49 protein-coding genes, 2 tRNA genes and 1 pseudogene (2 of these 52 running past the window's edge) are annotated in these 57,671 nt (G+C 57.4%); 35 read left to right on the top strand and 17 right to left on the bottom strand.

Going from position 1 to position 57,671, the window contains the following annotated elements; translation table 11 throughout:
• On the bottom strand, positions 1 to 439 hold the 5' end (the start) of the coding sequence (locus HMPREF1255_RS05670) for an ATP-binding protein (protein ID WP_024111076.1). It extends 815 nt beyond the left edge of the window; 439 of the gene's 1,254 nt are visible here — the first part of the coding sequence; it begins with the start codon at positions 437 to 439; the stop codon falls past the left edge of the window.
• Positions 440 to 754: 315 nt separating this feature from the next.
• On the opposite strand from HMPREF1255_RS05670, the gene HMPREF1255_RS05665 reads away from it, so the two are divergent.
• The gene (locus tag HMPREF1255_RS05665) at positions 755 to 2,284 is read left to right on the top strand and encodes a UDP-N-acetylmuramoyl-L-alanyl-D-glutamate--2,6-diaminopimelate ligase (RefSeq protein ID WP_024111242.1); all 1,530 of its coding nucleotides are present in this window, start codon (positions 755 to 757) and stop codon (positions 2,282 to 2,284) included.
• Between the two features lie 450 nt (positions 2,285 to 2,734).
• Positions 2,735 to 3,334: a peptidoglycan bridge formation glycyltransferase FemA/FemB family protein gene (locus HMPREF1255_RS09945; RefSeq protein ID WP_197016980.1), complete on the top strand. Its 600-nt coding sequence runs from the start codon at positions 2,735 to 2,737 to the stop codon at positions 3,332 to 3,334.
• 41 nt (positions 3,335 to 3,375) lie between these two features.
• Here the strand turns inward: HMPREF1255_RS09945 and HMPREF1255_RS05655 are convergent, their stop codons facing one another.
• The 4 genes from HMPREF1255_RS05655 to HMPREF1255_RS05640 all read right to left on the bottom strand — a co-directional run bounded on the left by HMPREF1255_RS05655 (position 3,376) and on the right by HMPREF1255_RS05640 (position 7,825).
• Positions 3,376 to 4,893 carry an acetyl-CoA hydrolase/transferase family protein gene (locus HMPREF1255_RS05655; RefSeq protein WP_024111122.1) on the bottom strand — a complete coding sequence of 506 codons (1,518 nt, stop codon included), beginning with the start codon at positions 4,891 to 4,893 and terminating at the stop codon, positions 3,376 to 3,378.
• 77 nt (positions 4,894 to 4,970) lie between these two features.
• Complete coding sequence (locus HMPREF1255_RS05650) at positions 4,971 to 6,158, bottom strand: DUF1015 family protein (RefSeq protein WP_024111027.1); 1,188 nt, start codon at positions 6,156 to 6,158, stop codon at positions 4,971 to 4,973.
• 44 nt (positions 6,159 to 6,202) lie between these two features.
• On the bottom strand, positions 6,203 to 6,958 hold the full coding sequence (locus HMPREF1255_RS05645; protein ID WP_155948489.1) for a hypothetical protein: 756 nt from the start codon (positions 6,956 to 6,958) through the stop codon (positions 6,203 to 6,205).
• Between the two features lie 96 nt (positions 6,959 to 7,054).
• Positions 7,055 to 7,825 carry a YwiC-like family protein gene (locus tag HMPREF1255_RS05640; protein ID WP_024111190.1) on the bottom strand — a complete coding sequence of 257 codons (771 nt, stop codon included), beginning with the start codon at positions 7,823 to 7,825 and terminating at the stop codon, positions 7,055 to 7,057.
• A gap of 45 nt (positions 7,826 to 7,870) precedes the next feature.
• On the opposite strand from HMPREF1255_RS05640, the gene tsaA reads away from it, so the two are divergent.
• Positions 7,871 to 8,578 (top strand): tRNA (N6-threonylcarbamoyladenosine(37)-N6)-methyltransferase TrmO, encoded by a 708-nt coding sequence (gene tsaA, locus HMPREF1255_RS05635; protein ID WP_024111201.1) that lies wholly within the window; start codon positions 7,871 to 7,873, stop codon positions 8,576 to 8,578.
• On the opposite strand, the gene HMPREF1255_RS05630 is transcribed toward tsaA, so the two are convergent.
• Positions 8,575 to 9,219: an HAD family hydrolase gene (locus HMPREF1255_RS05630; protein ID WP_024111103.1), complete on the bottom strand. Its 645-nt coding sequence runs from the start codon at positions 9,217 to 9,219 to the stop codon at positions 8,575 to 8,577. The genes tsaA and HMPREF1255_RS05630 overlap by 4 nt on opposite strands.
• A 74-nt stretch (positions 9,220 to 9,293) precedes the next feature.
• Between HMPREF1255_RS05630 and HMPREF1255_RS05625 the strand changes: the two genes are divergently transcribed.
• From HMPREF1255_RS05625 to HMPREF1255_RS05560, 15 genes and pseudogenes are all read left to right on the top strand, one after another.
• The gene (locus tag HMPREF1255_RS05625) at positions 9,294 to 9,944 is read left to right on the top strand and encodes a hypothetical protein (RefSeq protein WP_024111248.1); all 651 of its coding nucleotides are present in this window, start codon (positions 9,294 to 9,296) and stop codon (positions 9,942 to 9,944) included.
• Between the two features lie 60 nt (positions 9,945 to 10,004).
• Positions 10,005 to 10,075 (top strand) — tRNA-Gly (locus HMPREF1255_RS05620).
• 312 nt (positions 10,076 to 10,387) lie between these two features.
• On the top strand, positions 10,388 to 11,056 hold the full coding sequence (locus HMPREF1255_RS05615) for a hypothetical protein (RefSeq protein WP_024111051.1): 669 nt from the start codon (positions 10,388 to 10,390) through the stop codon (positions 11,054 to 11,056).
• Between the two features lie 461 nt (positions 11,057 to 11,517).
• Complete coding sequence (locus HMPREF1255_RS10205; protein WP_081717341.1) at positions 11,518 to 11,625, top strand: LPXTG cell wall anchor domain-containing protein; 108 nt, start codon at positions 11,518 to 11,520, stop codon at positions 11,623 to 11,625.
• A gap of 54 nt (positions 11,626 to 11,679) precedes the next feature.
• Positions 11,680 to 11,814: pseudogene (locus tag HMPREF1255_RS10200) on the top strand (type II toxin-antitoxin system mRNA interferase toxin, RelE/StbE family); the annotation flags it as partial.
• 261 nt (positions 11,815 to 12,075) lie between these two features.
• Positions 12,076 to 12,456 carry a hypothetical protein gene (locus HMPREF1255_RS05605; protein ID WP_024111169.1) on the top strand — a complete coding sequence of 127 codons (381 nt, stop codon included), beginning with the start codon at positions 12,076 to 12,078 and terminating at the stop codon, positions 12,454 to 12,456.
• An 88-nt stretch (positions 12,457 to 12,544) separates the two neighbouring features.
• Positions 12,545 to 13,753 (top strand): SPFH domain-containing protein, encoded by a 1,209-nt coding sequence (locus HMPREF1255_RS05600; RefSeq protein WP_024111009.1) that lies wholly within the window; start codon positions 12,545 to 12,547, stop codon positions 13,751 to 13,753.
• A 221-nt stretch (positions 13,754 to 13,974) separates the two neighbouring features.
• Complete coding sequence (locus HMPREF1255_RS05595) at positions 13,975 to 15,180, top strand: hypothetical protein (protein WP_024111043.1); 1,206 nt, start codon at positions 13,975 to 13,977, stop codon at positions 15,178 to 15,180.
• Positions 15,181 to 15,196: 16 nt separating this feature from the next.
• The gene (locus HMPREF1255_RS05590; RefSeq protein ID WP_024111130.1) at positions 15,197 to 16,171 is read left to right on the top strand and encodes a TPM domain-containing protein; all 975 of its coding nucleotides are present in this window, start codon (positions 15,197 to 15,199) and stop codon (positions 16,169 to 16,171) included.
• 146 nt (positions 16,172 to 16,317) lie between these two features.
• A complete protein-coding gene (locus tag HMPREF1255_RS05585; protein WP_024111041.1) occupies positions 16,318 to 16,956 on the top strand; it encodes a response regulator transcription factor in 639 nt (212 codons plus the stop codon).
• Positions 16,957 to 17,054: 98 nt separating this feature from the next.
• Positions 17,055 to 19,562 (top strand): histidine kinase N-terminal 7TM domain-containing protein, encoded by a 2,508-nt coding sequence (locus HMPREF1255_RS09825; RefSeq protein WP_024111141.1) that lies wholly within the window; start codon positions 17,055 to 17,057, stop codon positions 19,560 to 19,562.
• Between the two features lie 89 nt (positions 19,563 to 19,651).
• The gene (locus tag HMPREF1255_RS05575; protein WP_197016979.1) at positions 19,652 to 20,998 is read left to right on the top strand and encodes a hypothetical protein; all 1,347 of its coding nucleotides are present in this window, start codon (positions 19,652 to 19,654) and stop codon (positions 20,996 to 20,998) included.
• Positions 20,999 to 21,214: 216 nt separating this feature from the next.
• Positions 21,215 to 21,859 carry a hypothetical protein gene (locus HMPREF1255_RS05570; protein WP_024111060.1) on the top strand — a complete coding sequence of 215 codons (645 nt, stop codon included), beginning with the start codon at positions 21,215 to 21,217 and terminating at the stop codon, positions 21,857 to 21,859.
• 1,344 nt (positions 21,860 to 23,203) lie between these two features.
• The gene (locus HMPREF1255_RS05565; protein ID WP_036917366.1) at positions 23,204 to 25,042 is read left to right on the top strand and encodes a helicase HerA-like domain-containing protein; all 1,839 of its coding nucleotides are present in this window, start codon (positions 23,204 to 23,206) and stop codon (positions 25,040 to 25,042) included.
• A gap of 55 nt (positions 25,043 to 25,097) precedes the next feature.
• Entirely contained in the window at positions 25,098 to 26,321 is a 1,224-nt protein-coding gene (locus HMPREF1255_RS05560) for a cobalamin-independent methionine synthase II family protein (protein WP_024111049.1), read from the top strand.
• Here the strand turns inward: HMPREF1255_RS05560 and HMPREF1255_RS05555 are convergent.
• Together HMPREF1255_RS05555 and HMPREF1255_RS05550 are read right to left on the bottom strand one after the other, a co-directional pair.
• The gene (locus HMPREF1255_RS05555) at positions 26,318 to 26,884 is read right to left on the bottom strand and encodes a methylated-DNA--[protein]-cysteine S-methyltransferase (protein ID WP_024111113.1); all 567 of its coding nucleotides are present in this window, start codon (positions 26,882 to 26,884) and stop codon (positions 26,318 to 26,320) included. The genes HMPREF1255_RS05560 and HMPREF1255_RS05555 overlap by 4 nt on opposite strands.
• Positions 26,881 to 29,352, bottom strand: coding sequence for an excinuclease ABC subunit UvrA (locus tag HMPREF1255_RS05550; protein ID WP_024111015.1), 2,472 nt, complete (start codon positions 29,350 to 29,352; stop codon positions 26,881 to 26,883). The genes HMPREF1255_RS05555 and HMPREF1255_RS05550 overlap by 4 nt, the downstream gene beginning before the upstream one ends.
• Before the next feature lie 98 nt (positions 29,353 to 29,450).
• On the opposite strand from HMPREF1255_RS05550, the gene HMPREF1255_RS05545 reads away from it, so the two are divergent.
• The 10 genes from HMPREF1255_RS05545 to HMPREF1255_RS05500 all read left to right on the top strand — a co-directional run bounded on the left by HMPREF1255_RS05545 (position 29,451) and on the right by HMPREF1255_RS05500 (position 41,197).
• Entirely contained in the window at positions 29,451 to 30,848 is a 1,398-nt protein-coding gene (locus tag HMPREF1255_RS05545) for an amino acid permease (RefSeq protein ID WP_024111234.1), read from the top strand.
• A 700-nt stretch (positions 30,849 to 31,548) separates the two neighbouring features.
• Positions 31,549 to 34,098: a DEAD/DEAH box helicase gene (locus HMPREF1255_RS05540; RefSeq protein WP_036917222.1), complete on the top strand. Its 2,550-nt coding sequence runs from the start codon at positions 31,549 to 31,551 to the stop codon at positions 34,096 to 34,098.
• A 120-nt stretch (positions 34,099 to 34,218) separates the two neighbouring features.
• Positions 34,219 to 34,302 (top strand) — tRNA-Leu (locus HMPREF1255_RS05535).
• A gap of 182 nt (positions 34,303 to 34,484) precedes the next feature.
• Positions 34,485 to 35,282 carry an ABC transporter ATP-binding protein gene (locus HMPREF1255_RS05530; protein WP_016455140.1) on the top strand — a complete coding sequence of 266 codons (798 nt, stop codon included), beginning with the start codon at positions 34,485 to 34,487 and terminating at the stop codon, positions 35,280 to 35,282.
• On the top strand, positions 35,279 to 35,914 hold the full coding sequence (locus HMPREF1255_RS05525; RefSeq protein WP_024111135.1) for an ABC transporter permease: 636 nt from the start codon (positions 35,279 to 35,281) through the stop codon (positions 35,912 to 35,914). Before HMPREF1255_RS05530 ends, HMPREF1255_RS05525 begins: the two co-directional genes overlap by 4 nt.
• Positions 35,911 to 36,594: an ABC transporter permease gene (locus HMPREF1255_RS05520; protein ID WP_024111270.1), complete on the top strand. Its 684-nt coding sequence runs from the start codon at positions 35,911 to 35,913 to the stop codon at positions 36,592 to 36,594. Before HMPREF1255_RS05525 ends, HMPREF1255_RS05520 begins: the two co-directional genes overlap by 4 nt.
• Positions 36,595 to 36,603: 9 nt before the next feature.
• Complete coding sequence (locus HMPREF1255_RS05515; protein WP_024111012.1) at positions 36,604 to 37,485, top strand: ABC transporter substrate-binding protein; 882 nt, start codon at positions 36,604 to 36,606, stop codon at positions 37,483 to 37,485.
• A 207-nt stretch (positions 37,486 to 37,692) separates the two neighbouring features.
• Positions 37,693 to 38,673 carry a C40 family peptidase gene (locus HMPREF1255_RS09420; protein ID WP_024111100.1) on the top strand — a complete coding sequence of 327 codons (981 nt, stop codon included), beginning with the start codon at positions 37,693 to 37,695 and terminating at the stop codon, positions 38,671 to 38,673.
• Positions 38,674 to 38,774: 101 nt separating this feature from the next.
• On the top strand, positions 38,775 to 40,448 hold the full coding sequence (gene pgi, locus HMPREF1255_RS05505; RefSeq protein WP_036917220.1) for a glucose-6-phosphate isomerase: 1,674 nt from the start codon (positions 38,775 to 38,777) through the stop codon (positions 40,446 to 40,448).
• An 83-nt stretch (positions 40,449 to 40,531) separates the two neighbouring features.
• A complete protein-coding gene (locus HMPREF1255_RS05500; protein ID WP_016455146.1) occupies positions 40,532 to 41,197 on the top strand; it encodes a vancomycin high temperature exclusion protein in 666 nt (221 codons plus the stop codon).
• Here HMPREF1255_RS05500 and HMPREF1255_RS05495 read toward each other — a convergent pair.
• Entirely contained in the window at positions 41,194 to 42,507 is a 1,314-nt protein-coding gene (locus HMPREF1255_RS05495; protein WP_016455147.1) for a UDP-glucose/GDP-mannose dehydrogenase family protein, read from the bottom strand. The genes HMPREF1255_RS05500 and HMPREF1255_RS05495 overlap by 4 nt on opposite strands.
• A 73-nt stretch (positions 42,508 to 42,580) precedes the next feature.
• Between HMPREF1255_RS05495 and argS the strand changes: the two genes are divergently transcribed.
• On the top strand, positions 42,581 to 44,215 hold the full coding sequence (argS, locus tag HMPREF1255_RS05490) for an arginine--tRNA ligase (protein ID WP_024111239.1): 1,635 nt from the start codon (positions 42,581 to 42,583) through the stop codon (positions 44,213 to 44,215).
• Between the two features lie 234 nt (positions 44,216 to 44,449).
• A complete protein-coding gene (locus HMPREF1255_RS05485) occupies positions 44,450 to 45,481 on the top strand; it encodes a LacI family DNA-binding transcriptional regulator (RefSeq protein ID WP_024111225.1) in 1,032 nt (343 codons plus the stop codon).
• On the opposite strand, the gene HMPREF1255_RS05480 is transcribed toward HMPREF1255_RS05485, so the two are convergent.
• The 5 genes from HMPREF1255_RS05480 to HMPREF1255_RS05460 all read right to left on the bottom strand — a co-directional run bounded on the left by HMPREF1255_RS05480 (position 45,438) and on the right by HMPREF1255_RS05460 (position 50,936).
• Complete coding sequence (locus tag HMPREF1255_RS05480) at positions 45,438 to 46,253, bottom strand: MBL fold metallo-hydrolase (protein ID WP_024111024.1); 816 nt, start codon at positions 46,251 to 46,253, stop codon at positions 45,438 to 45,440. The two genes, HMPREF1255_RS05485 and HMPREF1255_RS05480, sit on opposite strands and share 44 nt — an antisense overlap.
• A complete protein-coding gene (locus HMPREF1255_RS05475; protein WP_024111174.1) occupies positions 46,253 to 47,827 on the bottom strand; it encodes an MFS transporter in 1,575 nt (524 codons plus the stop codon). Before HMPREF1255_RS05475 ends, HMPREF1255_RS05480 begins: the two co-directional genes overlap by 1 nt.
• A gap of 220 nt (positions 47,828 to 48,047) precedes the next feature.
• Positions 48,048 to 48,854: a polyphosphate--glucose phosphotransferase gene (gene ppgK / locus HMPREF1255_RS05470; protein WP_024111092.1), complete on the bottom strand. Its 807-nt coding sequence runs from the start codon at positions 48,852 to 48,854 to the stop codon at positions 48,048 to 48,050.
• A gap of 73 nt (positions 48,855 to 48,927) precedes the next feature.
• Positions 48,928 to 50,439, bottom strand: a complete 1,512-nt coding sequence (locus HMPREF1255_RS05465) for a PH domain-containing protein (protein WP_024111010.1) — start codon at positions 50,437 to 50,439, stop codon at positions 48,928 to 48,930.
• Positions 50,436 to 50,936, bottom strand: coding sequence for a PH domain-containing protein (locus tag HMPREF1255_RS05460; protein ID WP_016455154.1), 501 nt, complete (start codon positions 50,934 to 50,936; stop codon positions 50,436 to 50,438). The genes HMPREF1255_RS05465 and HMPREF1255_RS05460 overlap by 4 nt, the downstream gene beginning before the upstream one ends.
• 131 nt (positions 50,937 to 51,067) lie before the next feature.
• On the opposite strand from HMPREF1255_RS05460, the gene HMPREF1255_RS09415 reads away from it, so the two are divergent.
• Positions 51,068 to 51,646: a hypothetical protein gene (locus HMPREF1255_RS09415; protein WP_024111070.1), complete on the top strand. Its 579-nt coding sequence runs from the start codon at positions 51,068 to 51,070 to the stop codon at positions 51,644 to 51,646.
• Positions 51,647 to 51,683: 37 nt separating this feature from the next.
• Here the strand turns inward: HMPREF1255_RS09415 and tpx are convergent, their stop codons facing one another.
• Entirely contained in the window at positions 51,684 to 52,187 is a 504-nt protein-coding gene (gene tpx / locus HMPREF1255_RS05450; RefSeq protein ID WP_036917214.1) for a thiol peroxidase, read from the bottom strand.
• 204 nt (positions 52,188 to 52,391) lie between these two features.
• On the opposite strand from tpx, the gene HMPREF1255_RS05445 reads away from it, so the two are divergent.
• A complete protein-coding gene (locus HMPREF1255_RS05445) occupies positions 52,392 to 54,158 on the top strand; it encodes a glycoside hydrolase family 3 protein (RefSeq protein ID WP_024111204.1) in 1,767 nt (588 codons plus the stop codon).
• Between the two features lie 56 nt (positions 54,159 to 54,214).
• On the opposite strand, the gene HMPREF1255_RS05440 is transcribed toward HMPREF1255_RS05445, so the two are convergent.
• Both HMPREF1255_RS05440 and HMPREF1255_RS09410 read right to left on the bottom strand, forming a co-directional pair.
• On the bottom strand, positions 54,215 to 54,439 hold the full coding sequence (locus HMPREF1255_RS05440; protein ID WP_016455165.1) for a hypothetical protein: 225 nt from the start codon (positions 54,437 to 54,439) through the stop codon (positions 54,215 to 54,217).
• A 357-nt stretch (positions 54,440 to 54,796) separates the two neighbouring features.
• Positions 54,797 to 55,384 (bottom strand): class I SAM-dependent methyltransferase, encoded by a 588-nt coding sequence (locus HMPREF1255_RS09410; protein WP_024111237.1) that lies wholly within the window; start codon positions 55,382 to 55,384, stop codon positions 54,797 to 54,799.
• Positions 55,385 to 55,514: 130 nt separating this feature from the next.
• Between HMPREF1255_RS09410 and HMPREF1255_RS05430 the strand changes: the two genes are divergently transcribed.
• The 3 genes from HMPREF1255_RS05430 to HMPREF1255_RS05420 form a co-directional block, all read left to right on the top strand.
• The gene (locus HMPREF1255_RS05430; RefSeq protein WP_024111243.1) at positions 55,515 to 56,708 is read left to right on the top strand and encodes an acetate/propionate family kinase; all 1,194 of its coding nucleotides are present in this window, start codon (positions 55,515 to 55,517) and stop codon (positions 56,706 to 56,708) included.
• Positions 56,709 to 56,854: 146 nt separating this feature from the next.
• The gene (locus HMPREF1255_RS05425) at positions 56,855 to 57,115 is read left to right on the top strand and encodes a hypothetical protein (RefSeq protein WP_024110998.1); all 261 of its coding nucleotides are present in this window, start codon (positions 56,855 to 56,857) and stop codon (positions 57,113 to 57,115) included.
• A gap of 112 nt (positions 57,116 to 57,227) precedes the next feature.
• Positions 57,228 to 57,671, top strand: the 5' portion of a protein-coding gene (locus tag HMPREF1255_RS05420; RefSeq protein ID WP_016455169.1) for an SDR family oxidoreductase. It continues 324 nt past the right edge of the window; 444 of the gene's 768 nt are visible here — the first part of the coding sequence; the start codon lies at positions 57,228 to 57,230; its stop codon lies off the right edge, out of view.

The following is a 57,671-nucleotide window of genomic DNA, read 5'->3' as shown; positions in this document are numbered from 1 at the left end:
GGTTGAAAAGTTTTTTTAGGGATACGCGCTTATTTTCGGGAAAGCGTTCGCTCAAAGTCATCGGACGCATGCGGATGGTAGATATCCTGTGCGCACCTGAATGACGTCGGGCATCACCTGCCGGTACTGATGATCCGGTTAAAATAAACTGGCCGCGTTTCTGGCGGGCGTCAATTTCGCGACGAACCACATTCCATAGCTTGGGCTCTAGCTGCCATTCATCGATAAGACGGGGAGTATCTCCGGCGAGCAGCAACGCGGGGTCTACTTCAAGAGCTGTATCAATCGAAGGTAGCCCCGAATCTAAGGCGACTTCTGAAAGCGAGTGGTGACGGCCCGTTTCGGTTTTGCCGCATGCGCGAACACCCTCCAGCAGAATGCCACCGGAATATGACAAGGTGTCTTTTATTATCGTGTCTACGACTCGGTCAAGGTACACGTTTCCTCCCTAAGCACCCTCATTTTAGCAGCTAGGGGGTGTTTTGGTGACGTTTTAGGGGGCATATTGATGACAAATCAGGGGGTGTTATGGTGATGTTTTAGGGCGATAATTGTTGGATGCGACGATTCTGGTGGCCCGACCCATTAGCGGCCTCAACATTGCCGAATGCTGCCAGCCGTTCGTGGGGCTTTCGCGCGCCCGGTCGAATCGGATTAAGGCTTACGAATGCGTATTATTGCTAAGTGATCAACATCCGCCTGCTTCGTGTCGCGCGCCCAAGTGGCGAACGGACCGGCAGAGTTAGGAGCGAAAATGCACTCTGGCGGCAACCCCTTCATGCCCGACCTGGGCAAGATAGAACTTACAACTGTTGAACAGGTGGCTTCCGCCGCCGGGGCAAAAGTCATCGGCGACGCAGCCGTGCAGGTCCGCGGCGCGGTGGCCGACAATCGGCGGTTGCGCGGCGGCGAGCTTTTCGTCGCCATGCCGGGCGAACACGTCCACGGCGCCAAGTTCGCAAAAGCAGCGGTGGAAGCTGGGGCGGCTGCCGTATTGACCGACCGCGAAGGCGCAGAAATCGCGGGTGAAATCGATGCGCCGGTGCTCGTCGTCTCCGACATGAACCAGGTAGCCGGGCCCGCGTCGAGCCTGGCTTGGGGCAGGCCTTCGGAGCAGCTAAACACCTGGGGCGTCACCGGCACCAACGGCAAGACCACCATCGTCTACCTGCTCAAAGCCATTCTTCGTCAGCTCGGGCGCAAGCCTGCGCTCATCGGCACCGTTGACGTCGAGGTCGGCGACATGAATGCGGGAGCCCGAAACACCACGCCGTTCCCCGACGAGTTGCAGGCCATTTTGGCCAGTGCGGTGCAGAGTAGCTGCACGGACGTGGTGATGGAGGTGTCCTCGCACGCGCTAAGCCTGGGCCGCGTGCGCCCGATGCGGTTCGATGTTGTCGGATTCACCAACCTCACCCAAGATCACCTCGACTTCCACCACACCATGGAAAACTACTTCCAGGCGAAGCTGAGGCTGTTTACGCCTGAGCTATCCAAAAACCAGGTGGTCATCGTCGACGACGAGTGGGGACGTCGAATCGCTGAGGAATCCTGCGGAGAAAACCTAACAACCCTTTCCATGGGCGACGCGGAAGCCGACTGGCACGCCAGCTATAGCGAACACGCCGGCGGTATCACCTTGACGCTGGACGGACCCGCCGGTCACCACGAGGTGCCCGTCAACTTGCCCGGCGACTACAATGCCGCCAACTCTGCGCTGGCAATCGTCATGGCGGCACATCGTCTTTCCGCCGAGGCGGGGGAGAGCGCGGTGGCTGCGCTGTTCGACAAGATATCCGGCGGCCTCGAGGTGCACGTCCCGGGGCGAATGGAACTGATCAGTGCCAACCCGCGCGTCATCGTCGATTTCGCACACAACCCCGATGCCACCCGCAAGGTGCTTAAGACGCTGCGACCGACAACCAAGGGAAGGCTGATCATTCTGCTCGGTTCTGCAGGCCAGCGTGACCAGGAGAAGCGACCGATTCTGGGGCAGATTGCCTGCGAACTCGCCGACAAGGTCTACATCACAGACGACGACCCGCACGAGGAAGACCCTGCGGCCATCCGCGCTGCCGTCCTCGAGGGCACCCGCGACGCAAAGCCCGACCAGGTGATCGAGATCGCCGACCGTCGCGAGGCAATCGTCGCCGCTATCACCGAAGCAGGCCCAGACGACACCGTCCTGCTTGCGGGACGCGGCCACGAAACCATCCAACCCATGCCCAACGGCCCCGTCGAACTGGACGACCGAGTCGTCGCTAGGGAGGCACTATCGCTTTAAACAGTTACTAATTCGAGTCGGAATGTAGCGTTTACCACAGCGAAGAGAAAGATGCTTTTCAAAAAATTACAGACCAGCGAAGAATTGAAAAACTTAGTCAGGTCGAAAGAAATTGAGCTGCCAATAGAACAGTCACCAGCCTGGCGAAAGTTCGATTTGACCCGTGGGAGGAAACACCACGGTTGGATCCTTTACCAACCAGGTGGAGAACCTAGGGCCATCCTCGCTCTGGTCGAATTCAATATCCATGGATTTAGCTACCTCTGGTCCAAACACGCACCAGTGTGGCTCGGGGATGCCCCGGACGAAGAGCAAGAAGCCGAATTTTTCCGTAGTTTTCGTAGCTTTGTTAGGAAGGAATTTCCAAAAGTAGTCTTCGCCAGAATTTCTGCCTGGCATAGAAGTCCAGACCTCAAACCCTTGCTGAACGCACTCACCTACGATCAGACCGTGATAGTCGACTTGCAAAAGAGCGAGGAAGAAATTCTGGCTGGGATGAGCCAGACCGGAAGATACGAAGTCCGAAAGGGGGCAAAAAATCCTGATCTGAAGATCATCGAGCGCACCGGTGACGCTGCTGCCTTCGACAAGTGCTACCAGATCTATCAAGAGACGGCATCGCGAAGTGGATTCGGCATTCACCCGAAAGAGGTATACGCCGATATGCTCGAATCGCTAGGGCCAAAACACTGCAGACTATTCGTGGCAGAGCACGGCGGAGAGCCGGTGGCTTGGGCGATCGTTACCGTTTATGATCGGCACGGAGTCTATTACTACGCGGGGTCTAACAGGCAAGCGATGAAACTGCTAGCTCCTATTCAGCTGCAATGGAAAATAATTCAGCAGTTAAAGAGCGAAGGCGTCAAGGAATACGACCTGATGGGAATAGCTTCGGATTTGAGCCCCCAGCTATCAGGGGTATCCAGGTTCAAGCTCAAATTCACTCGAGAAGCGACTACGATTCCCGCAGATTGGGAATTACCAGTCAGGATATTCACGTTTGCGGCTCTTCAATTAGCCAAGAAGGTGAAGAAAGCGCTCAAGAAATAAAAAATCCGGCCCCGAAGGGCCGGATTTTTTGTTGCTAGACCTTAGCTCGGCATCATGGTGCCGGTGTCACGCAGCCTCTGATGGAAGCTGAACGCGTTGTCGATGTCCATAGGAGTGTGGATCGCCTTGTTGGTCTTGAGCGCGCGATCGTAGTACTCGTGCAGGGCGGCACGGTAATCCGGGTGCGCACAGTTGTCGATGATGACCTCCGGGCGACGACGCGGCGACAGGCCACGCAGGTCGGCAACACCGTACTCGGTGATGATGACCATGACGTCGTGCTCGGTGTGGTCGACGTGGCTGACCATCGGGACGATCGTCGAAATGGCGCCGTCCTTCGCTGTGGAAGGCGAAACGAAGATCGACAGCGAAGCGCTGCGGGTGAAGTCGCCCGAGCCGCCGATGCCGTTCATCATGCGGGTGCCGGAGATGTGCGTCGAGTTGACGTTGCCGAAGATGTCGGCCTCGATCATGCCGTTGCAGGAAATAACGCCCAACCTGCGGATAACCTCCGGGTGGTTCGAGACGTCCTGCGGACGAAGGATGATCTTGCCGCGGTAGTCGGACGCGTTCTCGTTCATGTGGTGAGCCGCGTCAGGCGACAGCGAGAACGAGGTTGCCGAGGCGACCGAGATCTTGCCGGCGTCGATCAGGTTGACCATGCCGTCCTGAATAACCTCGGTGTAAGAGGTCATGTTCTCGTACTTGCTGTCCAGCAGGCCGGCCAAAACCGCGTTAGCAATGTTGCCAACACCCGACTGCAGCGGGAACAGGTTGGCGGGCATCCGGCCGTGGCGAACCTCGTGGTCGAACAGGTCGAGCAGGTAGCCGGCGATCTTCTTGGAGTCGTCATCCAGCGGCTTGAACGGCGAGTTGCGGTCCGGGTCGTTGGTCTTGACGACGGCGACAACCTTGTCGGTGTCGATGGTGAACGCCTTCTCGCCGATCAGGTCGCCAGGAGCGGTGATCGGGATCGGAGGAGTGTTCGGCGGCACCTGGCCGATGCCGTAGTAAATGTCGTGCATGCCGTAGAGGTCTTCGGTCTGCCACTCGTTGACCTCGATGATGATCTTCTTGGCGCGGGCCAGGTAGGTGCGGCTCATGCCGACCGACGACGTAGGAACGACCTTGCCGTCCTCGGTGATCAAGGTGGCCTCAACGACTGCGACGTCGATATCGCCCATGTAGCCGAGGTTGATCATCTTGGACAGGTGCGAAAGGTGAATGTCGCAGTAGTCCGTGGTGCCGTTGTTGATAACCTTACGCAGCGAAGGATCCGACTGGTACGGGGTGCGGAACGCCATGCTGTTGGTCTCGGCCAGAACACCGTCGAGCTCGGGCGCGGTAGAAGCGCCGGTGAAGACGCGAACCTTGAACTCCTCGCCACGGTCGGTGGCTGCCTTGATGCGCCTTGCCAGCGCGCCAGGAACTTCCTTCGGGTAACCGGCTCCGGTGAATCCGGAGAAGCCGATGCTGTCGCCCGGTTCGATGAACGCAGCTGCGTCGTCAGCGCTCATCACCTTGTCTAAGAATTTCTGGTTGCCGATGCGGCCTGCCATGGGTTTCCTCCCTATAAATAACTTTCAACTAAACACTAGCGCTAACTAGGTGTGCTGCTGCCCCAATGCTCTTAATCTCACTGCGGAAGCTTAGCGGTGGGTCGAATAACAAATCCCATAAGGGGCTTGGGCGTGAAATAAGTGGACTTGGGGGGCATCAGTTTGCCCTTGTTGGCAGCCTCTGCGATCTCGCTGAATGAGACCGGGGACACCAAAATGGCTGCTGTCGCGTCCTCGGCCGCCTTGATGGTCTGGTCGATGCCGTGCACGTAGCTAACTTTGGCGAAACTGCCCGCCAGGGCGTGTTCAAGACGAGCCCCGGGCAGATCTCGAACACCCATGAAAGCTCCCGGACGTGGGACGAGCCACAGCGCGTTGCCCTTAGAATCCACCAAGACGAAGCGCTTAGTTGCGGCGATCTTCTTGACGGTCGTTTCGTCCAGCTGCTCGGTGAATTCCTCAAAAGTGAAAGAGCCCGTAAGGTCGCGTTTTAGATCCTTCAGCGAAATGCCGTCGTAGACCCGGTTATGGGCCTCGATATTCAGTTGATCTTCGCTGAACTCAGAAATGAACGCCAGCGTGAACTCGGCGTCAGTGTGCTTGCCGAGTTCCTTGCGAACCAATTCGCGGTAAGTGCGCGAAACGGTGTAGCGGTGGTGGCCGTCGGCCAACACTACCTGAGCCTTGGAGATCAGGCGGCTGATTGCCCTGATCCGACGCGGGTCCTCCACCTTCTCGATGGTGTGGCGAACCCCGTCGACGACGACCGATGCCAGATGAATGCCTGGCTTGCCTAGCACCTTCGTCAGGCCTGCTGCCCTGGTCAGGCCCCAAACGGGCGAAGTGTTCGCCGCGGTTGCCTTCATCAGCTCGAGACGATCCTCTTCGTCCTTCTTGGTGATGCGCTCGTGAAGCAGGATCTCGTCGGACTTCTTGTCCACTACCTTCAGGGCGCCCACGACGCCAGCAACTTCCCGATGGACGTTGTCGGAATCGGTGAAAGACATGCGGTAAATCGTGAAGCAGTCGCGCTCGTCGTTCTCAAGAATGCCCTCGCGCAGCCACTCGTCGAGGCGGAACCCTGCCATCTCGTAGCGATCTTTACCGCCTTCGGGCAGATCGATCCACACGATGTTGTGGTCGTCGCGGTCGCGCAGCAGGTTGGCGTCGTCTTCAGAGAGCACGTCATAGGGCTCTGCTACGTTGCGCTCAATGTTTGCTGCCGCCGAATAGCGGATAGCGCGAAACGGTTCGAAAAGTGGCATATTTTGAGGTTACCTGACCTGTGTGTCTCGTGCGTCCAGCGGCGTTAAACCTTGGGTGCCTCGATGGTTACTGGAGCATTAAAATCGCCGTACGTCATCCGGTTATCCGACATGCCGCCGTCCGCGGAAATGGTGACGACACTACGGACCAGTCTGTTCTGCGAATCCACATAAATCTCCGCGGTGCCATCCGCCATCTTAAGAGCGTACTTCTTGGTGCCGATGCCGTTGATGGTCTCCGAACCCGCTGGCTCAACGGACGTTGCCTGAAGCAGCAAGGAACCGAACTTGGCCCCGGGCTCCTTAACTTCGGGGGCCGGAGGCACGTCCTGCTTGTGCCAGGCGCCGGAGGAATCCTTGAGATACCCCGTGTCGCCAATCATGATCGATTCAGACTCGAGGCCGGCGTCCCGAGAAACCGACTTGATCTTCACGTTCTTGGGGTCGCTCTGATCGATGATCACATCAGTCTTGGAAGCATACTCGCCGCTCTGATTCTCCAACTGCTTCTCGATGACCTGCTTGTAGGTGGACAGGCTAGCCATCGCCTCGTCGATTTTGCGTGCCAACTCTCGGCCGTCGACCGAACCGGTCTGCGACGGCCTGTGCTCCGAGCTGCCATCGCCAGTTGCTGGGCCCGTGATTATGCCAGGCGTTGTCACCTTGGGCTCGCTCTGCGACATCCGTGTTTGGCCTGGGGGAGCGGCGCAACCGGCAAGACAGATCAACGAGCAAAAAAGCAGCCCGACGCTCAGCCGCTTAGCCGTGCGCGCCGAGGGCTGTGAAACATTCCTAGACATATTGCCCACCTAAAAAGTTAGTCATCAACAACTGACTTCGAGCTTAATGGCAGGCGCTGACAAAAAACGCTCAGGCGCGTGGCGAAGCGTCGAAAGTTAGGCAAAAATTACCGCTAACAGCAGCAACAGGCTGAAGACGACCTCTACCAGACCAACCGTGGAGACCGAGATCCTGCCGCGCGAGTCAAACCAAGACATCACGCACGAGCGCACCAGCCAGCCGAGGGCCAACACCGCCCACCACCAGTTCAACGTGCCGAAAGCCGACGTGATCGCGAAACCAAGCACAAGCACGTGCCAGCACAAGTTCCTGAATCGCGCGCCGGATTTCCCGTGCTGTCGCACCAGCGCCTTGACGTGCAGAACCGTGCCGAAGAAATAGCCGAAGCAGATCGTCAAAATGGCGTCCAGCCTTGCCGAACCGAAGTGCAGCCAGCTGGTTAGCGACGGATATGCCACGACGAGCCCGATTGCGGAGGCCACGAGCGTCGTCATCATGCCGCTCAACACGCTGCGCTCCTTCCCGGTTGCCGCGCACCACAGCGCGACCGCCCCTGGAATCAGCAGCAGCCCGGCCCAGCCGAGCAGGCCTAGACCACCGAACAGGATCGAGACGACGCCAAATACCGCAGCCAGCACGGAATAAGTAATTAGCGGCGGACGAAAACTTGCCTTACGGTTTTTGGGCGCCTTCAGAGAAAGCGTTATGGCGTTGAAAGCCATGTATGTGCACACCCAGCCAGCCGCGACCGCGGTCAGCCACCACCCAGGTTGAAGCGTGTAGCGCAACCCTGCGATGAATGGCACCGCCAGCATCGCGTAGGCGCCGTGCTGGTTGATTAACCACCCAGATGTCCGTTTAGCCATGGTTTCCGTTGTACACTGCTAGTCAAACTTTTCTTAGGGGGCTAGATGAGCCAAAAAGATTCGGCAGCGGGAGAAGCGGTTATTCGCCCGGTCGCTTTCTATCGTGGCGGGTTCGAGCAAAAATTCGGCATTCCCAGGCAGGCTGGTCTGGTGCCCGAGATTATTGGGCGCGTCGAATTTCATGGCGAATTCGCGGTTGCCGATGCCCTGCGAGGCATTGAGGACTTCAGCCACCTCTGGATCATCTGGCAGTTTTCCAAGAACATTCGCAGCACCTGGTCGCCGCTTGTTCGCCCGCCGAGACTAGGCGGCAACGAACATATGGGCGTCTTTGCGACGCGCTCACCGTTTCGTCCCAACGGGCTAGGGCTGTCGTGCGTTCGGCTGCTCGAGGTGGACGGAACTGACTTGGTGGTCGGGGGCGCAGATCTTGCCGATGGCACCCCGGTCTTCGACGTCAAACCGTACGTGGGCGCGGACTCTCATCCGGATGCCGAGCTAGGTTTCACCACCCGCAACACCGACTATCAGCTCGAGGTGCTTTTCCCCGAGGAACTGACCAGCGATGTCCCGGCTTCTGTGTTGGAGCAGCTGCATGGGGTGCTCGCGCAAGACCCCAGGCCCGCATATCAGCACGAAGCCGAGCGCGTTTACGGGCTGACCTACGCCGGATGGAACGTGCGGTTCACCGTCGACGGTAAACGGCTGAAAGTTCTGGAAGTCGAGTCCGCTTCGGAAGGCAAAATAACCTAGTTGAAGAGGATGCTGCGCAGCTCGTCGACGGTGTCTGCGATGCCGGCGTTCGGCTGGGCGTGGACCTGTTCCGGCACGCCTGCGCCCCAAGTGACGCCAACACCGTCGATGCCTGCTGCGGCGGCTGCCTGCAGATCGTAGATGGCGTCGCCGACGTAGACGCTGGAAGCCGGATCAGCGCCGATGGTCTTCATGCCCAGCAGAATGGGCTCGGGATTCGGCTTGTGGACGGGCGTGTCCTCCATCGCAGCCGCAATGGCCAGGTCGTCAGGCAGGTTGGCGGGGGCGAACGTGTCGTGCGCCACACTGCGTCGTTTCGCGGTGACCACGCCGAGGTTCGCGCCGGCTTCGACCAGGTCGGCTAGCAGTTGCGGGATGCCCTCGAACTCGGTCACCATGTCCGGCAGGTGCTCCGCGTTGAACTTCAGATACTCGCGCTCCAAGTCTTCTGCCTGGTCTGGGGCGTGCTCCATGAAGGCGTCCATCAGTGTGCGCCCGATCCAAGTTTTCGCCAGGTCGACGTCCAACTCTTGGTTCAGGACTGTCTTCAGGGCGTGCTCGTAGCTGGCCAGAATTAGCGGCACCGTGTTAGCCAGGGTGCCATCGAGGTCGAATATGACGTGTTTCCAACGAATGCTCACGCGACAAGTCTACGTGAGCAGCCACGCGCATCCGACGTCGTTCGGTTAACTTCCTGTGCGGGTAGAGTTGAGGCGTGAGAATCGAACCCCGCGCGCAGTTGGGCGACCCCGAACGCGGTTTTGACGATTACGTTCTTGACCCGCCCGCCGACGCTGCCGAGGCTCCGGTCGCCTTCTCCACGCTTCTGGAAGAAGCGCCGAAAGACGAAAGTATCGATGAGAAGACCGGCGAGCCGAAGCACCCTGCGGTCATCTGGGCATCCACTGCGCTGTTCGTGGTGGCAAGCATTTTCGCGTTCGGCTGCTACTGGTTCTATTGGTGGCGGGCCATCCACATGGGCACCTTCGCGCACAGCGCAAACCTCATCGCCTGGCTAGACCCGCGGCCGGGTTCTGCTGGCTCGATAGTTGCGGTTTGCATCTTGGCCGCTGTTGGCTGCCTGGTTTCCGCGGCGCCAGCCGTCGCGGGTTACAACGCTTGGCGAGGCAACAGGTGGTGCCGCTGGGCGGGCATCGTAGCCGTCGGCGTTACGTTGCTGTGCATATTGTTTTTCCCGCTCGCAATGGTGGCGACCGCGCTCACCGCGATAGCCGCGGGGCTATTGTGGCTGCCTGCTGCGGGCAAGTATTTCGACGCCTGGGACGAATTCAACGATCCCGCAGCCGAACCGATTGAGCTGCCCGAAAATGTGGCTTACGGACGCATCAAGAATATCCTGATCTGAAGACTTAAGCTTGACCGCCTCATCTGCTATTCTTGACGATCGTCGATCAAACTTGATCCCGCGGGCGTAGTTCATCGGTAGAACGACAGCTTCCCAAGCTGTAGAGGCCAGTTCGATTCTGGTCGCCCGCTCTGATGGGTCCGTGTGTCGGGCCATTTTTATGCCCATTTCCCGGCACGCTGGTTTCGCTATACCTGCGAAAGTCATGACAAAATGTGGGTAAGCGGCCAAAATTGATTCGTGCTAGGTGTAGAGATTTTAATGATCTGGCATGAAGCTTAACATCCGTGTATTACTTCGGTAGCATTTTGCCTTGAGGAGCGCGGTTCCGCGGTCGTATTATTCTCGGGGATCACACATTGTTGGCGAATACCAGCCTTTGATATTCGAAGTCGGTTTTCCAAGCGTTTTAAAAAGCTGCTAGGGGCAAGCAGGGCGGCACTTTGAATCTGGCGGGTCCGACTCTCACTAACGCCCAGATCGTGGCCAACGGTGACCTGAACTTTAGCGCCGGGGCGATTCGCGACACGAAGGTTAACGGCCCTGCAGTTTTCGTCTACTGCGGGCACATGACGATGAACGGTTCGGCAGAGTTCACCGGCAATTCTGTGGCGGGTGCATCCGGCACATTAGCTCCTGATAGCTTACGAGCGAACGAATTCTCGCCAATAACCGTTTATAACGGCACCTTCGATTTAACTGGTGGTGTTCTTCAGGGCAATAGTGGCTACAGGTTGGGTGGCGCCGTGGGCGTGTGGGGCAATAAAGACGCTCCTGCGAAAGAAAATCTGAGTGGCGGGGTCATCACTGAGAATACGGTATCTCATCCTAGATACAATGGCCTGGGTGGTGGGATATTCACCGATCACGCTGATGTCGTCCTCGACGGAACCACGATATCTAAAAACGCCACCGAATACGGCGGCGGCATGACGGTCTTCAATGGCACGTTAACCATGAAGAGCGGCGCTGTAGAGTCGAACAACAACGGCGATTTCGATGGCTATGGCGGTGGAGTTTGTTCAAAAGTAGGGCCTCTAACTATTAGCTGCGGAACCATCAGCGAGAACTACTCACTTGTTCGGAGAATTCGGCAAAGGCCGGCCCGTTAGCCTTACCGAACGCATGCTAGGTGGCGGCGAACGCCTCTGGTATCAGGACGGCTCGATTCACGGCATCCACAACAACTGGGAAGCCGCAAAGCAGCTGCCTCGCTACGACTCCAATAACCCCAAGCAAATCCCTTACAACGTCAAGATCAATGAGAACAAGGCGTTCAAGTCTGTGCCGAGCGCCGATTCTAAAGCTCTTGCCGAGCAGGTTGAGCTTTCTAAAGAAAACGACTGGAAAGCCAAACTCGATAACTTCCCGAACCCGAAACCCCCAGTAGACGCTAAGACCGGCGAGCAACTGCCGATTAAGTTCCGAGAAACAGGCGCCGATGGATACACGCTGACCGTGGTAGATCCGGCTATCGATGAGTCTGGCAAGGTTTATTCCTTCACCCTGAAGAATTCGATTCTTACCTCGGTTCCGGTGAAAAAGGTGTGGAGAGACTCCGCCACCGCATCACGTGCCACGGACTGGGGCAGATGGCCCTGTCGACTTGTTGGCTATAGCGGCCCTTTGCGCTGCAGGGGGGGGAGTGCTGATCTATCGTCGCAGGACCTCAGTGGAGTGAGAAGTAATGCAGGCAATCTAGCTTGTCGAATTAAAAAACTATGATGCTGCGAAGTCGGCATGTGCCGTTGAAGCGTTGCTCGCCCAAGGCCGTGATGGTTTGCTTACCCGCTATCGCGACCATGCATTGCAGGGCAGTTGGAAGGGATATCGAGAAATTCACATCGAAGTAGGCTGGCTATGGATATAGAGCGTAGCCAGTCTGCTTTTGGTACTTACCCGAACTGGATCTCACGGAGACCTGTTCTAATTGTTTTCATCCTATAAACGCTCGCAGACTTCACGGTTAGGCAATTGCGCCTGCTGTCAAGCGTGAGCATTTTTTGCTGACATTCGCAGAAATTTTTCACCCTTTTGGGTGCTCTCAACGAATTTTTTGCTTGTTACCTTCAAAGTGTGGGCTACCGAAAAGCTCAACGAAACAGCAGTTTTTAGGATTTAAGGAGTTGTCATGACTTATCAACCCATTCAACCGACAATGCCAGCCCCTGCCGCGCCGAGCGTAAAGAAAAACATGGCGTTAACAGCTTTAGTTTTGACCGTGGTGGCCTCTATTTTGATAATTTTGGGTTTTTTCTTGGCAGCTCAAGCAGGGGTCGATGCCATTAATAACCTGGACATAGAAGCCGCCGAAGCTGCAGATAGCAAGCGATTGATATTCTTAGGGCTGTCTTCCATTATGAATCTGGTGGCTTTCATCCTAGCTTTGATTGCCCTAATTAAATCTAAGCCGAAGACTATGCCCCTTATCGTTTTTATAGTCGTTATTGTCCTGCCTGCCGTAGCCACGGGCATCGGCACGGCAGTCCAAAATAGCATTTTGGGAATGTAGGTCTATCTGTTTTCGCTGTTGTGTCTATCGACACTCTACGGGATCAGGGATTTTATCCTTTCGTTTTCTTAGACAAGGTGGAGTTAAAATGGGTCTGATTCAAGCTGTGACTGGAGCCATTGGCGGCGCCATTCAAGATCAGTGGCTTGACGCTATTAGTGCGCAAGATATGGGAGAAGGCATAGTATTCGTTCGCGGCCAGCAGATCCGGGGACGAAACACTGGAACCGGAGCCATAGTTTCGGACGGCTCGAAAATACTGGTATACGACAAGCAAGCGATGCTTATTACCGACTCTGGCAAAATTGTGGACTTTTCCACCGAGCCGGGTGCATACACGTTCAATTCTTCGACGTCTCCCTCATTATTTAACGGCAATTTCGAGGGGGCGCTCCGAGACACGTGGGAACGTTTCAAATTTGGTGGCGCACCATCCGGACAGCAGAAAGTATTTTTTGTAAATCTCCAAGAGATTAAGGGCATCAAATTTGGCACTCCTAATGCGATTCAATATTTCGATAATTTCTACAACGCGGAGCTGTTCTTGAGGGCGCACGGAAATTATTCCATCCGAATCGTTGATCCCATTAAGTTCTACATTGAAGCCATCCCCAGGGATGCCGAGCGAGTTCACATTGATGACATCAAAGAGCAGTACCAATCTGAGTTTCTTGAAGCATTTTCTGTGGCACTCAACAAGATGAGCATTGATGGGATTCGCATTTCCCAAGTTCAAGCTCACGTCAGCGAATTATCTCGCTATATGCGCGATGTATTAGACCAGGAATGGGCAGAACAACGTGGCATAGAAGTCCAGGCTGTAGGTGTCGCGTCTATCTCCTACGACGAGCAATCCCGCAAGATGATTGACATGCGCAACCAAGGCGCAATGCTGCAAGACCCCTCAATCCGCGAAGGTTTCGTCCAGGGGGCGGTCGGTACCGGTATCCAAAATGCTGGTTCGAATCCTGCCGGCGCTGGCATGGCAATGATGGGTGTCGGTCTTGGTATGCAAGCTGGAGGCGGATTCATGCAAGCTGCCTCTGCGTCCAATCAAGCCCAAATAGCGGCTCAGCAGCAGGCAAACCAACAAAAGGACGAAACAAGTCCTACTGGCTTGCAGGGTGGTGCCTGGAAATGCGAGTGCGGTGCGCAGAACAACGGCAAGTTTTGCTCTAACTGCGGCATTCCTAAACCGGCGGCACCTACCCCAGGCGGATTCTGCTCCAACTGTGGCAGCCAACTTCCAGAACCGACACCGAAGTTCTGCCCCCAGTGTGGGACGCCGGTGGCCTAGCTAGTGCTGGCAGGTTTTGTCGCCGCCGACAACGCATGAAGGTTTGAGAGCGAGAGTTTCTTACTCTCAAACCTTCCTCGAATAGTTACTTGGTTAACAGCTAAATTGCGAGTCAAGTTAGTCCTTTTGGGTGTTATATCTGCTTCGACGCTGCTCTAGGTTTATGAAAATCAAAACGAAATCGGGGTTTTGATCCCGAAAATAAAGAAAGGGAGCCGATTGTGAGCGATGTGCAGTTGAAATGCCCGGCTTGCGGCGCGCCCATTAATTTTGATGTTCCCAGCGGAAAAATGAAATGCAACTATTGTGGCGCCACTTTTTCTGTTGAAGAAGTCAATCAGTTTAACGGTATTTCGGCTGCGAATCAGGAGTTGAATGCCGCCTACCAAGCGCAAAAGGTGAACGAGGCCTCTGTGATGCCTGGGGCGCAAACTACTGCGGGTGCGGCTGGGGAAAGCACACAGGAATCTGCTAGTACTGGCGCGGATCAGGCGGGATGGGTTGAAAGACCGCCGACCTACTTGGATGAAGCTACCGGAGAGCAAATGACGCAGTTCGAATGCAACTCTTGTGGTGGTGAAATCATCGGTTCGGCGGACATGGTTAGCGCTAAATGCCCCTGGTGTAACAACAACTTCGTGTCTACTAGGCAGTTGACTAGCACTCGAGTCCCTGATCGGATGATTCCTTTCGGAATGACTAAAGAGCAGGCTGTGGCTGTTTTTAAGAAACAAGCCTCAAGTTTGAAACTGATTCCTAAGGCTTTTACGAGTGTGAGCGTTGATGATGTTCAGGGTGTTTATATTCCCTATTGGCTATATGACGCCACTGTTTCTGGGTCGGCTAATTTCACTTGTGAGAACACCCAAACTTGGCAAGATTCGGAGTATATCTACACGAAGCACGATGTTTACGACGTGTTTCGTAGCGCTAATGTCGCTTTTCTTGATGTTCCGGTCTCTGGCACCACCAAAGTGACGGAGAATCTTACTGAAGCTATTGAACCTTTCGATTACTCTACGTCAGTGCCTTTCTCTCCGGCCTATCTGACTGGTTTCATGACCAATAAGTACGACGTGAAAGCTGAAGAGGCTAACCCGCGTGCATTAGAGCGAATGCGCCAATCTACTGAGGACGTATTAAGTGAGTCAGTCAGCGACTACGCCAGCGTGAAAATGACCGGATCTAATATCCAACCTGCTTTCGGTGACCTCGAATATGTGTTCTTGCCGGTGTGGCTGTTGAACGTCACTTTCCAAAACAGGAACTATAACTACGCCATGAACGGACAAACCGGTAAATTCGTTGGCACCTTCCCGGTATCTATGGTCAAGTATTGGGTCGGACTATTGAGTATCGCCATCACGATGGCCATCATCTTGGGGTTCATTCTCATCCTATTTGTTATGCCATGGTGGTTCAGTTAAAAGGGGATTGACACTAATGAACAGTTTTAAGAAATTAGCTTTTGCGCTGGTTAGCGCAGTCTTGGTGTTCTTCCCCGCTCTGGGTTTAGGCGTCTCAGAGGCGAGTGGAGCACCAGCTGATGTGCCAGAAGCCTCGCCGTTGCAATCAGCTCCCAAAGTAACTTTTCCAGCACAGGTTCCTACAGATGACGAAGTCATTGAGTTCTCTGATGAAGAAGTTCCTTTCGTCGGTGGCCAAGAAGATGTTGAGTCTGCGTCACCATTCATCCGTGATCATTCCGAAATTTTTACCAGCAGCAAATTGCCAGACTGGGAAGAACAGTTGAGCGCATTGGCTGACCAATATGGCATTGCGCCCTATGTCGTGACTGTTGATAGCTTCCAATACCTCAGCCCAGAGCAATGGGGTGCAAATTATTACAACGCTAATCAGCTGGGTCTAGGGGTGGATTCTGCGGATGGCGTCATCATGATTATTAACCCTGTGACAAGGGATTTGTGGTTCTTGGGGCATGGCGAAGGCGAAAATGCTCTGACTCCTTACGGTATCGATAAATTGTACGAGAGAGTAAAGAACCCTCTTGGTGACGATGATTGGGACTCAGGTCTGGACGTCTATATCGCAGAGATCACCGACTACTTGGTTCAGTGGGAGGCTGGCACACCCTATGACCAAGGCCATCCGGTTCCTAATCGAATCACGTCAGAGTCCACAGGGGCGGGTGCCCTATTGGCAGTGATACTCGGGGCGGTAACTGGCCACCTTGCAATGAAACGGCTAAAAGATAAGCACGATACTGCCCAAGTGCAAAGTGGCGCTGCTTGCTACATTGTTTCCGGTTCGGGTCAGATTACTGGTGCTAGAGACAATTTTGTAAACACCTACACAACCCAGGTGGTTCGTCCTAAAGAGAGCAAGTCTGATTCATCCAGTGGCCATACATTAAGTTCTGGGGGCACTTCTTTCAGCTCAGGAGGCGGCAAGTTCTAAAACTGGTTAGGTAAACCGCGTTGAATTTCGGTTGAGAAAGGGGTGGCAAAACTATCTTGACGGGAGAAAATGTGGTTTCTACTTTTGATAATATGCCCGAAAGAGGCAGTCAAGCCCCAATGAAGGGGTGATTCCTGGAGGATTAGTTGACTCGCATCACCATTGTTGAGGATCAAACGATCTTGCTTGATTCTCTAGCTGCAGCCATCGACGCGGAAGCAGATTTTACCGTTGTCGATAAGTTGACTGATGCTGCGCTCATCCATAATTCTGTGCGCCTTCATCCGCCAGATCTAGTGCTGATGGATGTGGTCACTGAGAACTCTTCGGGTCTGAAGGAATCCGCGAAGTTAAAAGCGCGCTATCCGAAAATAAAAATTGTGGTGTTTACTGCCATGCCTGACGCTGCTTTTGTTGAAGAAGCGCGAGAGGCGAAAGTTGATTCATTCACCTATAAGAATGTCTCCACTGCTGACCTACTTTCTATACTCCGTGCGACGCTACAAGGAGTGTCTAATTTCCCCGAATCCACCGCGCGGCCAAGTTTTGGAGCCAATGAACTAAATAAACGCGAGATGCAGGTGCTTCGTTTGGTCTGTGCTGGCTACTCTCGCCGCGAAATCGCCAATCAGATGTTTTTGAGCGAAAACACCGTCAAATCCTATATTTCTCAGCTTCTCGCCAAGAGTGGTTTTACCTCAGTTGCTCGTCTGGCATTGTGGGCGGTGTCTAACGGTTACATTACCGTCCAATCAAGTGATCCACGCTATGAGCAAGACGTGTAAGGCGTTGAGTTGCAATGACAGCTGCGCCGCCTTCCTCGCGTATTCCCCCTAACCGATTTCCCAGTTCGCCGTCCGCTGAATCCGTTGGCTCAACCTGGGTGCAAGATTGGTTGTCTCACGTAGTTTTTGCCGTATTATCCGGCCTGGCTGTGCTGACATTAATTTTTCTGCCGCTTGGCGCTGCCAGCGCTGAAGCCAACAATATCGTGGCGGTACCGAACGATTTTGATACGCGGTTAAGCGATTTTTTCCGTGCTCAAGGGTTGAGGGTTGAAACCCACAGTGAATGGTCCCTTTTGAAAGAGTTCCGATTTGGCTCGTCTTTCGTAGTAACTAACGAAACCATGGCTCATGCCGCGATGAAGGCGCAACCCGATGCCACTTTCATTCCGCTCTATCCCAAATCTGTCGTCTTGGCCAGCAAAAAGCCAGAGGTCGAATCCATCACAGATACTAGCTCTCTGAGCGAGCGCCAAGAGATTATCTATCTTGATCAAGGCGTTAGTCGTATTGAGCTGATGAGTGCACTAGCTCTCGATTACAACCCCGATAGTCAAGCTCAGACCTTCTCCACAAAGCGAGCGACGCAGCTTTTGCAACATCTGCGCCGACAAGGACGGCTAAAAACCGGGCACTCTCCACAAGATTTGCAGGCCGCACTAAATCAAGGCTATCTATGCCTAACAACCGACAGGCGCAGCCTCATTACCACAGTGGTTCCCCCTAGCTTGCACTACGCTAAGTTCCCAACGCTGACATTCAATGTCGGCTTATTGACAAGCCAAAAGGGCGAACTCGAAAGTCCTCTCTCACCAGCCCCGCCACCACCGGATTTCTTAAATGCCGCTGGCTATCCGTCGATATCTTCATTGTTTCGCGAAAGCATTAACGCCCAACCCATCACGGAGCTAGCTGATTTTGAGCAGTTCACCTGGTATCAGAGCCTGTCCAACGACACCTACGGCGGTTCCTGGGAGTGGGAAAACACCAACGAATCTAACCAAATTGCTGGCTTCGTCGCTCTGCTAGGTCTCCTAAGTTTCTGGGCTGGCTGGCGATTCTGGACAACGACTTCCCCCTATGTGCGCAGAGCCGTCCTCATCCAAGCCGGTGTCTTGAGTATGTGGATTTTGGCTCGGGTAATCAAACACGCTCTGCCGGGCATCTACGAACGCTACGCCTGGTATTACTACTACGTTCCCATCTATGCGACGATGACAATCCTCTTCTTCGTAATCTCGCACTCATGCCGCAGCCTTCCTCCACGCTATCGAACCTTGCGCGCATTCGTGGCAGCAGTAGGCTGCTTCCTAACGCTCCTGGTGTTCACCAATGATTTACACCACTTGGTTCTGAGGTTCGGGCATGGCCAGTCTGGGGTTGATTATCAATACGGCCCCGGCTATTACGCCTATTATCTAGCCGTACTTATCGTCTTTGCTGTAATTATCTACGTGGCTCTATGGGGTTTCAAAGGTAACCGGCTACGTTTGTTGCTCGGGTTAGGTGTGTTATTTGCTTTCATGCTTGCCTATTCGCTCGCTTACACACTGCGAGTGCCATTTATTCGAGCCACGGAAAATGTCCAGATTTATTGCCTCTATTTCTTATTTGCCTGGGAGATTCTGTTCTTTATCGGGTTGATTCCTCAAAATCGTGGATACACTCGGTTCTTCACTAAGTCGAAACTTCCCATTGAAATCGTTGACCGCGATTGGGCACCTCGTTTCGTCACCTCCACACCGCTGCAACTGGACGAATCCGTACGGCAGCGGTTGCAGGCCAGTTCTGATCCGGTGCTGGTGTTTGATGATTCCGCCAGCCTCACTCGTACGCTGTACTGTCAAACGCGTAGGCTGGCTGCCGGTCATGTGATTTGGGAAACGGATGTCACTGCAGTCCACGAATTAGAGAAAACACTGGCTGCTATTCGTGAACGTGAGGCGCACCAAACTAGGGTTCTCTCGGCTGAGTATGAGGCTTTGCTTTCGATGGAAGAATCTGCCCAAGCGCCTCTGCTCTATGACCGGCTCGACGAGTTGATGAATGGTGCTATTGGGCGGGTGCGGTCTAACGCAGGGAGCCTGAGCGCTCACTTAGATAAAAAAGAATTAGCTAAGTTGCTGCGCAGCATCAAAATGGATTTAGGCTATGCCAAACGAGCCGGTCTGCTGACTTTGCGTCATTTCGAGGACAAAAAAATTTCGGTAAATGCATTAACGACACTATTGAGCCAATCCTGCACGGATTTTTCTTACGCCAATGCGCTGGCAGGAATCAGTGGCCCGACTACTGGGGCAATCCAATCTGATGTCGCGTTGCGGTGTCTAGAAGGTTTGCATCGCGGGTTGGGGTGCGTGGTTGGCCTGTCAGATTTAGCGGTGTTCATTAACTTCCGGGTTGCTGAGGCGGGTCGAAGAGCGCAATTTAATTGGATCCTGGATATCTGCGCAGATCAAGCCGCTCTCTTGGAGCCATTACTCGGCTGGCCAGGAGCCCAGACCAAGATGAATCTGGACGATGGTGCCGTTAACCTGTGCATGACTTTCAAAACTAATGGAGATAAGTCGCTCAAGCTGGCGGCCAACGGGGAGAAATCCCGATGAGTACGCTGTTATATAGCCTTACGCCAGCCCAGCTAGCTGCAGGGACTGCGCTAATGATTCTCGGATCATTAGCGGCATGTATTTTGACGATGAGCCAGTGGTTTATTCATCGTCGACGTTTGGCTACCGTATTCCTATTTAGCATTGCGGTGCTGCTGTCCTTCTATGCTTGGGCTTTCGCTGTTGTGTTGATTCATTCGCAAGCAGGTATCTTTATCCTCAACGACCGGCATTTCGGCTGGTTCGTAGTAGTGTGTCTCGGCTTGGGGTTAGTCTTGTTGCTAACTACCTATCGGTATGCAGTCATACCGTTTCTCGTGACGTTGACCGCGTTTTTACCCCCAATTTTGGACATCGGCGGCGCGTGGGTGCTGTTAGCTGCAGGAGCGTTTTCCACTTCTTGGCTATGCGTCCAGGTTTGGCGGGAAGGGCAACTATTGCGTCGTGATTTAAGCCCTTTCAGCATTAAGGAAGCGCTGGATAGGCTAGAGCATGGCGTACTGTTTGCGGATTCCCGAGGGCATAGCCAGCTAGTCAACACCGCGATGGACAGGCTTCTCGAAAGCCTAGGGCTAACATCATTGTCGCGCTATGACAAGTTGGGTGCGCAGCTGCGTCAGATTGCAATTGACAAAGTAACGGCTCCCGCAGATGGAGCCCGTAACGACGTCCTGAGCCAAGAATCTAATGAAGGCAACGCGATTTTTCGGATAACCGACCCAAAAGGACGAACCTGGATGCTGGAACGTGCCCGGATTGCTGATGGACGCCGCTCCTGGACTCAACTTCTTGCCTCGGACGTCAGTGAGTATATGGTTTTAAGTCAAGCTCTCTCGGACGAAATCGAAGAGTTGCAGGTTCGTCAACGAAAGTTAGCTTTAGAGACTGCGCGGTTGAATGAAGCCCTGTCAAAACGCCTGGTTTTGAAAACTCGATCTTCGATTCACGACACAATCGCGCAACGAATTTCTTTCGTTCATCGCCTCTTAGAAGATGACGTGTTAGATGATGGGCGATTGGCTCAACTTCAGCGGCTATTGGTGAATCTGCCAACCGATTTAAGTCACAATCGCGCCCAGATTCCTGCCCAGGTTTGGCTTTCGACCTTGCGGGAATTAGCCGTGGCCGTTGAACTGGACTTACGTATTTACGGGAATTTGCCGGCTGAGGACGATAAGGCTCATTTGTTTGTGCAAGTGTTGCGAGAAGCTATCACAAACGTACTCATTCATACGGCGTCTAACCAGATGGAGGCTCGATTCTGGGAGGACACCAGAGGTTATTGGTTGGAAGTGTCCAATCCCGGCGTGGTTAGCGCTGATCCAGCTTATGGCACCGGGTTGAGCAGCTTGGAGTCGCGTCTAGAAGCAGCCGGTGGCTCATTGTCAGTATCTACGAAGCCTTGTTTCACTCTAAGGGCACGTTTGCCGCGTTAGCTTTTGCTAGCACTAGCTGGGGCAGCCCTGGGTTAGCGTTATGTCGACCATTTGTTGTTTAGCTAAATGTTCGGCGCCGCGGGCATAGTTTTTTGGGGGAGGGCGAAAAAGAAAAAACGTACTTTTGGGTGATGGCAAAGCGTAACTGTTCGACAAGACTGTGAGTCAAGAAAGGCAAAACAGCCACATCGGCCTTACTTACGGAAGGAAAGCACCATGAAAAAGTTGCTTGCGCTATTGGGTGCCTGTGCCCTGGCTATGAGCCTGTCTTGTTGCAGAGGAAATAAGGAAGAAACTAAACCGGAAACTTCGGCTTCCGTAGCGGGAGGGTCTGCCTCGGCCGCAGACACGCAAAAAGCTGAAGTCCCTGACCACGAACCCGGCCTGATTTCCACCACCGAAGACGTAGTGCAGCCGGAGCAAGAGAAAGCCGAAAAAACTGTTGATGACGCGGATGCCCTGGAACAGAAGTGGAAGGATGAGGGTAAGAAATATGCCGAAGCGAATGGGATTTCAGCATTTTTTGTCGGCCCGACTTTCACAACCTTTTCTTCGGACACAATCGAGAGCTATCGATACTATTTGAATGCTAATGGGGACTGGAAAGCTGGCGATAAAGTAAAGATTGATTTTTACTGCAAGACTGTGGAACCAACCGTTATCAAAGTGTGGGTTGCTCCGGATACGGATACCCCGAGCGACGAACAAAAGGGTCAGCTGACTGAAGTCATGTGCGGACTGGATACACCAGCTCAGGCTTCTTGGGAATACACCCTTTCTGCTGATACAGACAACCTGCTGATATCCCGTCACCAGGTGCCGGTTGAAGGCTTCATGATTACCGACTATACGAAGATGTAGTCTTAAGTCGAATAACCCAGGCAATCTTGGATTGCCTGGGTTATTTTTGGTTCAGATCTGAATCCAAGGTTGGCAAGGTGGCGAACGTTGCCAATGGAAGCCCGAGTTCAAATAGCAGTTTGGTTATCTGCACCGATCTTGGGCTAATAGGTCTGCCAGCCGCCCTATGCGCGGGCGTTTTTCCGGCTCGGACAATAAGCCCGTGCAGCCGCCCGTATTCTCTAACGCTGAAGTTTTCGCCTCGAATGGCCTCTTCGCAAGCCATTCTGGCTTGGGTATAGGTGCGGTAGCTACCCAAGCCGGCAGCTTTAAGCAGGCGGCGCCCGTATGCGTCATAGATGAATACGGGCGCGGTTATAGGCGTAAAGCGTAATGTCGTCAGCGGTTTCCTCGCCGACCCCGCACACCGCAAGCAGTGATGTGCGAAGCTCATCGTCGCACATGTTTGCCGCGTGGCAATCGGTTCACGGACTACACCACCTCTTAGCTAATGAATTGCATCGCTAGAGTTACTTGCCACCGGCAACCGTGGCGCCTGTTTGATTTGCCAACGTCTGTAACAACTGCAAAACCTATGTCTCTCTTGGCTCCGTAACGTAGTGGCCTAGCACGCGGCCCTCTCGAAGCTGTGGCGGCAGTTCGAATCCGCTCGGGGCTACCAAGTAAAATGCAGTTGACAACGCATTTTACGATTTTATGAGAGCGTTAAGAACCTTTACCGTTAGGCGCGTGTTATTATGTGCCACCAAAAAGCGTAGAGACACTAGCGGCCGTAATCAGCATCCGAGGATGATATGCGGCACAAAACAGCGGGTAAACGCTCACAATTAGGCTTTGTTCGGCGATTATCGCCCGGCAGATATCAAGCTCGCTATCGGGCGGGGGCTGAAACTTACAAAGCCCCAAAACCTTTGAACCAAACAAAAAGCTAACAGTTGGTTGGCTGGAGAGTTCGCAGACTGAGCAACGGGCATATGGGTTGACCCAAAAGGTAATCCGCTAGGCCAATATGCCCGCCAATGGTTAGCAAGCCGAATTGATTTAACTAACTCAACTCGCCAACGCTACCAAAACGCACTTGATAACTACATATTGGCTGACTATGACGGCTTTAGTCTCGCTTACATGCCAATAGGCCAAATAACAACACAAATTATTGGGTAAGTGGTCAAAATGTGGTCGGCCCTAGGCCGGTGACTAATATTTCTCTATTTCATCTCTCTGGCTAGGTGTGTTGCAGAATTCGTTTATTTTCGCTGGTTTAGGAACCGCGATTTAGCACAAAGCCGGATGAGACTTTCTTTGTGGCTGCTCTTGTCAGTGGGCTGCTCTAAACTTTTGGTTGTGAGTGCGAACCAGGATTTAGAGGCCCAGTTGGCCGCCGCCCGCGCAGAGGCGGCTGAAGCCGAGGCGGCAGCGGCGAAGGCCAAGGCGGAAGCTGCTGCCGCGCGATTGGCGGCACTGGAGGCGCAGGCGAACAGTGCCGAAAAATGTTCGTCTGATGCTGAACCGGCGCAACAAGAAGCTCCAGCAGAAGCGCCGAGCCCTGCGAAACCCGCCCAGGACGTCAGCGAGTTCGCCTTGCAAATCGCCGCAGCGTACGAGTTTGACGGGGCATCAATCCCATTCGGCACGCTCTTGGAGGACGGCAAGCAGGTTCCCGGGGTCAACGCGAAGATCCCGCTGGCCACGCTGAATCGTCACATGCTGGTTGCCGGCGCCACTGGCAGCGGCAAGACCCGCACGCTGCAACTGCTGGCAGAGGGGCTTTCCGCGGTTGGCACGCCGACCGTGCTGGTGGATGTCAAGGGCGATCTGACTGGCCTGGCCGAGTCGGGGCCGTCGTCAGAAAAGCTACTCAAGCGCACGAGCGCGAACGGCCAGAATTGGCAGCCGGGGCAGTTTCCGGTCGAGTTGCTCACTCCGGCGGGCGCCGACGCACCCGTCCCAGGCGCATTCGTGCGAACCAGGATTTCGAGTTTCGGGCCGCTGCTTTTGGCCCGCGCATTGGGGCTCAACTCGACGCAGGAGCAGGCTCTGCAGCTGATCTTCTCATGGGCGGATAAGAACGGGCTCGAATTGGTCGACCTAGGCGATCTGCGTTCCGTGGTTGCCTTTTTGACCTCACCTGAGGGCAAGTCCGAATTGGCGACGCTGGGCGGCGTCGGCCCGGCGACAGCTGGGGTAATCCAGCGGGCGTTGACCGCACTCGAATCGCAGGGCGCCGACGAGTTCTTCGGCGAGCCGAGCTTCGAGACCGCGCAGTTCCTGCGCACGGCACCGGACGGCAAGGGCGTCATCTCCCTGCTTGAGGTGGGCGACATGTCCAGCCGTCCCGCGCTCATTTCCGCGCTGATCATGTGGCTGTTGGCCGAGCTCTTCCAAGATCTGCCGGAGGTAGGCGATCTGGAGCAGCCGAAACTGGCGTTCGTCTTCGACGAGGCCCACCTGCTCTTCACCGACGCCACGAAGGAGTTCGTGCGCCAGGTCGTGCACACCGTCCGGCTGATCCGCTCGAAGGGCGTGAGCGTAATCTTCGTCACCCAGACGCCGAACGACATTCCATCCGAGGTGCTCGCTCAATTGGGCGGCCGCATCCAGCACGCGCTTCGCGCAGTAACGCCGCAGGATCAACGGAACCTGAAGGAGGCCGTCAAGACGTTCCCTGCCACCGACCTCGACTTGGCTGAGATACTGACGAACCTAGGCACTGGCGAGGCGGTCATCACCGTGTTGGGCAAGAAGGACCGTCCCACTCCGGTAGCGCCCTTCAGTATCTGGGCGCCCGCATCGGTGATGGGTGCCGCTGACTCGGCGAAAATCGACCAACTCATCAATTCTTCCCAGCTGTACGCCCGCTTCAAAGATCCGGTAGACCCGCGTTCGGCGACGGAGGTGCTCGCGGAACGAGCAGAACAGGCGAAGGCGCAGGCCGAAGCAGCGGAGCGTGCTGCCCAGGAAGCCAAGGAGGCTGAGAAGGCGGCGAAGGAGCAGGCTAAGGCGCAGGCTGCCGAGGAGGCGAGGCTTCGCAAAGAGGCAGAGCGTGCTCAAAAGCGCGAACAGGCGGAGAAGGAACGTCGCGCAAGGCAGGCCGAATCCGTCGTCACGAACGTGTTGCGTTCTGCCGGCAGGACGCTAGGCCGCGAGATCACTCGCTCGCTGTTCGGCACGCGCAGGCGATAGTCCCGCCAGTTTGGAAGCTGAATTTTTTGTCAGTGGGGCTAGCTAAGCTCTAAGCATGACTTCGAAAAACACTGACCATATTCAGACCACCCACGTCGGTTCGCTGCCGCGTTCCGAGCACCTGCTTGAGCTGAACAAACGTCAGCAGGACGGCAAGATTGCCTGGGACGATTTCGTCTCCCAGTTGCACGACGAGGTGCGCGACGTCGTCAAGCGCCAGATCGATCTTGGCATCGACATCGTCAACGACGGTGAATATGGCCACGTCATGACCCAAAGCGTTGACTACGGCGGCTGGTGGAACTACTCTTTCAGCAGGCTTTCGGGCCTGACCGCGGGCGATTCAGACAGCCGTTGGGGCGCCGAGGAGCCTCTCATCGAGTCGAAGCCCGGGCAGGTCAGACTGGCGTCGTTCGCGCATCGGCGCGATCGCGCCCGCTTCAAAGACGCCTACGAAAACCCGGTAAACGGCGTTCTTGCCGCCCGCAACCCCGTCAAACAGCCATCTATCACCGGCGAAATCACCTACACCGGTGCCGACGCCGTCAAGGCCGACACCGACGGCCTGCGCACCGCGCTCGACGAGCTTAACGCAAACAACGAGGGCTTCGTCGCTGCGCTCTCTCCGGGGTCCGCGGCAAGGCTGACCAACGAGTTCTACGACAGCGACGAGGACGTGGTCTGGGCCTGCGCCGAGGCGCTCAAGAACGAGTACAAGGCCATCGTCGACGCCGGCTTCGTCGTGCAGATCGACGACCCGTCCATCGCAGAGTCTTGGGACCAGATCGTGCCCGAGCCCAGCGTGGCCGACTACCAGAAGTTCATCCAGATCCGCATCGACGCGCTCAACCACGCGCTCGAGGGGCTGCCGGAGGACAAGGTTCGCTTCCACCTGTGCTGGGGTTCTTGGCACGGCCCGCACACCACAGACCTCGAGTTCAAGTACCTGGTGGATCAGATGCTCACCATCAACGCAGGCAGCTACTCGTTCGAGGCGGGCAACGTGCGTCACGCCCACGAATGGGAGATTTGGGAAGACACCAAGCTGCCCGAAGGCAAGCTGATCGTGCCTGGCGTGGTCTCACACTCTACCAACGTCGTCGAACACCCGGAGCTGGTGGCCCAGCGCATCGAGCGCTTCGCCGGTCTGGTTGGGCGTGAAAACGTCATCGCGTCCACGGACTGCGGTTTCGGCGGGCGAATCCACCCGGATATTGCCTGGGCGAAGCTCGAAGCCCTCACCGCCGGCGCGAAGCTGGCAAGCCAGAGGCTGTTTTAACTAGCCGAGGGTCTCGACAGGCGAAGCTCTTGCTCGTCGACGTCGAGGCCCTCAAGCCCCAGTAGCCCCACTTTGTGTTCGACGCCGCTTGCGTACCCGGTGAGCGAACCATCCGAACCGACGACTCGGTGGCAGGGGACGATGATGCTGATCGGGTTGCGCCCGACCGCCCCGCCGACGGCCTGCGCGGACATCGTGGCGCGCCCGGTTTCGGCGCAATAATCCTTCGCGAGCTGGCCGTACGTGGTGGTTTCGCCGTATGGAATTTTCCGCAGAAATCTCCACACGACTAGCTGAAAATCGCTGCCCTTAGGCGCCAGTGGGGGAGCGTCCTGAGGGCGTTCGCCGCGAAAGTATTGGTCGAGCCAGTTTGCGGTATGCGCAAAGATATCTAAATCCCGCAGGCCCACGGCATCGTAGTGTGCCTCAGCCCTTTTCTTGGCGGTAGCGCCGTGCGACTTCGTGTGGGTGCCGACCGCGAAATCGAGCTCGGTGAGACAGTGCCCGTCGCTAGCCAAGAAGAGCTCGCCGAGCGAAGAAGAATAACTGGTGGTGTATGTCACTGGTTTCTCCCGATCGTCTTTGAAAGGTATCTGCCGGTTATCGAATCCGGGTTCTGCGCCACCTCGTCCGGAGTTCCGGTTGCGACGGCCTGCCCACCTTCGGCGCCGCCTCCTGGGCCCATGTCGACGATGTAGTCGCAGTTGGCGATCAGATCCAGGTCGTGCTCGATAACCACCACCGTCGCGTCCTTCTCGATCAGGCACTGCAGCACCCCGACCAGCACCCGCACGTCCAACGGGTGAAGGCCGACGGACGGCTCGTCCAGGACGAACAATGTGCCCGCCTGCCGTTTTGTGATTTCGCCGGCCAGCTTCAGTCGCTGTGCCTCCCCGCCAGATAGCGCGGGCGTGTCCTCGCCGAGTTTCAGGTAACCGAGCCCGAGCTCGACAAGGTTTTTCAGTTTGCGTTCCATTTTTGTACCGGCGAACGCTGCTGCCGCTTCAGAAACGCTCAGTTCGAGAGCTTGGGGAAGAGAAATCCGACTGTTCGCAGTCTCAATCGTTATCTCGTTGGCCTCGGGAACGAACCTGCTGCCGTTACAAGCGGGGCAGGAAATAGTGACGTCCGGCAAAAACTGCACGTCGAGGCTGATCTGTCCGGTGCCGTCGCATTCGGGGCAGCGCAGCTTGCCGGTGTTGTAAGAGAACGCACCCGCCTTAAGCCTGCGGCGCTTAGCCTCGTCGGTCTTTGCGTATGCCTTTCGCAGCTCGTCCATCACGCCCGAATAGGTGGCGACGGTGGAACGAACGTTAACGCCGATAGGGGTGGCGTCGACGATGCGAACCTTATTTATAGAACCCGGCTCGATTCCGCTCACGTGGCTGGGTTTGTTGCCATTAATCGCGGGCACCAGTGAATCCAAAATGAGCGTCGTCTTGCCCGAACCGCTGACCCCGGTGACCGCCGTCATCGCCCCGAGGGGGATTCTCACGTCTAGGGCGTGAACGGTGTGGATGGGCTGCGTTTCTAGCCGAAGCCACTCGTCGAATTCGGTGCGCTGGGCCCTGGTGACAATCTCCGCTTCGCCGCTTAAAAACGGCGAAAGTAGGGAATTTTCGTTGGCCGTCACCTGCTCGATGCTGCCTTGAGAAACTATGTTGCCGCCCAGGCTTCCCGCCCCCGGCCCGAGCTCGATCAGGTGGTCGGCGGCGCGTAAAATCTGCACGTCGTGGTCGACGAAAACCACCGAGTTGCCGCCCGACTGCAAGTCGCGCATCACGCCGATCAGCCCCTCGATGTTCGCCGGGTGCATCCCGATCGACGGCTCGTCAAGGACGTAAAGCACGCCGGTGGTCTCGTTGCGCACTGCTCTGGCAAGCTGCGCGCGCTGGCGCTCGCCGGTGGAAAGCGTCGTAGCGGCTCGATCTAGGCTCAGGTAGCCCAGGCCGAGCTGTATCAGCCGTTTGCCCATCGAGACGAAGGTAGCCGCCAGCGCGTCCGCCATTTCACGCATCTCGTCTGGCAGCGTTGCCGAGACGGTCGGTACCCAATCCATCAGGTCGGCGAGCGTCATGGCTGTGGCATCGGCGAGATTCCACTCGCCAATTTTCGGCGCCCGGGCCTCCGCGCTGAGCCTGCTGCCGGCGCATGACGGGCAGACCCGCTCGGTCAAAAATCTCGAAACCCTGTTGAGCCGCTTCTCGTCGGTTGCCCGATCGAGCTCCTTCGTGACGGTCAGCCTGGCGTTTCTAAACGTGAAGTCGAGCTCGTGGACACCTTTCACGCTCGTCACCGTGATGTGCTTCTTTTCTTCGGGGCCAGCGAAAACGATCTCGCGTTCTTCCTGCGTCAACTCGCTGAACGGGACGTCCGTGCGCACCCCGAACTCGCGCACGATATCCGGCTGCACACTCCAACCGAACATCCGCCATGGCACGACTGCGCCCTCGTCGATGCTCAGGCTTTGGTCGGGCACGATGGCGTCGTCGTTCACCTCGCGGACGATCGCCGTTCCCGAACACCTCGGGCACGCGCCGACGGAATTAAACGCCAGCGATTCCGCGCCCGGCGGCGTCACGGTGCTTCCGCATTCCGGACACTTCATCTCAACTTCGGCGGCCACCTTCATCGACGGCTTCAAATAGTGCCCGTTAGGGCAGCGATGACTAGCCAGCCTGGAAAACATCAGGCGCAAGACATTCAGCAGCTCGGTCATCGTGCCGAACGTCGAACGCACTCCCGGAACTTCCGGCCTCTGACGCAGCGCGAGGGCCGGCGGAATGTGTGTGATTTCGGCTTTCGCCTTCTGCGCCTGAGACATCCGGCGTCTCGTATACGTCGAAAGCGCCTCCAAATATCTTCTGGAACCCTCCGCGTAAAGCACGCCCAAAGCAAGCGACGACTTGCCAGAACCGGACACACCCGCGATCGCCACCAGGCGGTCGAGCGGGACGTCGACGTCGAGTCCCCGCAGGTTGTTTACCCGCGCCCCACGGACCTCGATCTGCTGCGGATGGTAAGACTCCATGGCCCCAAGTTTAGGCGTTGGCTATCTCGCTAGATGTCGCCTAAGGTTTGCGCGGCCCAACGCCTATTAATCTGCCTCTTAGTCAATTAGGAGAAGATATGAGCGAACGCACAGGTTTAGTACGCCGCCTAACCAGCGGACAGGTAGCCATGATCGGGCTTTCCGGCGCGCTTGGCACCGGGCTGTTTCTCGGCTCGGGTGCGACGATCGCGCTCGCCGGCCCCGCCACGATCATCAGCTATATCCTCGCCGGTTCGCTCGCCCTGGTAATTGTGTGGGCGCTGGCCGAAATGGTTTCGGTGCACCCGGTTCCGGGCGGGCACGGTGCTGTCGCGGGCGCTTATCTTGGCAGCCTGGGCGGGTACGTCGGACGCTGGAATTTTGCCATTCAGTCGTTCATTGCGGTCGGCGCGGAGGTGGTCGCCGGTGCAACATATCTGCAGCATTGGTTCCCCGGCCTGAATCTGGGCGTCGGCACGGTGTGCTGTTCGCTGTTCGTCATCGGCCTAAACTTGGCGACGGTGCGTCTCTACGGAACCAGCGAATACTGGTTCTCGATGATCAAAGTGGTAGCCATCTGCGCATTCATTTTGCTCGGGCTCTCGCTGATCTTTTTCGGCTGGCCGAGCCCGAACCCGCCGACGGGGCTGTCCAACCTTACCAGCCACCGCGGTTTCGCCCCCTACGGCTTTGGCGGCATTCTGCTGGCCGCCTGCATGGCTGTGTTCTCGTTCGGCGGCATCGAGAACTCGTCCGCTGGAGCGGCGGAATCCGAGCACCCCGAGCGCGACATCCCGCGCGCAGCACGCGCGATGATCTGGCGCCTACTGATCTTCTACATCCTGGCGGTTGGTGTCATCGTCACCATGCAGCCCTGGACGGAGACGGCCGCAGCCAATGGAACTATAGAGAGTTCGCCGTTCGTGAAGGCCCTCGACGCCGCGGGTATTTCTGCCGCCGGACACATCATGAACTTCGTGTTGATCGTTGCCGCGCTGTCTGCAGCTAACGGTTGCCTGTACGCGTCGAGCCGGATGATTCACTCGCTGGCAATCGACGGCATGGCACCGAAGGCCGCTGCCAAGACGTCGCACAATGGCGCGCCGCGCGGGGCCGTTATGATTGCCGCCATCGGCATGGTCATCGCCAGCCTGCTCTCCATCTTTGCCGCCGAAAGCGCCTTCCAGTACCTAATGGGTGCCGCGATCTTGGGCATCCTGGTGACGTGGACCATCGTCCTTCTCACGCACCTGCGGTTCCGTTCCGTGCGCAAGAAGTTGGGCAAGCCGGCCGCGCCAGCCCGCGTCTTGGGTGCGCCATACGTCAACTACCTCGGAATCGCCGCTTGCGTCTGCGTGTTCATCGCGCTGTGGTGGCAGATCCACGCGGCTTGGGTTGCCGGTATCCCGTACCTGATCTGCCTGTTCGGTTCATACTTTGTGCTCAAACACTTCCGTGATCTCCCCGAACCGAAGGAACTTCCCGAAGGCCACTGATAATCACATAATCTAAATAAGGCGATGGGTGCCGAGGGTTTATACCTTGGTGCCCATTGTTTTTGCTTGGCTAGTGGTTTCGCCGGTTGCTTCTTGTCTGTGGTTTCTTCGGACGGGTGCCGGTCGGTTGTGGGATTCGGGTCTTTGCGTCACTGGCTACGTGTCTCCGCTCCTGATTCAAACGCTTTCGCGTTTGAATGTCGTCGCTCTCGCCACGCCTTGATGTTCCTTCAAAGACCCGAACTCCCACAACCTCAGCTAAATAGGTGCCCACCCTGGCTCATCTGGAGATGGTGAGGAGAAAAAGGTTCGACGTCGGACTTTTTCTTCCGCGATGATTTCTGAGGATTTAACGGGAACGATAAGGCTCGACTACGAACTTTTTCTTCCACGTTGATTCGCCAAGATTTAACGGGAACCAAAAAGCTCGTCTACGGACATTTTCTTCCTCACTAATCTCGACGACGCCCAACTCGGTGACCACTTTTGACGGTGAGGATGCTGGGCTGGGTTGGTTTGGCGAGCATCGAGGCGTGGCGAAAGAGAAATCTCGACATCGCGCAAGCGATAAGAGATGAACGTAGACACGGCGACTCGCTCGACAAACTAAGCCAGACCAGCAGCCGCCCAGAAGCAGCCGAACCAGAAACAGAACGATCGGTGAGGAATACGTCGGGTGAAATTGTCAGTGCGCCCTGCAATGATGGAAGGCATGGAAAACATGGCACCATTGGCTAAGCTGCTCGACGATTTGGGGCCCAAGCCTGAAACTGACGCGGTATTCGACGCGTTCAGTAAGTATGCCGAGAGCAAGGGCACGCCGATGTATCAGCATCAGGCGGATGCGCTTCTGGCGACGCTGATGGATGCCAACACCATCATCACCACGCCGACAGGCTCGGGTAAGTCGATGATCGCCACGGCGGCCATGGTCGCAACGCTGGCGGAGCGCGGTCGCGTCTACTACACGGCACCCATCAAGGCGCTGGTGAGCGAGAAGTTCTTCTCTTGGTGCGACGATTTCGGGGCGGACCTGGTTGGCATGGTGACGGGCGACGCGTCCGTCAATCCCGATGCGCCGATCATCTGCTGCACGGCCGAGATCCTGGCGAATATCGCGCTGCGCGAGGGCGAGGACGCCGACATCGACTGCGTCATCATGGACGAGTTCCACTTCATCGCAGACCCAGACAGGGGCTGGGCGTGGCAGGTGGCGCTGACGGAGCTGCCAGCAGCGCAGTTCGTCATCATGAGCGCCACGCTCGGGGACGTGACTGACCTGGCGAAGAAGCTGGAGGAGGTCACGGATTATCCGGTTGAGGTGATTAGCGGCGTCGAGCGCCCAGTTCCGCTGCAATACGAGTGGTCTATGATGCCGCTGCCGGAGAAGCTGGAGGAGCTCGTCGCTACCGGGCAGGCGCCGGTATATCTCGTGCACCCCAGCCAAAAGATGGCCACTGAGGCGGCCAGCAAGCTGCACACCACAAAGCTGATTTCGACGCAGCAGCGCCGGCAGATCGCCGATGCCATCCGGGACTTCCGCTTCGCTCCCGGTTTCGGCAAGACTCTTCGTTCCATGATTTTGAGCGGGGTCGGCGTCCACCACGCGGGTCTGCTGCCTAAGTATCGCAGGCTCGTCGAAAACCTGGCTCAGGCTGGGCTGTTGAAGGTGATCTGCGGCACGGACACGCTCGGTGTCGGCGTGAATGTCCCTATCCGAACGGTGGTTTTCACGCAGTTGAGCAAGTTCGACGGCCGTCGCGATCGGGTGCTGCGCAGCCGCGAGTTTCACCAGATTGCCGGCCGAGCGGGACGGGCTGGCTTCGACACCATTGGTTATGTCGTCGCGCAGGCCCCCGAGCATCAGATTGAGAACGCGAAGATCGAGGCGAAGTTTGCTGACAACCCGAAGAAGCTGAAGTCCGTGCGTAAGAAGAAGGCGCCCGATGGCTTCATCAATTACACAGAGGACACCTTCAACAAACTGATCAATTCCACCCCGGAAACGCTGCACGCGCGGATGAAGATCACGTACTCGATGCTGATCAATCTGCTGTCGCGCGATCAAGACACGGCCGAGGCCGTCGTCAACCTGGTCAACGACTCCACCGAGAGCATCCAGCATCGCCACCGCTTGTATCGGCGGGCAATTCAGTTGGGTCGTTCGCTCATTCGTGACGGCGTGGTGGTGCAGCGTGACGAGCCGACTCCCGGCGGCAGGAAGTACGATCTGGCTCCGGACTTGCAGGACGATTTCGCGCTCAATCAGCCGCTAGCCGGTTTTGCTATCAACTTCATTGACGCCTTGGACGTCGAAAGCCCGGACTACGCTCTCGATGTGGTGAGCGTGATGGAGGCTACTCTCGAAGACCCCATGCAGATTCTCTACGCCCAGCAGTCCTTCGAGCGTGGCAAGGCGGTCGCCGAAATGAAGGCCGATGGGCTGGATTATTTGGACAGGCAGAAGGAGGCCGAGGAGATCACCTGGCCCCAGCCGCTGGCTGAGGAGCTGGAGGAGGCGCTCATGCCGATTCTGGCTAGGCAGCCTTGGCTAGGCGCTGCGCCGCTTTCGCCGAAGTCGATCGTCAGGGACATGTATGAGCGCGCGATGACGTTCGGCGAGTTCGTCGCCCATTACAAGATCACCCGCAGCGAGGGACTTCTGCTTCGCTACCTATCGGATGCTTGGCGCGCTCTCCGTCAGACTGTTCCGCCAGAGTCCCGCACCCCCGAACTCGAGGAGATCATCGACTGGTTGGGCGAGACCATCAAGATGACCGACTCCAGCCTGGTGGATGAGTGGGAGGCCATGAATGACCCGACCCAGACCGTCGAAGAGGTGCGCAAGGCCGCCGAGGCGCCGGAGCGCCCGCTCACTGGCAACAAGACCGCGTTCAGGCGGCTAGTGCGAAACGCGATGTTCCGTCGGGTGTTGCTGATGGCGGACGACGACGTAGAGGCGCTGGCAGATCTTGATGGTGAGGATTCGGAGTGGACAATCGACGACTGGGACGACGCCTTGGGCGACTACTGGGACGAGCACGAGGAGATGGGCGCCGGTGCCGAGGCGCGTGGCCCGTCGCTGTTTATCGTCGAGAATCCGGAGGATCGGGTCTGGAAGGTGCGTCAGATCATCGACGACCCGGAGGGCAATCACGACTGGCAGGTGTCTGCGGAGGTCGATCTCGATGCCAGCGACGAAGCGGGCGAGCTGGTTCTAGAAATTTCGGAGTTTGATAGGAAAGATTAGGCGAACAGGTTATTTCTCGGGCTGCGGGTCATTCCGGACGGGCTAGATGCTGTTTTTGCCACTTAACTCTTGCGATTTTTATTTTTTATCGCTGCTGTGTAATATCGATCCAGTCGCTTCGCGCGAGTGGCGGAATGGTAGACGCGCTGGCTTCAGGTGCCAGTGCCCTTTACGGGCGTGGAGGTTCAACTCCTCTCTCGCGCACAACAAAACCCCTAGTCAACTGGATGTTTGGCTGGGGGTATTGCATTTCAGGAGGAGAATAGCAGGATTACTCTCCTCAACTCATCGCCTATGACAGAGGCATTGATGGCCTTGATAGGCTGGTTTCACCTCTGCCGGAAGAGCTCAATGGTGAAAACCGTCCAAGAAACTGCCCCACGCCCATGATCGAATTCAAGTCCGTCGAGAAGAGATATGGCTCCACCCTCGCGGTGGAGAATTTCTCTCTGCAACTGCCCTCGCATAAAACCACTGTTTTTGTTGGTCCATCCGGCTGCGGAAAGACCACGCTGCTGAGGATGATCAACAGGATGGTCGAGCCCACAAAGGGGGACGTCGAGATCGACGGCACCCCCGTCTCAAGCGGTTCGCCGGTGCAGCTTCGTCGTTCCATCGGTTACGTCCTGCAAAATGGCGGTCTGCTGCCGCACCTGAAAGTCATCGACAACGTAACTTCTGTGTTGCGCCTGCAGAAAACCCCGCGCTCCGGGGCAGCAGAGCGCGCCCGTCAGATGATGGAGCTGGTTGGGTTGGACCCATCGGTGGGCGATCGCTATCCGGCGCAGCTTTCCGGCGGTCAGCAGCAGCGCGTCGGTGTCGCCAGGGCGCTGGCCCCCGACCCGAACATTCTGCTGATGGACGAGCCGTTCGCGGCCGTCGATCCGGTGGTGCGGGCCGAGCTGCAGGCCGAGGTTATCCGGCTGCAGTCGGAACTCTCCAAGACGGTGGTTTTCGTCACCCACGACATCGACGAGGCATTCAAACTGGGCGATCAGATCGTCATCCTGGGTGAGGGAGCCAAGATTCACCAGGCCGGAACCGCCGACGAGATAATCGCCAGTCCTGCAGACAACTTCGTGCGAGACTTCGTCGGCCTTACCAACGGCTCCAGAGAGTTCCGGCTGGAGGGCGGAATCGTCAAGGACGCCACAGGGCGCACCCGCGGAGTGGTCCTCGAATGAATTGGATAACGAACAACCTGGGCTTGATCTTCGAGCTCGCGCTCGCTCATCTGGGGCAGTGCCTGCCTCCGATTGCTGCAGCCCTGCTCGTCTCGATCCCGCTCGGCTGGCTGGCCAACCGCATGAAGGTGGCAGGCGGGGCGCTGCTCAGCTTCATCGGGCTGTTCTACGTCATCCCGTCCCTGGCCCTTTTTGCGCTGCTGCCGCCGCTGCTCGGCATCAGCTTCCTGTCGCCGATCAACCTGATGATCGCGTTGTGCCTGTATGCTTCGGCGCTGCTCACCAGGTATGCGGCCGATGGCTTTCGTTCCATAGACGTCCTGACGCTGAGCGCAGCCAAGGCGGTTGGCTACGGCACGTTCGCCAGGTTCTGGCGGGTCGAGCTGCCGCTGGCCGGCCCGGTCATCCTGGCGGGGTTGCGGGTTGCCACCATGACCACCGTCTCGCTGGCGACGGTCGGTGCCCTGATCGGGGCTACGAACCTGGGCTACCTATTTACTAACGGCTACCAGCGCCAGATTCCGGAAGAGATTCTCGCGGGCGTCGTCGCCTGTTTAGTGCTGGCTTTGACGCTCGACCGCCTGCTGGCACTTGCCGGACGCCTATTTTTGCCTTGGACGGTGGCCAAATGAATCTTTTTGAGCAGGCATTCCACTGGATGTTCTCTGATCAGCTGGCAGAGAGCGTTTTGCCACTGGGTAAGGCGATATTCACACATCTGGGATTCTCGCTGCTGTCGCTGCTGATAGCGGCGGCCATCGCCGTCCCGCTGGGCTGGTTCATCGGTCACACTGGACGCGCTCGCAACCTGGTGATTTCGGCGACGGGAGCGGCTCGCGCGCTGCCGTCATTCGGTCTGGTGCTGTTTTTGGTCGTGCTATTCGGGGTCGACGGCAAAGCCCGAGCCGTCTACGCCGCGTTGACGCTGCTTGCCGTGCCGCCGATCTTGGCTGGCGCCTACTCGGGTGTCGAGGCGGCACCCAAAACGACTGTCGACGGTGCTCGCGCGATAGGCATGTCCGAGGCGCAGATCTTGTTCAAGGTAGAGGCCCCGCTCGGGCTGCCTCTGCTGTTCAACGGGCTACGCACGGCGTTGCTGCAAATCATCGCTTCGGTAACGATCGCGGGATACGTCGGCGCCTGGGGGCTCGGCTTTTATATCGTTCAGGGCATTGCGTTGCGGCGTTTCGATCAGGTGCTCGGGGCGTCGCTCGTGACGGTCGCGCTGGCGGTCATCGCCGACGTGGCGATGGCGCTGGTCAGGCGCCTGGCTATCCCAAAAGGTGTCCGGCTGCAGTCGGTTAATGAATAGGAAAAAACAATGAAGATCTTTCGCAAACTTGCCGCTTTGGTGTCTGTCGCGGCGCTGTTGCTTACTGGCTGCGGCGCAAACGACGACCCCTTCGAAACGGGTTCCAGCACCGACGCCATAACCGTCGGCTCGTCCGCCTACTATTCCAACGAGATCCTGGCGGAAATTTTTTCCCAGGCGCTTGAGGCTGAGGGATTCGAGGTGAACAGGCGCTTCAACATCGGCAAGCGCGACGCCTACTTGCCGTCACTGCAGAACGGTGACATCACGCTTTTCGCCGAATATACCGGTAACCTGCTGCAGGCTCTCGAGCCGGACACTACGGTGACGGAGCCTCAGGCCGTCTACGATGAACTGGTCAAGGCGCTGCCCGACAACCTCGTGGCCTACGACCGTGCTCCGGCCGCCGATCAGGATTCGTACAACGTCACGGCTGAGTTCGCAGAGAAAAATCAGGTGAAGACAATTGCTGATCTTGCGAAGATCGGCAAGGTGCGTGTTGGCGGCAAGCCGGAGCTGGAGGGGCGCCCCTATGGGCCCCAAGGCTTAAGAAGCGTCTATGGCCTTGATGTCGAGTTCGTCGCAACAGGCGAAACCACCCCCGAGGAACTCGCCGCAGGAAATGTGGACGTCGCCAACATTTTCAGCGCCGAACCGCGTATCAAGACCTACAACCTGGTGACCCTGGAGGATCCCAAGGGCATGTTCCTAGCCTCTAACGTGGTGCCGATCGTGCAGGCAGAAAAGGCCGACGAGCTTCGCGGGATTATCGAACCGATAGCTAAGAAGCTGACCACCGAGGACTTGGTGAACATGAATCTTGCCTCCACCAGAGACAAGCGCTCCAGCGCAGACATTGCCAAAGAGTGGCTGCGAAGCATCAATAAATAGTCTCTGATTGGGGCATATATAAAGAGGTAGGGTAGTGTCTTTCGTGGTAACCGATCACCCACCCCTTCGGTTTACTAAGAAAGAAATGTAAAAAATTCTTAGAAAAGTTGCCAAAGTTTGAAATTTTCTCAGGATTGCTCTTATATTTATCTCAGCTTCCACTTCGAAGCTGAACTTTCTTAAGTCTTATTCGTACAGGAGAACCAAGTGACCGCACGCCGCGCCCTTATCGACGAAGCCGTTAACGACTTCGATACTTTGCCGGCCCGTGCCGCACGTCGGGCAGCTGCCGACGATAGCGTGCTGAACGTAATGAGCATTGATCTTTCCTCCGTCGAAACCGCACGCCGCGCGGTTGACATGACGGTTCCTGCAGTAGAGCAGACTCTCACTGACCCGATCCGCCTGAGCGCCGACAACGCCGGCCTTAGCGGACGCGCCCGCAAGCTGATGGCCACCGCGGCCACCATGGCTGCCGCCGCCGTATTCGTCGTTCCGGGTGCCCTGCAGGTTTCCTCCGCGGCCGATCGCCCCCAGGCGACCACCGCAACCCTGACCGGCGACCGCACCGCCGACAAGGTAACCCGTGCAACCGAGCGCACGCTGTTGGACGTAACCGAGACCGCCAGCGACCGTGCAGTTGACGACGACACCGAAACCCGCGTCACCGCGGCTTTCGAGAAGAAGGCGGCAGACGACAAGGCTGCCGAGGAAAAAGCTGCTGAAGAGGCCGCAGCTCAGGATCGCGCTCGCGAGGAGGCCGACGCCCGACGTGCAGAGGCCACCAACAACGCTGCAACTCCTGCAGCGGCCAGGCCCGTCACTTACTCCTCGGCTCCGGCTAGCGGTGTGGCAGGCGCAGCCGTCGCATTCGCGCTGGCCCAGTCCGGCAAGCCCTACATCTGGGGCAGCACCGGACCTGCAGGATACGACTGCTCCGGTTTGATTTACGCCGCCTACGCCTCCGCTGGTGTCTCCCTGCCCCGCACCTCATTCGGCATGGCGACCGCAGGTGTTGCGGTTTCCACCTCCGATCTGCAGCCCGGCGACATCATCATTTCCTACGGTGGTGGCCACGCGGCTCTGTACATCGGCAACGGTCAGGTTGTAGAGGCTTCGGCCCCTGGCATCCCGATCGGCGTTAACGCTCTGGCAGGCGGCATCACCGCAGCCCGTCGCGTTATCTAGATTCATACTTTTTAACTGATGCCCCCTAGACACTAGGGGGCATCAGTTTTTATTTGGCAACTTTGTTCCGCGTCGCTCATTCTCCTACTACTCTGTTGGCTATGCAGACACCTGTTGACCCGACGACGACATCGGCTTGGAGCGATCTTTCCCGCACCGCTGAAAGCTTCTACGTAGATTTCCGCAAGTGGTTCGAAGAGGACCCGGAGCGGGCCAAGCGTTTCTCGCGTGAGGCCGCCGATTTATACGTCGACTTTTCGAAGAATTATCTGACTGACGAAGTCCTCGAGATGCTGGTCAGGCTGGCCAAAGAAGTTCAGCTTGAGGAACGTCGCGACGCAATGTTCGCCGGCGAGATCATCAACACCTCGGAGCAGCGTTCAGTGCTGCACACCGCTCTGCGTCGTCCCAAGGGCGACGAGCTGATGGTGGACGGCGTGAACGTCGTCGACCAAGTGCACGAGACCCTGGAGCGCGTCTACGACTTCGCCGAGCAGGTGCGCTCGGGTTCCTGGGTGGGCGTCACCGGCAGGCAGATTAAGACGATAATCAATATTGGCATCGGCGGCTCCGACCTCGGCCCGGTTATGGTCTACGAGGCGTTGAAGCCGTACAAACTCAACGACATCGAGTGCCGCTTCATCAGCAACATTGACCCGGCCGACATGTACGAGAAGACGCACGACGTTGACCCGGAGACGACGCTATTCATCGTCGCTTCAAAGACCTTCACCACGCTCGAGACGATGACCAACGCCCGCATGGCGAAGAACTGGCTCATCAACTCGCTGCGCGCGGTGAACGCCATCAGCGACAGCGAGAAACAGCGTGCGGAGGCCGTCGCCAAGCACTTCGTTGCGGTGTCCACCGCCCTGGACAAGGTTGAGGAATTCGGCATCAAGCGTGAGAACGCGTTCGGCTTCTGGGATTGGGTCGGTGGACGCTACTCCGTCGATTCGGCCGTCGGCCTGGCCGATGTAATCGCGTTAGGCAAGGAAAACTGGCAGGAGTTCCTGGCCGGCTTCCACGCCATGGACGAGCACTTCCGCACTGCACCGCTGGAGCAGAACGTTCCGGCGCTGATGGCGATGCTGAACGTCTGGTACAACAACTTCTTCGACGCCCAGACTCACGCCGTGCTGCCGTATTCGCAGTATCTGCACCGCTTCCCGGCATACCTGCAGCAGCTGACGATGGAATCGAACGGCAAGCGCGTCCGCTGGGACGGTTCACCTGTCACCACGCAGACCGGCGAGGTCTTCTGGGGCGAGCCTGGCACCAACGGCCAGCACGCCTTCTATCAGATGATCCACCAGGGTACGAAGGTGATCCCGGCGGACTTCATTGCGCCGATCAACCCGGCACACGCGCTGAGCGAGTCCGGCACCGACGTGCACGGTCTGTTCCTGTCCAACTTCTTCGCGCAGACGTCCGCGCTGGCGTTCGGCAAGACTGCCGACGAGGTCCGTGCGGAGGGCACCGCGGAAGAGATCGTCTCTGCCCGCGTGTTCCCGGGCAACAAGCCAACGACGAGCATCCTCGTCCCGGAGATTTCTCCGCGAGTTCTCGGCGAGTTGATCGCACTCTACGAGCACATCACGTTCGTCGAAGGCGTGGTGTGGGGCATCAACTCGTTCGACCAGTGGGGCGTCGAGCTTGGCAAGGTGCTCGCCAAGCAGATCGCGCCAGCCATCGACGGCGACCGCGAGGTGCTTGCCCAGCAGGACGGTTCCACGCAGAACCTGATCGAGCATTATCTAGATAATCGAAACTAACACGGTAGCGGCGGGAGGAGACCAAATGGTCTCCTCCCGCTTTTCATTGTTTGACGTTTCTGTCCGGCGATTAAACTGTTCGCATGGCGAAAAAGACTGGTGGTTGCGGCTTCGGGCTGCTGCGCGTGATCTTGGCCGTGCTGATCATCGCCGCGCTGGTCTTCATCGTTCCGCTCGCCGTCGTGCTGGCGGAGTCCAGCGGTCGGATCTATTACTCGGTTGAGGAGACGCCGTCCAGGGACGTGGCGATGGTGATGGGGGCTTCCGTGTGGGGCGACAGGCCCTCGCCATATCTGAAGGGTCGCCTCGACGTCGCCGCCGATCTCTACCACTCGGGCAAGGCGAAGGTGTTGATCGTTTCGGGCTCGATCAGTGACAACGAGCCAAAGACCATGCGCTCGTATCTGATGGAGCAGGGCGTCGATTACCGCGACATCGTGCTTGACGAGGGTGGCGACAACTCCTACACGTCGTGTGCGGTGGCAAAGCGGCGCTTCGGCGTCGACCAGCTAACCGTGGTTAGCCAGGACTACCACCTGCCCAGGACGGTTGCTGCCTGCCAGTTGCAGGGCGTGGACGCCATCGGGTCGGCGGACGTCATAAAGATCAAAAATGACGCCTACAACAGGTATCAGCGCCGAGAGCTTGGGGCGAACGTCAAGCTGATGATCAACGCCATCTTTGACCACACCCCGGACGTCGGCGAGCCCAGCTCGGAGGTTGCCGACGCGCTGGCCAGGCCTCGCTAGCGGCGTCCGATTCCGCGGTAGTTCCACCCGGCGGCCTGCCACGCCGCAGCATCCAGGACGTTTCTGCCGTCGAGGATATTCGGCTGGCGCACCCAGATTTTTGCCTCGGCAGGATCTAATTCGACATATTCGCGCCACTCGGTGCCGAGCACGGTGACATCGGCGTTGCGCATAGCCTCTTCTGCCGTGTTTACTACGCAGAGGTTCGGGCGCTTGGCTCGCAGCCCGTCGGTTGCTTGCGGGTCGGTGATCACCATGTCGGCGCCCCTGGCTGAAATCTGCTGAGCGATGTCCAGGGCGGGGGAGTCGCGCAGGTCGTCGCTGTTGGGCTTGAACGCGGCACCCAGAACGGCCACCCGACGTCCGACGAAAGTGCCGCCGGCCATTTCTTTGGCAATTTCGACGGCCCGCTGGCGGGAGCGCAAGTTGACGGTGTCCACCTCGCGTAGGAAGGTGAGCGCCTGCTCGACGCCCAGTTCGCCGGCCCTGGCCATGAACGCCCGGATGTCCTTAGGTAGGCAGCCGCCGCCGAAGCCGAGCCCCGCGCGCAGAAATTTTTTGCCGATTCGATCGTCGTAGCCGATGGCCTCCGCCAGCTTGGTGACGTCTGCGCCGGACGCGTCACACAGCTCTGCCATCGCGTTGATGAAGCTGATCTTTGTGGCGAGGAAACTGTTGGCGGCCACCTTGACGAGTTCTGCTGTTGCATAGTCGGTCAGTAAGCGGGGGATGCCCTCAGCCAGCAGTAGGGAGTAGCACTCGTCCAGGAGCCCCTGGGCGGTTTTTGCGTCGCCCGGGTCAGCGGGTAGCCCATAGACGATCCTGTCCGGGTGCAAGGTGTCGTCGACGGCGAAGCCCTCGCGCAGAAATTCCGGATTCCACACCAGCAGGCTCTTTCCTGCTAGGCGGCGTGATATTGCCTCTGCTGTGCCGACCGGCACCGTCGATTTGCCCACGATCAGCTTCGGTTCGTCGCCGGTCAAGTTCGTCAGCAGCCCGTCGAGCGCGGACTCGACGTAGCTCATGTCCGCAGCGTTTCGTGACGAAGACTGCGGGGTGCCGACCGCGATGAAGCTGATCTGGGCATCTGCCGCGTCCGCGTACTCGCAAGTGAAGGCGAGACGTCCGGACTTCACCTGCTCGGAGAGTATTTCTTTGAAGCCCGGCTCGAAGAACGGCGGCTCGCCCGCGTTGAGCTTGGCGACCTTGGCGGCGTTCACGTCGACGCCGATCACCTCGTGGCCCAGGCTGGCCATGCAAGCAGCGTGCACCGCGCCCAGATAGCCGCATCCGATGACAGAAATTCGCATATTTTTCCTCGCCTAGAAACTCCTACTAGTAGCTTAATGGCCTCAACCTTGTCAGTCGTGGAACAATAACTCTATGACTTCTTTGCCCGCACTACTTTCCGAGCGCGTCGAGGCCGTCGCAGGCGTCGACCCCGAACTCCGGCCTGCCACCAAGCCGCAGTTCGGCCACTTCCAGTCCAACGTCGCATTGCGGCTGGCCAAGACCGAGGGCGTGCCGCCCCGAGAAATGGCGCAGCGCATCGTGGATAAGCTCGAAATCGACGACCTGTGCGAGACCCCAGACATCGCGGGCCCCGGTTTCATCAACTTCAGGCTGAAGACCTCGGTGCTGGCAGCCGCCGTCAATAAGCTTGCCGCCGACGAGAATCTCGGCATCTCCCAGGTAGCCGAGCCGGAGCGCGTTGTAATCGACTACTCCAGCCCTAACGTCGCCAAGCAGATGCACGTCGGCCACCTGCGCTCGACGATCATCGGCGACTGCTTCAACCGGGTGCTTTCCGCCACCGGCGAGGATGTCATCGCCCAGAACCACATCGGCGATTGGGGACGCCAGTTCGGCATGCTCATCGAGCAGATCATCGACGAAGACCTCGATCTCGGTTCGCTAGACCTAGCCGGCGCCGAGGAGCTCTACAAGCGCGCTAATGAGTCGTTGAACTCCAGCGAGGAGTTTGCCGACCGCGCCCGCGCTCGCGTCGTCAAGCTGCAGGGCGGCGACGAGGCCACTCGCGAGATCTGGGAACGCCTGATCGAGATCAGCAAGGCCGGCTTCAACAACACCTATCGCCGCTTGAACGTGCTGCTGGACGACGGCGATCTGGCCGGCGAGTCCACATACAACGAGTTTCTCAACCAGGTTGCCGAGGATCTGCAGAGCCGTGGCATTGCCGTCGAGGATCAGGGTGCTCTCGTAGTCTTCGTCGACGGTTTCGACGCTCCGGCCATCATTCGTAACTCTGCGGGCGGCTACGGCTATGACGTCACGGACATCGCTGCCATCCGCTACCGCGTCAACGAGTTGAAAGCCGATCGAATCATCTACGTCACGGACGCCCGCCAGGCCAACCACTTCGCGCTGGCCTTCGCCGTGGCCCGAAAGGCTGGCTATCTGCCCGATTCCGTCAAGGCCGAACACGTCGGCTTCGGCATGGTGCTCGGCCCCGACGGCAAGCCTTTCAAGACCCGCGAAGGCACTGCGGTTCACCTTGACGATCTGCTTGACGACGCCGAGAAGAATGCCACCCCGGAGGTGGCGCTTGCGGCGATCAAATACGCCGACCTCAGCTCCGGTCTTCAGAAGGACTACGTCTTCGACGTCGAGCGCATGACGGCCACCAGTGGCGACACCGGCCCTTACCTGCAGTACGCGCACGCCCGCTGCGCGAACATTCTGCGCGAGGCCGAGGCCCGCGGCTTCCAGCCCAGCGAGGTCGGGCAGCTCGCGGAACCGGCAGAGCAGGATCTGGCTCTGCTGCTGAGCGGTTTCGGTAACGCCGTCCACGTCGTCGCCGCCGATCTGACTCCGCACAAGTTATGCGGCTACCTCTACGAGCTGGCCGACAAGTTCTCGAAGTTCTACGAGAAGTGTCCGGTGCTAAAGAGCGCCGACGAGGTTCGTGCCAGCCGTCTCGGCCTGGTGGCCGCCACAAAACAGGTGCTGGCCGCTGGCCTAGAGCTGCTTGGTATCGTCGCGCCGGAAAGAATGTGACAAATCACACTCGCTAATCCCTGATTCGTGGAGCCGTTTTGCAACACCCCTAGATGTGGGGAATTGGGCCTATTCGGATAGGTTCACCAACCACGTTTTGTCAGGCAACAAAAGGACGAGTTGCTTTCGCTCGCGACACCACAAATGAGCCCGATCATGAGCTTTGACTTGCGCTAGGCTTATGCCTGTTCGATGGCGAACAGAGTAGGCGCCAACAAGGTAGAGGTGACGTGAATGTCTAAACCTTCTATGCGTCAGGTAGCTAATCTGGCCCAGGTCTCTATCCAAACCGTCTCTAGGGTCATCAATCAGCCGCACCTTGTTCGGGAAGAGACCCGTGAACGGGTTGCGGCTGTAATTAGAGCGGTCGGTTACACGCCAAATGCTACGGCGAGATCGTTGCGCTCTAATAAATCGCGCGCGGTAGGCATCATCCTCAACGGAGGGTCTTTATTCGGGCCAAGTTCGGTGGCGCCGATTCTTACCTATCGAATCCAACAGCAGGGGCTAGCCACACTCACCGCGACCTTTTTCAACGACGATGTAAAAAACGCCAGAGTAGCCATGAACGATCTGCTGGCACGCAATGTTGACGCGTTGGTGGTCATTGCCGCCCATAAGTGGGTGGCTGATGAGATCGTTTCACTAGCTCATAGTTATCCGGTCGTCGCGGTTACTAGCGAAGAATTAGGGCCCGATATCTTCAGAGTCGCCGTCGATCAGGAAGAAACTATGCGGCTACTGGTGGAACACTTTGTAGCCTTGAGCAAGGAACGAATTTGCTTCTTGGCTGGCCCCGATAATTGGCTGGACGCCGCAGCAAGACGAGATGGCTGGAACCGATTAACTAGCGAATATGAAATCCAGGATTCGATCTGCGAGGTTAAATCCTTTTATCCGGATGAAGCGTATCTGGCCGTAGCAGACTATTTCTGCGCTAACCAGTTGCCGCAAGCCCTGCTCTGCGCTAACGACATGCTGGCAATGGGTGCAATGCGAGTATGTTGGGAAAAGGGAATAAGAATCCCCGCAGACATCATGGTGGCAGGCATCGACGACACCATTTCGGCCTCTTATCTAACCCCGTCGTTGACCTCGGTGACGCAGCCTCTAGACGAAGTGGTCGACTGCATCCTGGACTTATTGGTGGCGGCTCTAAACGAAGAACCAGCCCGGGTTAAATTAGTAAAACCCGAGCTGGTTATCCGAGAATCAACAAGCGTTAGCGGTCTGCCTCATACCAAAACTCTGCCTGACCTTGCCTGACCACCTTGCCGGCGCGGATGCCGATTTCCTCGTAGTCGCCCTTTAACTCGCCGCTAAGTAGCCCCTCGCAAAGGTTCATGTAGTCGGTAATGAGGGATTTGTCGTAGCGAACGCCGTCGTGACCCGGGCAGGTGTAATCAAAGTGCTCGCCGTGCGCCAGCATTATTTTCAGGCTTTCTAGGAACTGCGATATTTCGTCCCTAGTGCCGCCTTCCTTCGTTGGAATAATGCTCGAACCGTTTAGCGCGTCGCCTGTGTAGAGCAGCCTGGCCTTGTAATCCAACACGCTCAAAGAGCCAGGCGTGTGGCCGGGAGTCGCGATTATCTCCAGTTCGCGTCCACCCAAGTCGAATTTTTCGCCTCCGGTGATAGGACGGAAATCGAAGTTTTGTGGCATCGTTTCAGGTACTCTGCCAAGAAGTACCTTGAGCACTTCCTCGCCAGGGTTTCGCAGCGGTGCCCTAGTCTCGACGTACCATTTAACGAAGTCTGGGCTATAGCCGAGCGATTTAACGACTTCTTCGTCTGCCGGGTGCATATATACGTCATCGAATTGATAGGCGTTGCCTACGTGGTCGGTATGTCCATGTGTGCAAATGAGGGTGAGGGGTAGATCTGTTATTTCGTGAATTTCGGCAAGTGGATCGGTTAATCCGCACCCGCTATCGATTACTGCTGCGCGCCTTTCTCCAACAACAATGTAATAGTTATCTAGGCGAAAATCACTTATCTGGAAAGAATCATTACCTAGCGGAGTTATTTCGCGTTTCATTATTTTGTGGTCTCCTCGGAAGTGTTAGTGGTCTCTTCAATTTCAGATTCCAGGTGTTCAGACAACGAATTAACCACCTGCTGCACTTCGGCCATCTTTTCATCGGTCATGTTGTAGACGAAGCGGTAAATCAAAAACACGAGGAAGCAGCCGATAGCCGGTAGCAGGCCTGCTGTCAGGCGAAGGGCCTCTGCCACTTGAGCAGTTTGGTTGGCCTGCAATGTAGGATCGTAGCCAAGAGTGTCGATGATGACTGCGATAAATGATGTTGCTAGGGAAGCTACCAGGAAAACCACGAAAGTCACCGTCGAATAAACCAAGCCGTCATTTCGCTGGCGCGTCAAATAAGCCTGATAATCCACCGCGTCGGCGATTAGTGCCCAGATGAGTAGCGTAAAGAACCCTTGGAAGAAGGCTGCGACGAGTTGAACGGCGATCCAGACCGTCGGCGGTACCGGAACAAATGCAAGAAATGCGTAACAGATAGCCGCAACCAGTACGCAATAGGTAGCCAGGGTCTTTTTCTGCATTATTTTTAGTACTTGTTTTAAAAGCACCATGCCGAGCAATAGCGGAATTATATTTCCAAGCCCAATTGCGGCAAGAATTTTGGTGTCCTGATAGTAAGCCTGGAAGACGTACTGGTTCATCAAATTAATGGTCTGAATAAAGAACTTGAAAACGATGTAGCTCAAAATTATCGAAATCATTGGGCGATTATGGATGAACGAAACGAGCATCTTGCCCATATGGACTTTCTGTTTTTTCGTAGCAAGCGAAACAACTATGCGTTCCCGGCAAAGTTTATAAGTTCCAAAAAGGCACAGTGCGGAGAACACCCCAAGACCGATAGACAGCGCCAGGAATCCCGGAGCCTGCGGCGTGTTCACGGCGTCGAAGACGATGAGCGGGGCAATAGTCGTGACCAAAATCGACGCGCCGGTAGAGCCGATAGCTCGGAAGTTGGACAGCTCGGTGCGCTGCTTGCCGTCGGTGGTGATGGCGTTCAGCATCGTGCCGTAGGGGATGTTCCAGAACGAGGAAACAACGCCCCAGAAGAAATACGCCACAAGTGCGTAGATCATCTTCATCGCATACGGCCACGAGCTAGTGTCGAAGAAAAGCGCAACCGTAAGCAGCGCCATGGGCACCGGGATCCAAACTAGCCAACGCTTGTATTTTCCATCGAACCGACCGCGCATGTGATCCACGATCGACCCGATAATCGGGTCGTTTAAGGAATCTAACATCCGACAAACCGCTATCACGACTGCAAAGTGGGCGGCTTTTATGCCGATTACGTTTACCAGGAACATCAGCATGTAGACGTTAACCAATACTTGAAGGGAGTTGCCCCCAAGATCGCCTAGGAGGTAGCCGACCTTATCGCGCCATGAAAAAGCGGGTGCGCTCTGAATGCATTCGACGTATTCACGGTCTTGAGAAAGTTTTGTATGTTCCGAAGACATCTTCGTCCTTTCGATCGTTTCGGCGGCACTGCCGAGCTGACCGAAATTATTGTGAACGAACTTGAAGTTAGGAAGGCCTTTTCCTATGTGATCGTTCACTTTCATGAAGATAACGTTCACATCTATGAGATTCGGACGGGTGGTTTAAGAAAACGGCGTCAGCTTTTTCCTGAGTAGCTGTGACAAATCACACTCGCTTATCCCTGATTCGTGGAGCCGTTTTGCAACACCCCTAGTCAGGGAGCTTCTGTCTTTCCGTGGGTGGGTTAGCGAGTTGGATTTGGCAGATATTCGGGCACGAAAAAGCGGCGCCGCCTGCTTATGCTTAATCTGCCGAGTTATACCATTCGTTGTTCGTCATCGAAGGCAGCGAGTAGCCAGGCATACGCTCTGCGGCGAGGGCAGCGGCGCCCACGATTCCCGCCTGGTTCTCCAGCTTCGCGGCGACGATGCGTGGCCTAAGCTTCAGCAGCGGCAGGAACTTGTCGGCCTGCTTACTGATGCCGCCGCCAACGACGATCAGGTCGGGAGAAAACAGCTTCTCGAGCTCGTCGTAGTAGCGCTGTAGGCACTTCGACCATTCTTTGTAGCTCAACTTTTTCTTCGTCTTATACCCCGAAGAGGCGCGGGTTTCGGCGTCGTGGCCGTCGATCTCGAGGTGGCCCAGCTCTGTGTTGGGAATCAGGTGGCCCTTGTAGATGATCGCCGAACCGATGCCGGTGCCCAGCGTCGTCACAATGACCAGGTCGTTGACGCCCTTCGCCGCGCCATAGCGGGCCTCAGCGAAGCCTGCCGCGTCGGCGTCGTTGCACAGGTAGACGGGGCGCTTGAGCTTCTTGCTGAACAGATCGTCGGCGTTGGTGCCAACCCAGCTCTTGTGCAGGTTGGCCATGAACATGACGGTGCCGTGCACGATGGGGCCGGGGATGGCGATTCCGATGGGGGCCTCCGGGTCGAGGCGCTTTCGGAATTTGTGGACCATCTTCGCGACCACGTCCGCGCAATTCTTTGGTGTGGAGTTCTTTGGAGTCAGGATGCGGATGCGCTCGCTGGTGAGCTCGCCGCGATCCAGATCGACGAGGGCACCCTTGATGCCGGTGCCGCCGATATCGATGCCAAGAATTTCAGTCATGCCAGCATTGTAGTGGTCGAAAGGGCATCCTTTAATAGCGGTAGCGCACTATTTCCAAGGACACCCCCTCTGACTACGCCGTTATCGGCTCGATTTGCGGGTTGGCAAGCATTTCGCTGCGCGCGGTTCGCATCATCTGCGGCTCGGCGAGCGCCAGTTTTCTGGCATCTTTGGCGTCCAGCAGCTTCGCGCACAGGTCGACGGGCCCGGACGTGTTTTCCGCGTTGACGTCCGCCAACCCCAGTAAGCGCCGCAGGATGCCCTGGCTCAAGCGAACCTCTTGGACGCGGGCGTGAGGTACGATATCCACCTTGTGCGTCAGAATGTGGCCGGTGGCCACGATCGCCTTGTCGTTGAAGCCCCAGGTGAAGGTCTGGGCGTCGAACCAGCGGATCCAACGGGCCTTTTTGCCCGCGGGCCGCATCTGGATCGTCTCCAGTTCGAGTTGGGGAATGGCGACGTCGAGCACGCGTTTTACCTCGTCGTCGCTGCCAACGGGCAGCAGCAGGATCCCGCCGCCCGCGTCGTCGCTACTGATGCCGTGGCCGAGGACGTCGATGCGTACCCGTTTCCAACCCAGCAGGCGCCAAAGCAGCGGCTGGCTGATCTGGACGCCCTGGATGCGGTGGACGGGCACGGAACGGGAAATCAGTTCGGTCAGGCCGTGCGTGGTCTTCAACCCCGAGCTAGTCCAGGTTAGGGAGTAGTTGAAGCCCTCCTTGAGCTCCTTGAGTAGCCAGCCGATGTAGCCGAAAGCCGCCGGGAGTAGGCCGATCAAGGAAAGCCCAGCGGCGTCGCCGGGGATCAAGAGTCCCAGCGCGACGAAAATGGCGATGAACGCGATACCCCAGATCGTGCCCGTCGAAAGCACGAGAGAGCCGATCAGGCGCCCGACGGGAACCCGCACGATCACCTGGTCGTAGCCCAGAACGTCCTCGAACACGCCCGGTTTGCTCAGCGCGCTGGCCTGGGCGACTGGAGCGGCCCCCGCTGCCTGCGGAGGCGGGGCGACGAAGCCCCTCGTAGAGGTCTGAGCACGGTTCGCCCTGGCCATCAGGAAGTCGCGCATCTTGTATGCGCGGTCGCGCTTCAGGTACTGGATCTTCTTGGACGCGTTGGCGCCGACGTCGATGTTTAGCGCGGCCAGGCCGAGGAGCCGGGCAACCAGCGGCTGCTTGATGTCCACGGACTGGATCTTGCTGAACGCGATTCGCTGGGACTGGTGCGCGATGAACGTGCGTTCGATGCGCACCTCATCGTCGTCGATCACGAAACGGGTGAACCACCAGTTCGCGAAGGCGAAGCCGATTGCCAGCACCAAAACGCCCAGAGTGATGAGAGCAGGGATCCAGAAATCCTTGCCAAGCACGCCGATCTCGGACAGCTTAATGTCGCCACTCAGCAGAGATTGAAAAGCGTCCTGGCCGAAGTAGATGACGATCGCCACCAGGAAAAGCCAGCCGTCGACGATCGGGCTGAGCGGGTGCGGGCGCTCTGCAACCTTTGCTTCGGGACTAGCCGCTGCCTGCTCGATGTCCACCACTTCCTCGTCGGGGGTGGGTGGCGGGAAATCGGTGGTGCTCATAGACCGGCCGCCTGCAACTCGCCCTTGGCCAGCAGACGTTCGCGTAGCCGCTGCGCCTCTTCCTTGTTAACTCCGGGAATCGTCCCGCCGGAGACGGTGGCTGCCGTGACAAGTTCGACGTTTGCCAGCCCGAGCCACCTGGAGATCGGCCCCGCGGTGATCTCGATGGCCTGCATCCTGCCGTAGGGAACTATCGAGAGGTTGCGCCAGAAAATGCCGTGCTTGATGTAGAGGTCGGAGTCGCGCTCCGCATAGCCCCATGCCTGGTAGAGGGCCTTCTGGCGCCAGACGCGGTAGCCCAAGAAGATCAGCGCAGCGAGCAAAACTGCCACTGCCAGCCAGGTGGGGGTAAAAATGAAGCAGACCACCACTATGGGCACCAGGAGGAGAGGCCATTGCGTGAGCACGTCGATCCTGCGTTTGGTCAGGTATCGCGCATCGAGCGCAATCCAATTTTCGCCGGGCGGCGCAAAAAGATCGTCGGTTTTATCGGACACGGAATCCTCCGTCGTTGGTAGATGTTCGTGGGCAAAAAGCTTAGCGTTTTATCAAGTTTTTATATACCTAGCCGCTAAAAAATAAGTGGACCGCGGCTGCCGATTTTTCGAAGTGGGTATATGTTTTAGATATGGCTAAAAGGTACGCAATCACAAAGTGGCAGCGAAACCTGCCGAACGCCGATTCGAGCAAGGCGGCACTTTTCCTGCCTGGTAAACGTTACGCTTTCCCGCTTCCGGGGCTGATCTTCCCGGCGCTGGCTCTCAGAGACGCCGGCTGGGCCATCTGGTATGCCGACATCGACATGATGGGCCTCGAGGACGAGGAAATTCGTTCCCTGGTGAACGAGGCGCTAGCTGAGATGTCCGCGCAGGCCGGCGCGAAGCAGCAGCTGGTCGTCGCCAAGTCCATCGGTTCGATGGGCGCCAAGTGGACAGCTGAGAATTCGGTGCCTGCGGTCTGGTTCACCCCTGTCCTGAACGACGCCCAGGTGGTCGATGACATCAAGGCATCCACGGCTCCCCGGCTGCTGATCGGGGGCACGAGCGACAGCTATTGGGACACCGACGCGGCCCGTTCCACCGGCGGCGAGATCGTCGAGGTTGAGGGCAGGGATCACTCCTTCCTGGTCCGCGACTGGCGGAGCGTCTTGGAGGATACCGGCCTGGTGACCGAAAAGATCGAGGAATTCGTCTCGAAAAACTGCTAAAAAATTGCCCGGTCTCCCGGGCAATTTTTATGTGCGCTTAGGCCTGCTTGATGGCCTTTATCGCCTCGTCGTAGTTGGGTTCGGTGCCGATCTCGGGTACCTGCTGGGTGTAGAGCACGACGCCGTCCTCATCGAGCACGACGACCGCGCGGGAAAGCAGACCCATGAGTGGGCCGTCGGCCATGGTTACGCCGTAATCCTCGCCGAAGCTGGAGCGGAAGGCGGAGGCTGTCACAACTTTGTCGATGCCCTCTGCCGCGCAGAAGTTAGCGAATGCGAAAGGTAGGTCCTTGCTGACGTTGATCACAACAGCGTTGTCCAGCTCCGCGGCCTCCTTGTTGAAGTTGCGCAGCGCGATGGCGCAGACGCCTGTCTGGACGCTCGGAAAGATGCTTAGCAGGACGCGCTTGCCTGCGTAATCGGAGAGCTTGATTTCGTTGAGGTCGTTGTCAACAAGCACGAAGTCGGGGGCTTTGGTGCCTACGGTAGGCAGTTCGCCCACGGTGGTAACGGGTTTGGAATCAAAAGTAATATTAGCCATGTCCACATTATTTCGAATAATTCAAAATAATGCAGGCTTTTGGGTGGATTGATCCTAAGGCCAGCGCCCGTCGTTCGAGAATGTCACCAGGGCATGTGAACCGACTTGGGCTTCGAGGCGCCGTGACGCAAGGAATGGCAACATCGGGTTTTAGGTCCTTGGTCTGGTTAGCCTTAAAACACAAACTAGATCTTAAGGAGAGTCATGGTTGATCTTTCCGCCAAGCCCTTTAACCTCGCCGACGAGGACATCAAGTGGGTGCGCGAAACCATCGAAAATATGCCGATCGAAGAGAAAATCGGCCAGCTCTTTGTGAACATGGGTGCCGAGAGGACAGAAGAATACCTCACCGGCGTCCTGGATGACTATCACATTGGCGCGGTCCGCTATAACCCCGGCACGGCCGAGGAAGTGTGGGAGCAAAACTACATCCTGCAGACCAAGAGCAAGATTCCGCTACTCATCGCCGCCAATACCGAGGCGGGCGGAAACGGCGCCTGCACCGACGGCACGTACGTCGGCTTCGAGATCAAGGTTGGCGCATCCAACGACTCAAAATGGGCCTATGAGATGGGTCGCGTCTCAGGCGTAGAGGCTAGCGCCATCGGCTGCAACTGGTCGTTCGCGCCCATCGTCGACATCATGCGCAACTGGCGCAACCCGATCATCAGCAACAGGACCTTCGGTGCCGACCCGGACTACGTCCTCGAATGCTCCCGCGCCTACATGAAGGGCATCATGGAGTCCGGCATCATGCCTGCCGCGAAGCACTTCCCCGGCGACGGAATCGACGATCGCGACCAGCACCTTTCGGCGTCCATCAACTCGTATTCGACCCAGGAGTGGGACGCCACGTTCGGCAAGGTCTACCAGGGCCTGATCGACGACGGGCTGCCGTCCATCATGGCCGGCCACATCATGCTGCCTAGCTACCAGAAGCACTTCAACCCGGACGTGCGTGATGGAGATCTGCTGCCGGCGACGCTGAGCCACGAACTGCTCACCGATCTGCTGCGCGGCAAGATGGGCTTCAACGGCGTGGTCGTCACGGACGCATCGCACATGGTTGGCCTGACGGGCGCGATGGCCCGTCGCGATCTGCTGCCGCACGCCATCGCCGCCGGCTGCGACCTCTTCCTGTTCTTCAACGATCCGGACGAGGACTTCGAGTGGATGATGCAGGGCTACAAGGATGGCGTCATCACCGAGAAACGTCTGCAGGAGGCCCTCGAGCGCATTCTTGGCCTGAAGGCCCGCCTCGGTCTGCACAAGACCCCGCGCGAGCAGATCTTGCCGCCAAAGGAAGAGGCGATGGCGAAGATTGGGCTGCCCGAGAATAAGCAGCTGGCCGTCGACCTGGCCGACGAGGCGATCACGCTGGTCAAGAACGCCCAGCCCGAGAACCTGCCGATCACGCAGTTCAAGCGGGTGCTGGTTGTTCCGGTCTCTAGCGCGCCCAACCCGATCTCCCGCGGCTTCGGCGGCGGTGGGGCGGTCGAGCACCCGGCGCAGAAGGTCGGCAAGCTGCTTCAAGAGCGCGGCTACGACGTCACAATTCACGAGTCGCTATTCGACAAGCTCGCCGAGATGAGCCCCGAGGAGCAGGCCGAGGCGGTCAAGAACATTTACGCGTCTAAGGCCCCGATCGCCGCGCTGACAGACAAATACGACCTGGTGCTGTGCATCGCCAAGATCGACGGCATGATGCAGCCGTTCGAGCGCGTGATGTGGCCGGCGACGAAGGGAACCGTCGACATCCCGTGGTACATCCACGAGCTGCCGACGATCTACGCCTCCGTCTCCACGCCGTTCGCGCTGGTCGACGTCCCGCAGGTGAAGACCTACATTAACGCCTACGACGACAAGGACTTCACACTCGAAGCGCTGGTCGACAAACTAGAAGGCAAGAGCGAGTTCAAGGGTGTCTCCAGCGTCGACGCTTTCTGCGGCACGCCCGACACAAAGATCTAGGTCTAGACAAAAATGTGGGGACAGCACGCACACGAGCCGTCCCCACATTTTTGTCTCTAAGATTTTCGGCCTTTGGCCTCGTGTAGGTCCTTGGACTCGGGCTCGTCGGACTGCGGCTCAACCAGAATCGCCCGCGCAACGTTGTGGTAGCCGTACTGGTCGAGGAGCATGGCGGCGTCCTCGAGCTTCAGATCGTAGGCGTGCGCTAGCATCCGAACTTGTTCGGTGTAGAAGCCGTGCAGCTTGGTCACACCGTTCAAAAAATCGAGTCGATCAGCCATGTTCTTCCAATCTTTGGTTAAACGCGTCCGGCGCGAAGCCAGGCTTCCATGTTTGCAGGTTGTCAGTGTCTTGGCTAGCCATGTCGCCAATTCGTCATCGGTTGTTCACCCACGGTTAGCCGGTTAGTCGCCTTTTCTTAATTCGAAAGAGCCATCGCACCTGGTCATCGATGGTTTGGGATAGGGAACGGGTCTGATAACCCAACTCCTCGCTGGCCAGTTCGTGGCTGGCATGCTGAGATTGTCACACGACGTTATTGCCCAGGAAACCCTCTGCCCCAGTGACTACCCAAAGTGTTGATTTTTTCGCCGTGCCCATGCTTCTAGGCTAGGCATTTTGCCTAGCAGTCGCGCGCTCTAACCCAGATTGTTATCGCGCTGCCAGGTGGCGATGAACCTGCCGCTGCCGACCTTCCGCCAGATGCAGCCGGGCAGACCGCTGGTCACGGCCTCGCGGGACTTCACCCAGCCCAGGTCGGGCTTGATGGTGTCGGCGGGTTTGGGCGTCTTGCCGCGTCCAACCCATGCCCGCCGAATGCCGGTGGAAAGCGCGCCCAGCGGGTTCAGCTTCACCGAATCCGCGATCACGATGAGACCGTCCGGTTTCAGCACCTTGCGCATCTCACCGATGGCGAGCGACCCGTTTGTCTCGTGCAGCATGGAGACGGAAACCACCGCGTCGAAAGAGTCGTACCCAAAAGGCATATTGGTGGCGTCGGCAAGCAAAAAGTGCGCCCGGTCGGTTTCCTCCGGCAGGTCCTCCGGGTTCCCGCTGAAATAGTTGTCGACGCCGATCACCTCGTGGCCAAGACCCGCCAAATAGTAAGCCAGAGAACCGTCGCCGCAGCCGGCGTCGAGAATGGTCTGCCGCCCCTCGACGAGCTCGGCAATCTGCGGGTAAAGCTCGGTGTCGTCGTTCCAGCGATCAGAAAACGGATGGGTCATGAGCCAATCTTAGCTACACAAACGCGCGCCAACCCCTACACATAAGTGCCACCCGTGCCGTAGGGGTGCCGATTGACGCCGTTGCACGATATTCTGAAGCGGAACCCACTTTTTAATTGAAAGGCGTTGTATGTCTAAGCCCATTCTTGTACTCAACTGCGGCTCCAGCTCGATCAAGTACCAGATGATCGACACCGAGACCGAGGAGGTGCTCGCCAAGGGCCTGGTGCAGCGAATCGCTACCGGCACCACCGGCACCGTAGACCACGAGGTGCTCAGTGGTGAGACCGGCGAGTTCCATGTTGACCAGGATCTGCCCAACCACGAGGTTGCGCTGGCCACCGTTTTCAAGCTGTTCGACGAGCACGGCCCTGACCTGTCGGCAACCGTGGCAGTGTCACACCGCACCGTTCACGGCGGCGAAAAGTTCAGCGCCCCCGTTCTCATCGACGAAGAAGTCGTGAACACCATGAAGGATCTGTCGCCGCTGGCTCCGCTGCACAACCCGGCGGGCATCGAGGGCATCAACGCCGCCCGAAAGCTGCTCACCGACGTGCCGCATGTCGGCATCTTTGACACCGCGTTCTTCGCCGACCTGCCCGCAGAGGCGCACACCTACGCCATCGACACCGAACTGGCCAAGAAGCTGCAGATCCGCAAGTATGGCTTCCACGGCACCAGCCACCAGTTCGTCTCCGGCGAGGCCGCTAAGCTGCTCGGCCGCGACGACCTGAAGCAGATCGTCTGCCACCTGGGTAACGGCGCATCCATCTCCGCGGTGGACGCCGGCCACGCCGTCGAGACCTCCATGGGCCTTACCCCGCTTGCCGGCTTGGTTATGGGCACCCGCTCCGGCGACATCGACCCGGGTGTTGTCGCATACCTGAGCCGTGAGCTCGGCTGGGACGCTCAGCGCATCGACACCGAGCTGAACAAGAAGTCTGGCATGCTTGGTCTGACCGGTCACACCGACATGCGTGACGTCCAGGAGGCCGCTGACTCCGGCGACGAGCGCACCAAGGTTGGCCTCGACGTCTACATCCACCGCCTGGTGTTCTACATCGGCGCCTACGCCACCCTCATGGGCGGCCTCGACGCCATCACCTTCACCGCGGGCGTCGGCGAGAATTCCGCCGAGATACGTGAGATGGCTTGTGAGCGCCTCGGCCTGTTCGGCGTGGAGCTGGACAAGGAGGCCAACGCGCAGCGCAGCAAGTCCCCGCGCGTCATCAGCACCCCGAACTCTAAGGTGAAGGTCTGCGTCATCCCCACCAACGAGGAACTTGCCATGGCACGTCAGGCCCTGGCACTGATCAGCAAGTAATCAAAAAAATAAGCGTCTAGGAGGGGCCCATAGGGCTCCTCCCGGGCGAAGCAACAAAGCGCCTAGACCTCAAAGTCGGGCGCTTTTTGTTTATGGTCGAGCCTGGGTTAGAAAATTTTGCGGTGGGAAAAGGAAAGAAGTAATTAGTGTCCAGACGCCAATCAACTCAGATCTTGAACGAGATCAACGAGCTAAGGCACAAGCCCAGGGTGAAGAAGCAGTCGGGCATTGACAGGAAAGTTTTCGGTGGGGTCGTCGTGCTGGAGGAGACCGTAACCGAGGGCGTGAAGCGCCACGATTCGACGTTCACCCTGCGCACGGCAGCCGTCGTCCCCGACCAAGATCTGCGCGACGATCCGGAGAAACTAGCGAAGGCTGAAGCCGAGACGAAGTTGCCTGGCGAATAAAAAACAAGTAAAAAAAGAGTTTGAGGCCGGGTTGGCGTGGATGACGCCCACCCGGCCTTTACGTACCGAACCAAATGCACGCTAGTCCCCTTAGGCAGGTAGATTTAGACGTATGGCAAGAGCACTGATCACCGGAGCAACTTCGGGCATCGGACACGCGTTCGCGGTCGAACTGGCCAGCGAAGGCTACGACCTGGTGCTCGTCGCCAGAGACGAAAACCGGCTCAAGGAAGTGGCTGGCGACTTGCATGGTCGCTATCGGGTGGAGGCTCAGGTGCTGCCCGGGGATCTCGGGGTTCGCGAGGACGTCGATAAAATTCAAGAATTTTTGCGGGAAAATCCCGTCGAGGTGCTGGTCAATAACGCGGGGTTCAGCCTCAACGAGCCGCTGATCGGCGGCGACACCGACCTCCAGCGGCGAGCAATGGACGTCATGGCCACGTCCGTGCTACTGCTCACCGACGCAGCCGGCCGCTCGATGGTCGAGAACGGCAAGGGAACCATCATCAACATCGGGTCTGTCTCCGCGTGGATCATCAAGGGGAATTATTCCGCC

Source organism: Propionimicrobium sp. BV2F7 (assembly GCF_000510445.1).
Taxonomy (GTDB): domain Bacteria; phylum Actinomycetota; class Actinomycetes; order Propionibacteriales; family Propionibacteriaceae; genus Propionimicrobium; species Propionimicrobium lymphophilum.
The sequence above is the reverse complement of the archived record's forward strand: the minus strand, read 5'-3'. Positions and strand labels throughout refer to the sequence as shown.

What these genes read in the sequence shown, in the direction of transcription:
- tsaA (WP_024111201.1), top strand. Translation starts at nt 7,871, where the DNA reads ATGAGCCAAAAAGATTCGGCAGCGGGAGAAGCGGTTATTCGCCCGGTC.
- HMPREF1255_RS05570 (WP_024111060.1), top strand. Translation starts at nt 21,215, where the DNA reads ATGAAAAAGTTGCTTGCGCTATTGGGTGCCTGTGCCCTGGCTATGAGC.
- argS (WP_024111239.1), top strand. Translation starts at nt 42,581, where the DNA reads ATGACTTCTTTGCCCGCACTACTTTCCGAGCGCGTCGAGGCCGTCGCA.
- HMPREF1255_RS05495 (WP_016455147.1), bottom strand. Translation starts at nt 42,507, where the DNA reads ATGCGAATTTCTGTCATCGGATGCGGCTATCTGGGCGCGGTGCACGCT.
- HMPREF1255_RS09415 (WP_024111070.1), top strand. Translation starts at nt 51,068, where the DNA reads ATGGCTAAAAGGTACGCAATCACAAAGTGGCAGCGAAACCTGCCGAAC.
- pgi (WP_036917220.1), top strand. Translation starts at nt 38,775, where the DNA reads ATGCAGACACCTGTTGACCCGACGACGACATCGGCTTGGAGCGATCTT.
- HMPREF1255_RS05500 (WP_016455146.1), top strand. Translation starts at nt 40,532, where the DNA reads ATGGCGAAAAAGACTGGTGGTTGCGGCTTCGGGCTGCTGCGCGTGATC.
- HMPREF1255_RS05530 (WP_016455140.1), top strand. Translation starts at nt 34,485, where the DNA reads ATGATCGAATTCAAGTCCGTCGAGAAGAGATATGGCTCCACCCTCGCG.
- HMPREF1255_RS05590 (WP_024111130.1), top strand. Translation starts at nt 15,197, where the DNA reads ATGAACAGTTTTAAGAAATTAGCTTTTGCGCTGGTTAGCGCAGTCTTG.
- HMPREF1255_RS05430 (WP_024111243.1), top strand. Translation starts at nt 55,515, where the DNA reads ATGTCTAAGCCCATTCTTGTACTCAACTGCGGCTCCAGCTCGATCAAG.
- HMPREF1255_RS09410 (WP_024111237.1), bottom strand. Translation starts at nt 55,384, where the DNA reads ATGACCCATCCGTTTTCTGATCGCTGGAACGACGACACCGAGCTTTAC.
- HMPREF1255_RS05480 (WP_024111024.1), bottom strand. Translation starts at nt 46,253, where the DNA reads ATGAAACGCGAAATAACTCCGCTAGGTAATGATTCTTTCCAGATAAGT.
- HMPREF1255_RS05665 (WP_024111242.1), top strand. Translation starts at nt 755, where the DNA reads ATGCACTCTGGCGGCAACCCCTTCATGCCCGACCTGGGCAAGATAGAA.
- HMPREF1255_RS05640 (WP_024111190.1), bottom strand. Translation starts at nt 7,825, where the DNA reads ATGGCTAAACGGACATCTGGGTGGTTAATCAACCAGCACGGCGCCTAC.
- HMPREF1255_RS05485 (WP_024111225.1), top strand. Translation starts at nt 44,450, where the DNA reads ATGTCTAAACCTTCTATGCGTCAGGTAGCTAATCTGGCCCAGGTCTCT.
- HMPREF1255_RS05605 (WP_024111169.1), top strand. Translation starts at nt 12,076, where the DNA reads ATGACTTATCAACCCATTCAACCGACAATGCCAGCCCCTGCCGCGCCG.
- HMPREF1255_RS05445 (WP_024111204.1), top strand. Translation starts at nt 52,392, where the DNA reads ATGGTTGATCTTTCCGCCAAGCCCTTTAACCTCGCCGACGAGGACATC.
- HMPREF1255_RS05540 (WP_036917222.1), top strand. Translation starts at nt 31,549, where the DNA reads ATGATGGAAGGCATGGAAAACATGGCACCATTGGCTAAGCTGCTCGAC.
- tpx (WP_036917214.1), bottom strand. Translation starts at nt 52,187, where the DNA reads ATGGCTAATATTACTTTTGATTCCAAACCCGTTACCACCGTGGGCGAA.
- HMPREF1255_RS05560 (WP_024111049.1), top strand. Translation starts at nt 25,098, where the DNA reads ATGACTTCGAAAAACACTGACCATATTCAGACCACCCACGTCGGTTCG.
- HMPREF1255_RS05655 (WP_024111122.1), bottom strand. Translation starts at nt 4,893, where the DNA reads ATGGCAGGCCGCATCGGCAACCAGAAATTCTTAGACAAGGTGATGAGC.
- HMPREF1255_RS05645 (WP_155948489.1), bottom strand. Translation starts at nt 6,958, where the DNA reads ATGTCTAGGAATGTTTCACAGCCCTCGGCGCGCACGGCTAAGCGGCTG.
- HMPREF1255_RS05520 (WP_024111270.1), top strand. Translation starts at nt 35,911, where the DNA reads ATGAATCTTTTTGAGCAGGCATTCCACTGGATGTTCTCTGATCAGCTG.
- HMPREF1255_RS05515 (WP_024111012.1), top strand. Translation starts at nt 36,604, where the DNA reads ATGAAGATCTTTCGCAAACTTGCCGCTTTGGTGTCTGTCGCGGCGCTG.
- ppgK (WP_024111092.1), bottom strand. Translation starts at nt 48,854, where the DNA reads ATGACTGAAATTCTTGGCATCGATATCGGCGGCACCGGCATCAAGGGT.
- HMPREF1255_RS05545 (WP_024111234.1), top strand. Translation starts at nt 29,451, where the DNA reads ATGAGCGAACGCACAGGTTTAGTACGCCGCCTAACCAGCGGACAGGTA.
- HMPREF1255_RS05475 (WP_024111174.1), bottom strand. Translation starts at nt 47,827, where the DNA reads ATGAAAGTGAACGATCACATAGGAAAAGGCCTTCCTAACTTCAAGTTC.
- HMPREF1255_RS05575 (WP_197016979.1), top strand. Translation starts at nt 19,652, where the DNA reads ATGAGCCAGTGGTTTATTCATCGTCGACGTTTGGCTACCGTATTCCTA.
- HMPREF1255_RS05440 (WP_016455165.1), bottom strand. Translation starts at nt 54,439, where the DNA reads ATGGCTGATCGACTCGATTTTTTGAACGGTGTGACCAAGCTGCACGGC.
- HMPREF1255_RS05600 (WP_024111009.1), top strand. Translation starts at nt 12,545, where the DNA reads ATGGGTCTGATTCAAGCTGTGACTGGAGCCATTGGCGGCGCCATTCAA.
- HMPREF1255_RS05525 (WP_024111135.1), top strand. Translation starts at nt 35,279, where the DNA reads ATGAATTGGATAACGAACAACCTGGGCTTGATCTTCGAGCTCGCGCTC.
- HMPREF1255_RS05550 (WP_024111015.1), bottom strand. Translation starts at nt 29,352, where the DNA reads ATGGAGTCTTACCATCCGCAGCAGATCGAGGTCCGTGGGGCGCGGGTA.
- HMPREF1255_RS05465 (WP_024111010.1), bottom strand. Translation starts at nt 50,439, where the DNA reads ATGAGCACCACCGATTTCCCGCCACCCACCCCCGACGAGGAAGTGGTG.
- HMPREF1255_RS05650 (WP_024111027.1), bottom strand. Translation starts at nt 6,158, where the DNA reads ATGCCACTTTTCGAACCGTTTCGCGCTATCCGCTATTCGGCGGCAGCA.